Origin of the sequence: Microbacterium saperdae, assembly GCF_006716345.1 — a bacterium.
Classification (GTDB): Bacteria; Actinomycetota; Actinomycetes; order Actinomycetales; family Microbacteriaceae; genus Microbacterium; species Microbacterium saperdae.
Map to the genome: position 1 here is coordinate 1 of NZ_VFOX01000001.1, position 55,164 is coordinate 55,164.

A 55,164-nucleotide genomic window follows, 5' to 3' on the forward strand; every position below is an offset into this window, starting at 1 on the left:
GAAGGTCACGACGGCGGGGAGCCGCTCGCCGGGGTCGTCGATCGCCTGCTGCACCGACGACCCGAACGCGGCGAACAGGGCGAGACCCGCGACCGCGGGGATCACGGCCTCCGGCGCGAGGAGGACGAGTGCGGCGAACGCGGCCGAGAATCCGCCGAGCACCAGGTACGACGCGCCCGTCGAGACGCCGGCGATCCAGCGCCGCTGCGGATCGGGGTCGGCATCGGGCCCTGCGGCGAGGGCCGCGCTGATCGCCGCGAGGTTGATCGCGTGACCGCCGGGCCGGTGCACCGAGCGCGGTGCCGAGGCCGGTCACCAGCAGTCGCCGTGACGCCAGGGCACCTCGTATCCGAAGCTGCGCATGACCGCGACACCCGGCACGTTCTGCGAGGCCATCGTCACGATGAACAGCGGCAGAGCCAGGCCGACCAGTGCGCCGACCGTGAAGGTGGGTGCCGTGAGCTCGAACCTGCGGCAGCAGCAGCGCCGGATCGACGGGCGCCCCCGCCTGCACGAGCGAGACGGCGACCGACCACGGCCGCTGTGACGAAGGCCAGCGGGACCGCCCACCGCGGCGCGAATCGGGCGAAGATCAGCCAGGTCACCACGACCGGCACGACGCCCCAGGGGTTCGCCACGATGCCGGTGATCGGCGCGAGGCACAGCGGCAGCAGCACCCCGGCGAGCATCGCCTGGGCGATCGACGGCGGGATGCGGGCGATCAGCGCGCCCAGCGCCGGCCAGAGCGCGGTCAGCAGGATCAGCGCGGAAGCCACGAGGAAGGCGCCGACCGCGGCAGGCCATCCGCCGTCCACGGTGCCGGTCGCGGCGAGCAGCGCGGCACCGGGGGTGGACCACGCTGCGGTGATCGGCATCCGATACCGCCAGGCGAGCACGATGCACGCGAGACCCATCGTGAGGCTCACGGCGAGGAGTCCGCTCGCGGCCTGCGCGGCCGTGGCTCCCACGGCACTGAGACCCGTGAGCACCACGGCGAAGGAGCTCGTGAAGCCCACCAGCGCCGTGACGACGCCTGCCAGGACCGGGCGCGACACGCTGTGGGGGCGGGGCGCTCCGTTCGGGTGGGACGGGGGAGCGGTGCCTGGCATGCTCCGAGGCTAGCGCCCGCGCGGCGTCGTCACGCGAGACCGAGGCGATGCGCCAGCACGACGGCCTGCACGCGATCGCGCGCACCGAGCTTCTGCAGGATGCGCGACACGTGCGTCTTCACCGTGGCCTCGCCGATGTACAGCGCTCCGGCGATCTCGGCGTTGCTGCGGGCGTCGGCGAGCAGCGCCAGCACCTCGGCCTCGCGCTCGGTCAGGGGCTCGGCGAGCACGGTGGCGGGAGCGGTGGCGGGAGCGGGAGCGGCGGGGGCCGCGACGACCGGGCCGGTGGCTGGGGTCGCGGCGAACCGGGCGAGCACGCGGCGGGTGACCTCGGGCGCCAGCATCCCGTCGCCGGCGGCGAGGGCGCGCACGGCGGCGATCAGATCCTCGGCGTCGGCGTTCTTGAGCAGGAAGCCGCTGGCGCCGGCCTCGAGCGCTCGGTGCAGATAGTCGTCGCGGTCGAAGGTCGTGACGATCGCGATCGCGGCGGCCACCGCGGGGTCGGCCACGATGCGCCTGGTCGCCTCGATGCCGTCCATGTCGGGCATCTGCACGTCCATCGTGATGACGTCCGGCTGTAGAGCGGATGCCTGCGCCACGGCATCCGCGCCGGTCGCCGCTTCACCGACCACCGTGATGTCGGGCTGCGTCTCGAGGATCGTGCGGAACCCGGCGCGGAGCATCGCGTGGTCGTCGACGAGCAGCACGCGGATGGGAGTGGTGGTCATGCGGGATCCTTCACTGCGGCGGTGGGGGAGAGCGGCACGCGTGCCCGCACCCGCAACCCGCCGTGCGGTCGCGGTGAGACCTCGATCGTGCCGCCCGAGGCGATCGCCCGTTCGCGCATGCCGAGCTGCCCGAGCCCCGGACGGAGTTGACCGACCGTGCGACCGGTGTTGACGATCTCGACCTCGACGCCGTCGTCGTCGTACCGCACCCGCACATCAGCGGTCGCTCCGACGCCGGCGTGACGACGCGCGTTCGTGAGCGACTCCTGCGCGATGCGGTAGAGGTTCACGGCCACGACCGACGGCACGCGCATCGGCTCGCCGATCACGGTGTACGCGGTGGGCAGTCCCGCATCCGTGGAGGAGGCGGTGAGATCGGCGATGTCGGCGAGGGTGAGGGTCGATGCCGGTTCTGCCGTGTCGCCCCCGGGCGTGCGCAGCGTCTCCAACAGCTGGCGCAGTTCGCTGATCGCATCGCGCGCGGAGGACTCGATCCCCGTGAGGATCCGCTTCGACTCGGACGGGTCCCGCTCGATCACCAGCCGCGCCGCTCCGGCCTGCACGCCCATGACCGACACGTGGTGGGCGACGACGTCATGCAGCTCCCGGGCGATGCGTACGCGGTCCAGCGCGACCGCCTGCGCGGCGGTCACCTCGCGCTCGCGCTCCAGCTCGATCGTGCGCTGCTCCAGCACGGTGCGTTCGGCGGCCGATGCCCATGCGCGCTCGCCGAAGTAGTACGCCCCGCCGAAGTAGAGCGCGTTCAACATGATCTGGATCATCATGAAGGCGATGTAGGGGGAGAACGCCCCGGCGACGACATCCGCCTCATCCGCCTGCTTGATGGCCTCGTAGTACATGGTGATCAGCAGCCAGGCGAACATGCCGATGATGATCGCGATGCGCACGATCATGGCGCGGCGGCGGTCGTTCATCCAGGCACCCACCGAGTACAGGCCGATGAACATCGCGATGTTGCCGACGTAGAGCTCCGGCACCTTCACGGTCACCGCGACGAAGTAGGCCGTCGAGGTCACCACGGCGACGATGCCGGGCCAGCGGCGACGGAATGCGAGGGGAGCGGTCACGACGACGGAGTAGACCAGAGCGGTCCACAACGGCGCCTGCTGATCGCCGTAGATCTGGGCGATCGACGACAGTCCGGCGCTGATGTCGGCTCCGGCGAACAGCACGGCGGCGAGCAGCAGATCGTTGCGGCGTTCGCGGGCGGTCGGCGTGCGGGTGAACGGCATCCTCCCACCGTAGGGCGGAGGGGGATGCCGCGGCATCCGTCCCGTGGGGGAGATTCCCCCGGAACAGACTGTTGACGGCGTGCTTGTTTTTTGCAAGTATGCAGGCGACGGGTCTCGTGCCCGATCGACGGATGCCGCATTCCGCGGCCCGCGAAGCGACAAAGGAGTCATCGTGACCAAGGTCTTCGTCAACCTGCCCACCACCGATCTCGAGCGCAGCAAGGCGTTCTACACGGCACTCGGCTGCGAGATCAATCCGCTCTTCACCGACGAGAACGCCGCGTGCGTCGTCTGGGCGGAGGACATCTTCTTCATGGTGCTCAAGCGCGAGTTCTTCGCCACCTTCACCGACAAGCCGATCGCCGACCCGAACGAGGTCGCCCAGGTGTCCGTCTCCTTCAGCCGCGACTCCCGCGAAGACGTCGACGACATCCTCGCCAAGGGGCTCGCAGCCGGTGGCACCGAGCCCAAGCCGGCGCAGGACTACGGCTTCATGTACTCGCGCGACCTGGACGACCCCGACGGCAACTCGCTCGGCTTCCTGTTCATGACCGAGGAGGCTGTCGAGAACGGACCCGAGCACGTCGCGGAGCAGAGCACCGGCTCCTGACATGGCAGCGCGCAGCTACGGCCAGTACTGCGGTGTGACGACGGCCGTCGAGTTGATCGGAGAGCGGTGGGCGCTGCTCATCGTGCGCGATCTGCTCGTCGGCCCTCGCCGCTACACCGACCTCCGGCTGGGCCTGCCGCGCATTCCGACCAACATCCTCTCCACCCGGCTCAAGGAGCTGCAGGAGGGCGGGGTCGTGCGGCGGGTTCCTCTGCACAACTGCGGACTCGTCTACGAGCTCACCCCGTACGGCCGCTCGTTCGAGCCGATCATGCTCGCGATCGGACGCTGGGGATTCCAGGCGATGGGTGACCCGAGAGAAGGCGACGTCGTCACCCCCGACTCGTTGACGATGGCACTGCGCACCGCCTTCCGGGCGGAGTCGGCGACCGATGCCGAGTACGAGCTTCATGTGGGCGATGTCGCCCTGCGCGCCTCGGTGCACGGCGGCGCTCTCCGCGTCGCACAGCTCGCGCCGCCCGCCCCGCCCGTGGGCGGTACCGCCCCCGCGGGTGATCCGGATGCCGTGATCGTCGCGGGTCCCGGCATCCGACTGCTGATCGGCGGCGAGCTCACTCCCGCCGAGGCGCTCGCACAAGACGTCGTCGCGGTGGTCCGCGGCGAGGAGGCGTGGCTGGATTCGTTCGCCACGACCTTCCACATCCCGGCGCTGGTGGCAGCGCGCTGAACCGCACGGCAGCATCCCTTCGCAAGGAGCACGACATGAGCACTGACGCTTCGACCTCCCCCGCATCCGGCCGCATCCTGATCGACCTGTTCACCTCTCTCGACGGCGTGGCCCAGGGGCCGGGCGGCACCGATGAGGACACCTCGGGCGGCTTCCGCTTCAGCGGCTGGCAGGCCGGCTATCCGACCGAGGGGGTGGGATCCGAGATCGACAAGGGGATGCGACAGCTCGATGCACTGCTGCTCGGCCGCCGCACGTACGACATCTTCGCGGGGTACTGGCCACACCACACCGACGGGCCGGAGGGGGGCATCGGACAGCTCTTCAACCGGGTGCCCAAGTACGTGGCATCCCGGGATGCCGACATCGCCCTGGACTGGGAGGGCAGCACGCGCGTCGGCGGCGACCTGGCCGCGGAGATCGCACAGATGCGGGCGTCGCACCGCGAGGTGCACGTGATCGGCAGCCTCGACTTCGTGCACACGCTGCTCGCGGAGGGGCTGTTCGACGAACTCAACCTCTGGGTCTACCCGCTGCTGCTCGGCGCAGGCAAGAAGGTCTTCGACGACAACGCGCTTCCCGCCGTGCTCCGGCTGCTGCATCCCCCGATCACCGACGAGGGCGGCGTGACGCTGCTCCGCTACGGTCGCACCGACCGGACGCCGGAGGTCGGGACGTTCTGAGCGACGCGCCTAGCCGAGCAGCCGCTCGATGACCTGCGCCACCCCGTCGTCGGCGTTCGACGCGGTCGTCTCGTCTGCCGCGTCCTGCACCACGGGTTCCGCATCGGCCATGGCTACGCCCCGTCCTGCCCAGCGCAGCATCTCGACGTCGTTGAGGGCATCGCCGAACGCCACGACCTCGGAGCGGTCGATATCGAGGTGCCGGCACAGGCGGGCGAGGCCGGTGGCCTTGGTGACGCCTTCGGCCATGACCTCGACGAACGGGGCGCCGGAGAGCGTCGCCTCGAAGCCCGTGAGACCGAGATCCTTGAGCGTCTCGAACAGGGCGGCCGGCGCGAGCTCGGGGTGACGGATCACGAACTTCAGGCTCGGAGCCGCGAGCACCTGCTCGAGCGGCACGCCGCCCATCGTCTCGGGGTCGCGCTTGTGGTCGGAGAGGTCCGCGATCTCGGCGTAGCCGTGCTGGGCGACGAAGGTCTCGCCGCCCTCGCGCACGCTCGCGAACAGCAGTCCGGGGATGCTGGCGCGCAGCGCGGCGGCGAGCGTGCGGATCGTCTCGGCAGGGAGCTCCTCGGCGAACAGCATCCGACCTTCGGTGAGGTGGATCGCGTACGCGCCGTTGCTGCACAGCGCCCATCCGTCGAAGGCGGCATCGGCGGCGATGGTGCGCAGCCCGATCGGCTGTCGCGCCGTGACGGGGACGACGTGGATGCCGCGGCTGCGGGCGGCGTCGAGCGCGGCGCGGGTGCGCGGCGTGACCGTGGACGACGGGTCGAGGAGAGTGCCGTCGAGATCCGTTGCGATCAGGCGGAGCGTCACGGGAGCACGGTCACGAGATCAGGGTCACGAGAAGATCATCGGAAGATCGTCGTCGTCCTCCGCGCCGCCGGTCCCCAGACGGCTGCCGTCGAGGTCGACGACCACGGGCACGTGATCGCTCGGCTGCTCGCCCTTGCGCTCCTCGCGATGGATGGATGCGCCGGACACGGCGTCGGACAGCGTGCGCGAGCCGAGGACGAAGTCGATGCGGACCCCCTCGTTGCGGGGGAACTTGAGCCGCTGGTAGTCCCAGTAGGTGAAGCCCTCGGGGATGAGGGGGCGCACGACGTCGGTGACCCCGGCGTCCTGGAAGGCGAAGAACGCCTGGCGCTCGGCGGGGGAGACGTGGGTCGACACGCCCTCGACGATGTCGGGGTCGCCGTTGTCGGTGTCGAACGGGATGATGTTGAAGTCGCCGACCAGGGCCAGCGGCAGGTCGGGGTTCGCCGAGAGCTCGGCGGCCGTGGAATTGCGCAGCGCCTCGAGCCAGTGCAGCTTGTAGGCGTAGTGCGGGTCCTCGAGAGAGCGGCCGTTCGGCACGTACAGGCTCCACACCCGCACGCCCTCGACCATCACGCCGAGCGCACGGGCCTCGAGCGGAGCATCCGGGCCCTCATGGCCCTTGGCGAAGCCCGGCATCCCGTCGAAAGCCGTGCGCACGTCGGTGATCGGCAGGCGACTCGCGATCGCGACGCCGTTCCACTGGTTCAACCCGTGCACCTCGACGTGGTACCCGGCCTCTTCGAACGGGCCGTAGGGGAACTGCTCGGGCTTGCACTTGATCTCCTGCATCGCCAGCACGTCGATGTCTTCGCGCACGGCGAATTCGACGGTGCGGGTGACACGGGTGCGGATGGAGTTGACGTTCCAGGTGGCCAAGCGCATGCCTCCAGCCTAGTTGCGGCATCGGACACCGGAGTTGCGGCATCGGACACCGGAGTTGCGGCATCGGACACCGGAGTTGCGGCATCGGACACGCAGACTTTCTGCAGAACACGCTTCCCGCGGAACACAGAGCCTGCGCCTTCTACACTGGACGTCGTGACCGCACTCGACGCAGACCGCCAGACACTTCTCGACCTCATCAAGGATGAGGCGGTGTTCCACGGCGACTTCACCCTTTCCAGTGGCAAGAAGGCGACGTACTACGTCGACATGCGCAAGCTCACGCTCGACCACAGGGCCGCCCCCGCGATCGGCCGCATCATGCTCGACCTGATCGGCGACCTGGATGTGGTGGCGGTCGGCGGGCTCACGCTCGGAGCCGACCCGATCGCGAACTCGGTGCTGCACGCCTCGGTCGCCACCGAGCGCCCGCTCGACGCGTTCGTCGTGCGCAAGGAGCCGAAGGACCACGGCCGCGGCCGTCAGATCGAGGGTGCAGACGTCAAGGGCAAGCGGGTCGTGGTGCTGGAAGACACCTCCACGACCGGACAGTCCGCACTCAAGGCCGTCGAGGCCCTGCGTCGCGAAGGCGCCGAGATCGTCGCCGTCGCCGTGATCGTCGACCGCAAGACCGGGGCCCAGGCTGCGATCGAAGCCGAGGGTCTCGAATGGCGCGCCGCCTTCGACCTCGACGACCTCGGACTCGACCCGCAGTGACGCGCTACGCACTCGCCGTCGACGTGGGCGGCACGAAGATGGAGGCCGCCCTCGTGAGTGAGGACGGCGCGCTCGTGGACGGCAGCCGCAGCAGGCAGGCCACCGGGCGCGAGGCCACGATCGACTCGCTCACCGCGGCGGTGCGCGCGATCGTCGCGCATGCGCTCGCCGCGGCTCCCGTGGGAGCGGACATCGTCGGTGCGGGTGTCGGCAGTGCCGGCCCGATCGACCGCGCGGCCGGTGCCATCATGCCGGTCAACATGCCCCTCGCTCGTGGCTTCGGCCTCGCGGACGCGGTGCGCACGGCGGCATCCGACATCCTGGGCCGCGAGGTGCCCACGACTCTCGGCCATGACGGCGGCGCGCTCGCGCTCGCGGAGTCCTGGCTCGGCGCGACGCAGGAGGCGGGCGCCTCGCTGTCGATCGTGGTGTCGACCGGCGTCGGCGGCGGTTTCGTGGCGAACGGCGCCTACATCCCCGGGGCCACCGGCAACGCCGGACACCTCGGACAGGTGCGCCGTGAGGGCGGGCTGACGCTCGAGGAGATCGCCTCGGGTCCGGCCAGCGCCGCCTGGGCCCAGCAGCAGGGCTGGACCGGTGCGACCGGTGAGGATCTGGCGAAGGATGCCGCGGCCGGTGACGAGATCGCCCGTGCGGCCATCGAACGCTCGGCGAAGGCCGTCGGAGAAGCGCTGGCGGATGCCGCGACCCTCGTGGACCTCGACATGGTCGCGATCGGCGGCGGTTTCTCGCGCGTCTCCGCGGACTACATCGACCTGGTGCAGCAGGCGCTCACCGCGAGTGCGGCCCACGAGTATTCGCGGCGTGCCCGCGTCGTGCGCTCGGGCCTCGGCGACGAAGGGCCGCTGATCGGCGCCGCCGCGCTCGTCATCCGCTGAGCACGGCGGTACGAAGAACGACCGTCATTCCGTTCACTCTCCTAACAAATACGCCGTAGGCTCGTGGGAGACGACGGAAGGACTGCGCATGCGCGTACTCGGCCTGCTCTCGGGCACCTCACACGACGGCATCGACGTCACGGTGGTCGACTTCGACGAGACCGACGGCGCTCTCCGCGGCACCGTGCTGCTCGAGGACAGCATCCCCTACGCCCCCGCGCTCCGCGCACGTCTGGTCGCCGCGCTTCCGCCCGCCCCGACGACCCTCGCCGAGGTGTGCGAACTCGACACCCTGATCGGACAGGCGTTCGCCGAGGTCGCCGCCACCGCCGCCGCGTCCGTCGGGGGAGTGGACGCGGTCTGCACCCACGGCCAGACGGTGTACCACTGGGTCGACGCGGGGCACGCGCTCGGCACGCTGCAGATCGGGCAGCCGGCGTGGATCGCCGAGCGCGTCGGCGCGCCGGTCGTGTCCGACGTGCGCATCCGCGACATCACCGTCGGCGGCCACGGCGCCCCGCTGGTGTCGTTCCTCGACGAGCTGCTGCTGCGGGGACGCTCCGGGACCTCGGCCGCGCTGAACCTGGGCGGCATCGCGAACATCACGGTCGTCGGCGACGGCATCTCCGCCTACGACATCGGTCCGGCGAATGCCCTGGTCGATGCCGTGGTGGTCGACGAGGAGCTGAACGACCTCGGCTACGACGAGGATGCCGCGATCGCCCGCACCGGCGCCGTCGACGAGACGTTGCTCGCGACGCTGCTCGCCGACCCCTACTACGCGCTCCCCGCCCCGAAGAGCACCGGCAAGGAGCATTTCCACCTGGACTACGTGCGCGCGCAGCAGTCCGGACGGGCGATCTCGACGCCCGACCTCGTGCGCACGCTCACCGAGCTCACGGTGCAGACCGTCGCGCAGGATGTGCGCGCGGCGGGCATCGGCTACCTCGCGGTATCGGGAGGCGGCTGCCGCAATCCGCTGATCATGGAGGGGCTGCGCGCCGCACTGCCCGAGGTCGACGTGGTGCTCGCTGATGAGCTCGGCGCCTCGGCGGACAACAAGGAAGCAGTCCTGTTCGCGCTGATCGGCTGGTGCACGATGCACGGCGTCGCCGCCGTCATCCCCGGAGGAACCGGAGCGCGTGCCCCGCGGATCCTCGGCACGATCACCCCGGGATCTGGACCCCTGCGCCTGCCGGAGCCGGTCGCCGCCGTCACCAGCCTGACGCTGCAGTCCTGATCGGCCGAATCGGCAACCGGAGCGGTCTCAGCGCGGAGGGCGCTGGTCCTCGTCCCAGGGACCTTCCCACCAGCCCGCGCGTCCGTCGCCGTCCCCCGAGCCGCGGCGGCGGGAGCGGACGAACTGCACGATGAACACCGTGAGCGAGCTCAGCAGGATCAGGAACACCACCAGGAACAGCACGTCGGACTGATTCATGGACGCTTCCCCTCTGCGGCATCCGAGACGATCTTGGCGATGCGGGCGCTGCGCGTCTCGGGACGCTTCGCCATCGCGATGTGGGTGAGGCCGAACTTCTTGACCGACTTCGGGAACGCGTCCCAATGCGCCCGTGCCTCGGGGGCGGCGTCGAGCGCGGCGGCCAACTCGTCGGGCTCGATCCCCGCCTCAGGTCCGTCGAGCATCTCCCACGCCCCGTTCGCCTTGGCGACGTCGAGCGCGCGGATGCCGGCCGGTGCCAGCAGGCCCGCTTCTTCGAGGTCGGCGATCCGGGCCTTGTTAGTCGCCGCCCAGCCGCTGGTCGCGCGCCGCGGCGAGAACCACTGCGCGTTCATGCCGTCGAAGGTGCGCACGGGGCCGTCGATCCACCCGAAGCAGAGCGCCTGTCGCACAGCATCCTCGTAGACGAGCCCGTCGACGGCGCCCCCGCGCACGTGCAGCAGCCAGACGCCGGCGGCGCGCCCGTGGTGCTCCTCGAGCCAGGCGCGCCACGCCGCGGCATCCGCCGCCGTCAGCCGCTCGCCGTCGTCGAGTGCACCCATGTCAGTCCTCGTCGAGCGTCGGGATCGTGCCGGTGACGGTGGGCAGCAGGTCCGCGACCGAGTCCACGATCTCGTCGGGCCGGAACGGGTACTTCTCGATCTCGGCCTGGTCGCTGATGCCGGTGAGCACGAGGATCGTGTGCAGGCCGGCCTCGATGCCCGCCACGATGTCGGTGTCCATGCGGTCGCCGATCATGCCGGTCTTCTTCGAGTGCGCGCCGATCTTGTTGAGCGCTGACCGGAACATCATCGGGTTCGGCTTGCCGACCACGTAGGGCTCCTTGCCCGTGGCCTTGGTGATGAGCGCCGCGATCGCGCCGGTGGCCGGCATCGGGCCTTCGGCGCTGGGCCCGGTGGCGTCGGGGTTCGTGACGATGAAGCGCGAGCCGGCGTTGATGTGGCGGATGGCCTTGGTGATCGCCTCGAACGAGTAGTTGCGGGTCTCGCCGACGACCACGAAGTCCGGCTTGGTCTCGGTCATGATGAACCCGGCCTCGTGCAGCGCGGTGAGGATGCCGGCCTCGCCGATCACGAAGGCGGAGCCGCCGGGCAGCTGCTGCGCGAGGAAGTCGGCGGTGGCGAGAGCGGAGGTCCAGATGCGCTCCTCCGGAACGACGAGTCCGCTCGAGCGCAGACGGGCCGAGAGGTCGCGCGCGGTGAAGATCGAGTTGTTGGTCAGCACCAGATAGGGGATGTCGTTGCGCTCCCACCCGGCGAGCATCTCGGACGCGCCCGGGATGGCGTCGTTCTCATGGACGAGCACGCCGTCCATGTCGGTGAGCCAGCATTCGATGTCGTCGCGGTGTGCCATGTGCACAGCCTATTGCTCGCGGGTGTCCCGTACCGAGGTGCGGGCTGTGACGGGGGCTGCGGGGGAGCGGGAGTCTCGGCCGATGAGGGTTCGAGCGGCGGGTCTCAGGCCGTGAGCCAGATCACATCGGCCGCATGGGCGATCTCGGCCTCCGCGCCCTCGACCGAGAAGCCGCCCGCGGTCACCGACACCTCGACGCCCACCGCGATCCCTGCGGCCTCGACCGCGCGCAGGATCTCGGGGTCGCGGTCGTCGACCCGCAGCACGCGCCCGATGTGCCCCGTCGCCGCATCCGCGAGCAGCACGAAGGGCTCGCGGTCGACGCGACCGTCGGCATCGGGGATGGCGTCACCGTGCGGATCGAACCGCGGGCGCCCCAGGCGTGCGTCGATGCCTTCCAGCAGCCGGTCGCTGATGGTGTGCTCCAGCACCTCGGCCTCGTCGTGGACCTCGTGCCAGCCGTAGTCGAACTCACGCACCAGCCAGGTCTCGATGAGCCGATGGCGCCGCACCATCGCGAGAGCGCGACGCGTTCCGGCATCCGTCAGACGCACGGCGCCGTAGGGCACGTGCGAGACGAGACCGGCGGCGGCGAGCTTCTTCACCATCTCGGTGACCGAGGAGGGGGCGATGCCGAGCTTCGCGGCGAGCACCGAGGGGGTGATCGGGGCGTCCTGCCATTCGGTGTGCGCGTAGACGGTCTTGAGGTAGTCGTCTGCTGCCGGGGATGCCACGCGACCAGTCTAGGTCAGCGCCCTCGGCGGGCTCGCGTCACGGGTTGGCGACGGCGACCAGGATGCCGAATGCGGCCTGTCCGGCGAAGAACACCACCAGGAAGCCGAGCAGGGCGGCGAGGAGCGACAGGCGTCCGTCGAAGCCCTCGATGTCGGCGATGCCGATCTTGCGGGCACGGAACGCGAGCACGAGCGTCGCGATGCCGAGGGCGAGCTGCACCCACGGGCTGGCGAGATCGATGGTCTTCGGGAAGGCGACCAGGAGGCCGCCGATCACACCGGTCGCGATGCCGATCCAGGTGAGGATGCGGACGGTGCGGCGGGCGTGATCGGCAGACATGACTCCGAGCCTATCCGCGGCTCAGGCGCCCGTGAGCACGAGCCACAGCAGGGCGCCGTTCAGGGCGATCAGCAGCACCGAGGCGACCACGCCGGCGGCGGTCGTCCAGACGCGGTTCGCCCACACGCCGAGCGTGCGGCGCTGGGCCGTCAGCGCGACGAGCGGGATCAGCGCGAACGGGATGCCGAACGACAGCACGACCTGGCTGAGCACGAGTGCGAGCGTCGGGTCGACGCCGATGCCGAGGATCACGAGTGCCGGGATGAGCGTCACCAGGCGCCGGGCCAGCAGTGGCACGCGCACGTGCAGCAGGCCCTGCATGATCTCGGCGCCGGCGTACGCGCCGACCGAGGTCGAGGCGAGACCGGAGGCGAGCAGCCCGACCGCGAAGAACGTCGCGACGACGGGGCCGAGGCCGGCGGCCAGTGCGGCGTGCGCGCCCTCGAGGGAGTCCGTACCTTCGACGCCGGCGAGGTTCGCGGCGGCCAGCAGCAGGATGCCGAGGTTCACCGAACCGGCGATGACCATCGCGATCGACACGTCCCAGCGCGTCGCGGTGAGCAGGCGGCGGATGCGCGAGACATCGGTGCGCACGGCCTCGGCCGCGGCGTGCTGAGCGTGATCCTGGTCTCGGAGGGATGCCGCTCCGAACCGGTCGCGGCTGAGCGCGGAGTGCGCGTAGATCGCGTGCGGCATGATCGTCGCGCCCAGGATGGATGCGGCGAGCAGCACGGATCCGGTGCCCTCGAAGCGGGGGACGAGGCCGCCCACCACGCCGGCGGGATCCGGGGGCGCGACGAAGACGCCGGCCACGAAGCCGATCGTGATGATCGCCATGAGGCCGACGATCACGAACTCGAAGTGCCGCGGTCCCCGTCGGCTCTGCACCGCCAGGAGCACCATCGAGACGGCGCCGGTGATCACGCCGCCGAGCAGGAGCGGCACGTTGAACAGCAGGTTCAGCGCGACTGCGCCACCGATCACCTCGGCGAGGTCGGTGGCCATCGCCACCAGTTCGGCCTGCAGCCAGTACGAGCGTCGCGCCCAGCGGCTGCGGATGCGGGAGCCCAGCACCTCGGGAAGGCTCTGCCCCGTGACCACCCCGAGCTTGGCCGAGAGGTACTGGATCAGCCAGGCCATCACGTTGCCCGCGACGACGACCCACACCAGCAGGTAGCCGTACTGCGCACCCGCCGTCATGTTGCTGGCGACGTTGCCCGGGTCGAGATACGCCACGCCCGCCACGAGTGCGGGGCCGAGCAGCCAGATGCTGCGGGGTGGAGTGGTGCGCGTCACGGGCGCCTCGGCAAGCACGGGATTTTTAGGCATGCCGAAATCGTAGCGGATTTTTCGGTACACCTAAATATCTTTCGAGGATGTGTCCGGATAGCCTGGCGGGATGGATGAGCAGACGCCCGAGAGCGGCACGCCCGAGCGCACCACCCATGGCGTCGGGCCCTGGCCGGGTGGCGCGGACGAATGGCCTGAGGGAGAGCAGTACGACCCCGAACTGCTCGAGCTCGGAGACACGCGCAACGTGATCGACCGCTACCGCTACTGGCGGATGGAGGCCATCGTCGCGGACCTCGACACGCAGCGGCATCCGTTCCACGTCGCGATCGAGAACTGGCAGCACGACATGAACATCGGCTCGATCGTGCGCAGCGCCAACGCGTTCCTCGCCGACACCGTGCACATCATCGGCCGCCGGCGCTGGAACAAGCGCGGTGCGATGGTCACCGATCGGTACCAGCACGTCGTGCACCACGAAGACGTCGAGACCTTCGCCGCCTGGGCCGCGGAGGCGGGCATCCCGATCATCGCGGTGGACAACGTGGAAGGGTCCGTCCCGGTCGACAGGGCCGAGCTCCCCGAGCGCTGCGTGCTGCTGTTCGGTCAGGAGGGCCCGGGTCTGTCGGCGGAAGCGCTCGCCGCGGCATCCGGCCATGTCGAGATCACCCAGTACGGCTCGACGCGCTCGATCAACGCCAGCGCCGCCGCGGCCGTGATCATGTACGAGTGGTGCCGACGCTTCGCACGCTGACCGCGCGCGACCACCCTCGACAGCCCGCGTCTCCGGGCGTACCGTGAGTGCCGAACGAGGAGGTTCTCATGGTCGAGCTGACACCCATCCGTCCCTATCTCTGGTTCGACGATCGGGCACGGGAGGCGATGGAGTACTACGTCTCGGTGTTCCCGAACTCGTCGATCGGCGACGTCGTCCTCTATCCGGACGAATCGCTCAGCGAGCATTTCGAGGGGATGACCGGCAAGGTGCTCAACGGGGAGTTCACCCTGAACGGGGTGCCGTTCGGGTGTATCGACGGTGGGCCGGCCTTCCGCTTCAACGAGTCGATCTCCTTCGTGATCGCCTGTGAGGACCAGGCCGAGATCGACCACTACTGGGCGGCGCTGTCCGCCGTGCCGGATGCCGAGGCCTGCGGCTGGTGCAAGGACCGCTTCGGCGTCAGCTGGCAGGTCGTCCCGGCCGGACTCGATCTCCTGCAGCAGAGCTCGGAGCAGATCCAGGCGCTGATGCAGATGAAGAAGATCGTGATCGCCGACCTCGAGAACGCCTGAGGCCCGCGAATCTCAGGCGGCGGCCGACAGCCAGCGGCCCGAGCGCACCCGCCACCCCAGCGTCGCCAGGCGGGCGAGCAGATACACCCCGAAGAAGGCGAGCGAGAGCCAGATGAGTCCGGCGCTGCCATCGACTCCCACGGCGGCGATGATCCACAGCGCGGGCAGGAACGGCACGAGGTTCAGGCCACCGGCGATCGCGAGGTAGCGGGCGTCGTTCGCTCCCATGAGCACACCGTCGAGCACGAACACCACGCCGGCGACGGGCTGGGCGACCGCCAGCACGATCAGTGCCGGCTGCACCAGCTCGGCCACTGCGGGATCACCCGTGAAGACGATGCCGAGCACCCCCGAGAGCGCAGCGATCAGGCCGCCCACGATGACGCCGAACCAGGCGCCCCAGGCCACCGTGCGTCCGAGCACGCGATGCACGCGTTGCTCGTCACCGGCGCCGAGCTCCTTGCCGATCAGCGCCTGCGCGGCGATCGCGAGCGCATCGAGAGCGAACGCCGCCGCGGAGAAGATCGTGAACACGATCTGCCAGCCCGCGAGCTCCTGCGTGCCGAGGCCGGTGGCGATCCCGACGGTGGCGAGCAGCGCGACCCGCAGACTCACGGTGCGCAGGAACAGCCACCCTCCGGAGCGGGCGGTGTTGCGCAGGCCGTCGCGCTGGGCGCGCAGCGAGGCGCTGTGTTTCGTGGCCAGGCGGCGGATGACGAGTGCGTAGGCGGCGACCATGCCCCACTGCGCCGTGATGGTGCCTGCGGCGGATCCGGCGATCCCCCAGCCGAAGCCGTAGATGAAGAGCACGTTCAGCAGGGCGTTCGCGCCGAACCCGAGCCCGGCGATCCACAGCGGGGTCACCGTGTCCTGCATGCCGCGCAGCAGCCCCGTGGCCGCGAACACGATCAGCATCGCGGGCAGGCCCCACATCGAGATCACCAGGTAGTCGTTCGCCTGGGAGGAGACCGCATCTCCGGCGCCGAAGAGCGAGACGAGCCAGGGGGCGGACACGGCGCCGACCACCGCGAGCACGGCGCCCAGGCCGAGGGCGAGCCACATGCCGTTGATTCCGACCGAGACCGCGTCCCCCGGCTGCCCGGCGCCGAAGCGACGCGCCACGGCGGGCGTCGTCGAGTAGGCGAGGAACACCATGAGCCCGACGATGGTCTGCAGGATCGCACCGGCGATGCCGAGGCCGGCCAGCGGAGTGGTGCCGAGGTGTCCGACCAGCGCGGCGTCGACGATCAGGAACGCCGGCTCGGCGATCAGCGCGCCCAGCGCGGGGACCGCGAGCCGCAGGATCTCTCGGTTGAGGGAGATGCGCGCGGTCATCCTCCGAGCCTATGGGCTGGCGCCGACGTCCCGTTCCCCGGTGCTGGTGCTGGTGCTGGTGCTGGTGCTGATGCTGATGCTGATGCTGGTCGCTGCCGGTGCTCCGGCTGGTGCCGACGTTTCCCCGCCGTCGTAGGGTGGAGGGAATCGGATGCCACGGAGGTGCATCATGACCGATCCCCGCGAAGCCGCAGCCCGGTACCGCGCGCAGCAGCACGGTGCCGACGAGGAGGAGGGCGGCACGCCGCCGGGGATCGCCGCGGCCGTCGACAGGGCCGCGTTCATCGAGACCGCGATCCAGGTGGCGATCCGCCGTGGAGACTTCGACGATCTGCCCGGCGCGGGCAAGCCGCTCGAAGGACTCGGTACGCACCACGACCCCGACTGGTGGATCCGCCGCAAGATCGAGACCGAGAACCTCACCGGCCTCGGGCCGCCCGCGATCCTGCTGCGATCCGAGGACAAGGGGCTGGACGCCGAGCTCGACCTGCTCGGCCGTGAGGCCGACGTGCGCACGGTGCTGGAGGACTTCAACCGCCGGGTGTACGAGGCCAGACGTCAACTGCAGGGTGGCCCGCCGGTCGTGACCTCGCCGCGCGACATCGACGCCGAGGTCGCCGCCTGGTCCGCACGGCGCTCGGCCCGTGTCGCCGCCGCATCCGCCGAGGAACCCGCGCCGCCGGCCCGCCGCCGCTTCGGCATCCGTCGTCGCGACTGATCGATTCGTCCCCCCTGACTCCCCGTGCCGTGTTCCGTGCCCCTGGGGGAGGCGGGTCATAGGGTGGACGCATGACTGACGTTCTCCCCGCAGGCCTGGCCACCGACGAGTTCAGCTCCGACATCCGTCCGCAGGACGATCTGTACCGCCACGTCAACGGCGCGTGGCTCGCGCGCACCGAGATCCCGGGCGACAAGGCCCGCTGGGGCTCGTTCCACCTCCTCGCCGAGCAGGCGGAGGCCGACGTCCGCGCCATCATCGAGGAGTCGCAGGATGCCGAGCCCGGCACCCTCGCCGGCAAGATCGGCGGACTGTTCGCGAGCTTCATGGACACCGAGCGCATCGCCGCGGCCGGTGTGACCCCGCTCGCCGAGACCCTCGCCGAGATCGAGGCGATCGACGGCATCCCCGCCTTCCTCCGCACCGTGGGCGCCTATGACCGCGACGGTCGCGCGCACCTGATCGGCTTCTACGTCGACGGCGACCCCGGCGACCCCGAGCGCTACGTGCCCGTGGTCGTGCAGTCCGGCCTGTCGCTTCCCGACGAGAGCTACTTCCGTCTCGACACCTTCGCCGACACGCGCGCCGCCTACCGCGCCCACCTCGAGCGCCTGCTGACGCTGGGCGGCATCCCGGATGCGGCGGCGACCGCCGACCGGGCGATCGCGCTCGAGACCGAGCTCGCCGGGCACCACTGGGACAACGTGCGCAGCCGTGACGCGGTCGCGACCTACAACCTGAAGACCTGGGACGAGGTCCAGGCACTCGCGGGCATCGACCTCGCTCCGTGGCGTGACGCGGTCGCGCCGTCGAACCCCGATGCCTTCGCAGAGATCGTGGTCTCGCAGCCGAGCTTCCTCGAGGGACTCGGCTCGCTCCTGACCCCCGAGCGCCTCGACGACTGGAAGGCCTGGCTCCGAGCCCAGGTCGTGCACGCGGCCGCCCCGTACCTGACGGATGACTTCGTGCAGGAGAACTTCTCGTTCTACGGCACCGAGCTCACCGGCGTCCCCTCGATCCGCGAGCGCTGGAAGCGCGGCGTCTCGGTCACCGAGAGCGCCCTCGGCGAGGCCATCGGCAAGGTCTATGTCGAGCGGCACTATCCGCCGACGGCGAAGGCCGCGATGGACGAGCTGGTCGCGAACCTGATCGAGGCCTACCGCCAGAGCATCACCGACCTGGAATGGATGACCGCGGAGACCCGCGAGCGCGCGCTCGCGAAGCTCGACTCCTTCACGCCCAAGATCGGGCACCCCGAGGTGTGGCGGGACTACTCCAGTCTCGTGATCGACCGCGCCGACCTGTTCGGCAACGTGCGTCGCGCCGCGATCTTCGAGCACGACCGCCACGTCGACAAGGTCGGCAAGCCGATCGACCGCACGGAGTGGCATATGCCTCCGCAGATGGTGAACGCGTACTACAACCCGTCGATGAACGAGATCGTGTTCCCCGCGGCGATCCTGCAGTACCCGTTCTTCGACGCCGGCCGTGACGCCGCAGCCAACTACGGCGGCATCGGCGCGGTCATCGGTCACGAGATCGGACACGGCTTCGACGATCAGGGCAGCCGCTACGACGGCGACGGGCGCCTGCAGGACTGGTGGACGGATGCCGACCGCGCCTCGTTCGAGGAGCGCACCAAGGCGCTCATCGCGCAGTACGACGAGCTGGTGCCGGAGGGGCTCGACCCGGAGCACCATGTCAACGGCGCACTCACGATCGGCGAGAACATCGGCGATCTGGGCGGTCTGGGTATCGCGCTCAAGGCCTACGAACTGTCGCTGGGCGGGGCCGAGGCGCCGGTCATCGACGGCTATACCGGCGTGCAGCGGCTGCTGCTCTCCTGGGCGCAGGTCTGGCAGCAGAAGAGTCGTGACGCCGAGACGCTGCGACTGCTGACCATCGACCCGCACTCGCCGAACGAGTTCCGCTGCAACCAGATCGTGCGCAACATCGACGCCTTCTACGAGGCGTTCGACGTGGCCGAGAAGGATGCTCTGTGGCTCCCTGCCGCCTCGCGGGTGACCATCTGGTGATCAGGCCTCGGAGCCTGTGAGGGAGCGGCTCTGTGGCTCCCTGCCGCCTCGCGGGTGACCATCTGGTGATCAGGCTTCGGAGTCTGTGAGGGAGCGGTTCTGTGGCTCCCTGCTGCGTCGCGGGTGACCATCTGGTGATCAGGCTTCGGAGTCTGTGAGGGAGCGGTTCTGTGGCTCCCTGCCGCGTCGCGGGTGACCATCTGGTGACCAATGTCCGGAGTCTGTGAGGGAACCTCATCGACCGGGGTTACGATATCGGTGCCGCGGGGGAACGTGCCCCTCGGCGTCCCTTCCACCCCCCTCGGTAAGGATCCTGCGTGGGCGCGCCCAAACCCTCGGTCCCTGACCCCGCCAACGGGTCTGACGCCGCCCTGCGCCGCTCTCAGCGCACCGGTCGGCGCCTCCCGCGGCGGGCCGCCGTAGGCCGCCGATCGTTCACCTCGACTCTGCGCGCGCTGGAAGCTCTCGTGGACTCCGGGGCGCAGGTCTCGGTGCACGTCGTGGACCTCGACAGTCACGAGCACGTGCTGTCCGGCGATGATCATGTCACGATGCCCATCGCCGGGCTCGGTGTGGTCCCGCTGCTGATCGAGGTCGCCGCCGGATTCCAGAGCGGCGAGCTCGACCCCCTCGAGATCGTCGAGCGCACGAACATCGATGCGGTGTCGACGTCGGGACTGTGGCGGCATCTGCACGCGCCGGCACTCCCGCTCGAAGACCTGGCGGTGCTGGCGGCGACGGCCGGCGATCCGATCGCCGTGAACGCGCTGCTGCAGAAGGTGGGGCACGACCGGGTGCGGGAGCGCATCGAGTCCCTGGGTCTGCGGCGGACGGCGCTGCTCGACCGCTTCCGCGACCAGCGCGGGCCGGATGACGCGCCGCAGGTCGCCGTCGGGTCCACGCGCGAGCTGGCCGGCCTGTTCTCGGCCCTCGTGAACTCCGCCGTGGTCGATGCCGCGGTGAGCGCCCAGGTGTCGGAGTGGCTCAGCCTGAACCAGGATCTGAGCCTGGTCGCGGCATCCACGGGGCTCGATCCCTTCGCGCACGACCACGACGCGCACGGCCTGCTGTTCGTGAACAAGACCGGACGCGACCGTGGCGTGCGCGCCGAGGCCGGAGTGCTGGCGGGACCCCGCGCGGGCGTCGGCTACTCGCTCATCGTCTGCTTCGACGACCTGTCGATCACGCACCGGTTGCGCGCGCACGACGCCTTCCGCGTGCTGGGCGTCGAGCTCATGGAGTACACGCACTGACCCTCGACCCTTGTCGGGCCGACGAACTCAGGGGAGCATGCGCCGCAGCAGGTCGGTGAGGGCGCGGCGATCGACGGCGGGCAGCTGCGCGGTGAACGGGAGTAGCGCCTCGCGGAGCGCGACGCCGAGCGCATCCGCGACGGCACGCCCTTGATCGGTGAGCACCACATCGACAGCACGCGCATCCTGTGCGTTCGCCACGCGGGCGAGCAGCTCCTTGCGCTCGGCCCGCGCGACCAGCCCGGTCATCGTGGACTTCTCGAGGCCCAGGTATTCGGCGAGATCGCTCATGCGCAGCCTCCGATCCCGCAGGATCGCCAGCACGCGCAGCTGCGTGAGGGAGAGGCCGGCGTCGGCGGCGAGTCCGGTCAGCGCTCCCATCGTCGTGAAGGCGGTCTGCCCGAGGGCATCGATGAGGTCGTCGTCGTGAGTCTCCGGGGGCATGCCACCGAGGATACTTGACGACGTTCGTATTGCGAACTAGTTTGGTTCGTAATACGAATTAAAAGGAGAGTGGCATGTACGCAGCAGTCGTCAACTCGTTCGGCACCGCACCCGTCTGGCAGGCGTTTCCCGAGCCGCAACCACGGAGCGGCGAGGTCGTCGTCGACGTTCTCGCCGCCGGCCTGCACCCGCGGGTCCGTTCGCAGGCCGACGGCTCGCACTACACGAGCGAGGGCTCGCTGCCTCTCATCCCGGGGGTGGATGGGGTCGGCCGCTTTCCCGACGGCACGACGCGCTATTTCGCGGTGGCGAGCGACATCCGAGGCTCGATGGCGGAACGTGTGGCCGTCGATCCACGTGCCAGTGTCAGGATCCCGGACGGCGCCGACCCAGTGGCTGTCGCCGCTGCGGCGAACCCGGTGATGTCGTCGTGGGTCGCACTGCGCCATCGCATCGCGTTCCCACGCGATGCACGGGTGCTGATCCTCGGAGCGACGGGGGCGGCGGGAACGGCGGCCGTGCAGGTCGCGAAGCACCTGGGGGCGGCGCGGGTGATCGCCAGCGGTCGCAACGTCGCACAGCTCAAGCGGGTGACGGCTCTCGGCGCCGACGAGATCGTGCCGCTCGGCGACGAGGATGCGCTCGGGCGTGCCGCCGGAGATGTCGACGTCGTCCTGGACTACGTCTGGGGAAGCCCCGCCGCCGCCGCCATGCGCGCCATCGTGACGGCCAGGACGACGCCGGGAGCTCGGCTCGACTGGATCACCATCGGATCATCCGCCGGTCAGGACGCCGCGATCCCCTCGGCAGCGCTCCGGTCGTCCGGTCTCACGATCGTCGGCAGCGGCCAAGGCTCGGTCGGCCGTTCGGCGTTCGTCGCCGAGCTTCCCGAGATCGTCAAGGTCATCTCGGATGGCACGATCGTGAGCGCACCGACCGCCGTCCCCGCATCCCAGGTCGAGGCGGCGTGGACGTCCGCGGGCGGGCCGGGTGCAGGCCGACTCGTGCTCACGTTCTGACTGGGTAGGCTCATCGGATGACCCGCCCCGACTGGACCCCGCACCGCCGTGACGACGGCGAGCTGCTCGGCTGGATCCGCCCGGAGGGGGAGCACTGGGCGGCCGTCGACGTGCTGGGGCGACCGGCATCCGCCGCCACCGAGTGGCTCGACGCGGAGGCGGCGCTGGAGGCGCACGGCATCGCCTGGCTCGCGGACCCGTGGATGCTGGAGGGCGAAGCCGAGCGTCCGCTGCGCGTGCGCATCCTCGAGGTGACCCCCGACGAGGAGGGCGTGCCGGGGCGCATCGTCGTGAAGATCGACGACTTCGGCGACATGAACCGGCCGGCGACCGCACAGTTCGTGGTGGAGTGGCCGATCCCGGCGCGACTGCGACCGCCCCGCGCGGGCGACCCGGATCCGCGGACGATCTCGCGCTGAGGGGTCAGTCCGCTCCGCTCATCCCGGCAGTGACGGGTGCACTTCGCTCGCGCGCTGCTTCGGGATGAACAGCGACAGCACGACGGCGATGATGCCGGCGGCGATCGCGAGCCAGAAGCACACCTCGAACGCGGCCCGTGTGGGTACCGAGACGCCGTCGACGTCGATGCTCATGGCCGCGAGCACCCCACCCATCACGGCGGAGGCGCTCGAGGTGCCGACAGAGCGGAACAGCGCGTTCAGGCCGTTGGACGCACCCGTCTCGTTCGCGGGCACCGAGCGCATGATGATCATCGGCATCGCGGCGAACGTGAAGCCGATGCCGACGCCGATGAGCAGGTTGGCGACGAGGATGTGCCAGACCTCGCTCGACCACAGCAGCACGAAGACATAGGCGAGCACGATGGCGGTGGCGCCGACCGTGAACAGGGGGCGAGGGCCCACGGTGCGCTCGAGCCAGCCCGACAGTGGGGAGATGACCATCATCACGAGTCCGGCGGGCATGATGATCAGCGATGCGGCGACCATGTCGAGTCCGAAGCCCGAGCCCGAGGAGACCGGCATCTCGAGGAGCTGCGGGAAGGTCACGTTCGACGCGAACAGCGCGAAGCCCATGCCGATCGCGGCGATGTTCGTGAAGAGCACGGCGGGCCGTGCGGCGACGCGCAGGTCGAGCAGCGGGTCCTCGGTGCGCAGCTGGTACCAGCCCCACACCAGCAGGACCACGACTCCGCCGATGATGCAGGTGAGAGTCAGCGGCGCCGTCCAGCCCCACTCGGCGCCGCGCGAGACGAACAGCAGGATGCCGGTCAGGCCGATCGCGAGGCCGATGGCCCCGAGCACATCGAGGCGTCCGGGGAAGCGCAGCACGTCTTCGGGGATGACGGCCAGCACGAGCGCGAGACCGATCACGCCGAGCCCGGCGGCCAGCCAGAACAGCCAGTGCCAGTCGGCGTTCTGCGCGAGCAGGGCGGCCACCGGCATCCCGATCGCACCGCCCACTCCCATCGTGGCGCTCATCAGCGCGACCGCGGTGCCGAGGCGTTCGGTGGGCAGCACATCGCGCATGATCGCGATGCCGAGGGGGACGACACCGGTCACGGCGCCCTGCAGTGCCCGACCGATGATGACCCCGACGATCGAGCCGGAGAGCGCCGCGATCAGCGATCCGATGATGAGCAGGACCAGCAGCACGATCACGACCCGGCGCTTGCCGTACATGTCGCCCAGACGGCCGGAGATCGGTGTCGCCACCGCCGCGACCAGCAGCGTGATGGTCACGACCCACGTGGTGTCTTCGCGTGAGGCGTTCAGCAGCTGCGGCAGCTCGGCCTGCAGCGGCACGACCAGGGTGAACATGAACGAGGAGCAGAGCCCCGCGAACGCGAGCACCGCGACGATCGCCCACTTGGGAGGGGTGCGAGAGAGTCGTTTCCTGGCTTTGTCATCGTTCGCACCCACCGACCCAGGCTATCGGCGTCCGCAGACACCGGGGCCGACCGCCCGCGTCGAGCCGGAAGGTCGTGATTGCATGGAGAGATGAGCGCTGATCTCGAGCAGCATCCCGCCGACACCCCTTTCCATCGTCGTCTGGTCTACGGCACGCGTCCGGACGGCGCGTGGATGACCCACGGGCCCGCCGGGGCTTACGAGTCGGTCGTGATGCGTCCGCTCGAACCCATGCTGGTGCCGGAGAAGCCGCGCAGGGGCGAACTCGATCCGGAGAACTGCGGCGCCTGCGCCGTGGACGAGCACACCATCTGGCACGACGATCTCTGGCAGGTGCAGGCCGGGTGGGAACCGGGAGGCCTGCCGTTCATCGGCGCCATCTCGCCGCGTGAGCACTGGCTCCTGGAGGATGCCCCCGTCGAGGTGCTCGCCGCGCTCGGTCCGCTCATGCAGCGGATCTCCGAGGCGGTCAAGCGGATCCCGGGCGTCGCGCGCTGCCACTTCAGCCGCTTCAACGACGGCTCGGCGCACCTCCACCTCTGGGCGTTCGCGCGCCCGGCCGGGATGATGCAGGGGCGCGGGGCTGTGCTCTCCTACTGGGACGGCATGCTCCCCGAGATGACGGTCTCGATGATGACCGAGTTCCTCGATATCGTCGCCGAGGCGCTCGCCGAAGGAGGCGGAACCGCGTACCCGATTCTGCGATCCCGCGAAGGAGGGGCAAACTAGGCGCGTGCGAACCATCCGTGATCTCGACACCGTTGAACTCATCCTCGATGCCCAGGGCATCCTCGATTCCATCCGAGGCCCCGAGCGCGTCATCGATGCCGGCACCCTGCGCGCGCTGCAGCAATCCGGCAACTACGTCGTCGGTCTCTTCGACGGCGAAGGCGACGAGGAGCGCATGGTCGGCGCCTCGATCGCGTTCTTCGGCGCGCCGGGCCAGCGGGCGATGCACTCGCACATCACCGCGCTGATCCCCGAGTACCGCGGGCGCGGCTGGGGGCGCGAGCTCAAGGAGCACCAGCGCCAGTGGGCCTTCTCCCGCGACGTCGGTCGCATCACCTGGACGTTCGACCCGCTCGTGGCCCGCAACGCCCACTTCTTCCTCACCGTGCTCGGTGCGCGCGTGACGGGGTACGCGGTGAACGTGTACGGCATCTTCGGTGGCGGTGATGCCGGAGATGAGAGCGACCGCCTCGACGTCGAGTGGGCCCTCGCCGACATCGCCAAGCCTCCGGCGGCCGACCTCGTGGTCGAGACCCTCGAGATCCCGTCCGACATCGAGTCGCTGCGGGAATCCGATGCGGCCGCCGCCCACGAATGGCGCACGCGTCTGCGCGCCGAGATGGAGGAGCGTCTCGCACGCGGCCTCCGCATCGCGGGCTTCGACGTGGAGCGCGGCTACCTCTTCACCGCCTGAGACGGCAGCACGAAGTCCCCGGTCTCGCCGGGGTTGACGGCGATCTCCCACCGGAACCCGTCCGGGTCTGTGAAGTACCCCGAGTACCCGCCCCACACGCGTTGCCGGCCGGGGCTCACGGTCGCGCCGAGCAGCGCGGCCTCGGCGAGCACATCGTCGACCTCGGCCGGAGTCGCGGGGTTGTGGGAGAGCGTGAGGGGGGCGATGCCGGATGCCGGGGCTTCGCCGATCTCGGCTGTGAACCCCTCGATCGACCACAGCGAGAGGATGATTCGGTCGGCCACGGGGAACATCAGCACGTCATCGCCGGCGAAGATCGGCTCCCAACCGAGTCCGTCGACGTAGAACGCCCTGCTGCGGGCGAGGTCGGACACGGCGAGGGTGATGAAGCTGATGCGCTGTTCCATGCCGACGAGTCTCGCACCGCCATCCGACATCCGACAGGGTGTTCGCGCCGGGTCAGCGCACGCCCTTCATGAGCCGCAGCACCGGCTTGACGGAGAGCAGCAGCCCGATGCCGACGAGGATGGCGATCGCGCCCAGAGTCGAGAAGTACGGCACCTCGTTCTTCGGGTCGTAGAACTGCACCAGCCAGCCCGAGATCGCCGTGCCGAGCGCGATCGACAGGAAGAACAGCGCCACCATCTGCGTGCGGAACGCGTCCGGGGCGAGCTTGGTCGCGACCGAGAGGCCGACCGGCGAGAGCAGCAGCTCGGCGACCGTGAAGACGAACAGGATGCCGACGATCGCGAGCAGCGGTGTCGAGTTCGCCCCGCCGTTCGCGAACGGGAGGAAGAGCAGGAACGCGAAGCCCATCACGATCGCGCTGATGCCGAACTTCGTGGGTGTCGACGGCTGACGGCTGCCCAACCGGGTCCAGATCGCCGCGAAGACGCCCGAGAGGATGATGATGAAGACCGGGTTGATCGACTGCACCGTGGAGACCGGGATCTCGATGCCGAACAGCATCCGGTCCAACCGCTTGTCCGAGTAGACCGTGAGCACCGTGAACTGCTGCTGGTAGAGCGACCAGAACGCGACGCTGGTCACGAACAGCGGCAGGAATCCCCACACGCGTGAACGTTCGGTGCTGTCGATCCGCCGGCTGCTGAGGATCACCGCGAAGTACGCGATGCTGGCGATCACGGTCAGGCCGATCACGATGACGGCCAGGTTGTCGTCGCGGATGACGCCGGTGAGCACGAGCACGGCCACGAGCACGATCGCCGCGATCGCGATGCCGATCACCAGGGGGTACCGCGCGGACGGGAGCGGGTTGGGCACGGCCCGCGCCGACTCCGGCAGCGCCTTGCGTCCGAACGAGTACTGCACGAGGCCCAGCGTCATGCCGATCGCGGCGAGGCCGAAGCCGTAGTGGAAGCCCAGCGTGGACTGCAGGATGCCGGTGAGGATCGGCCCGAGGAAGGCTCCGAGGTTGATGCCGAGGTAGAACAGCGAGAACCCGGCATCGCGGCGGGGGTCGTCCGGTGCGTACAGCGTGCCGACCACGGAGGTCGCATTGGCCTTGAGCCCGCCCGAGCCGAGCGCGACGAGCACGAGCCCCACGCCGACCCCCAGGAGTCCGGGCAGGAGGGCGAGGGCGATGTGTCCGGCGACGATCACCATCGCGCTCACGAACAGCACGCGCTCCGAACCGAAGAGCCGATCCGCGAGCCAGGCCCCGAGGATCGTGGAGAGGTACACGGAGCCGCCGTACGCGCCGACGATGCCGCCCGCGACCGCCTCGGGGATGCCCAGTCCGCCCTGCGTCGTGGAGTAGTACAGGTAGATGAGCAGGATGCCCTGCATGCCGTAGAAGCTGAATCGCTCCCACATCTCCACGCCGAAGATGTGCACCAGCGACCAGGGCTGACCGAAGAAGCGGGTGTCCTCGTTGCGGGCCGGACGGGTGGGCTGCGCTGCGCTCATGCCTCGAAGGTACTCTCCGACGGGCGCGGAGACCCGGTTTGAGAGGCTCGGACGGGGGAGTTGCCCGCAGATAGACTGGTGGGTGCCGCGGCATCCGCGTGCCGCACCCCCTCCCGCATCCGACCATTGGAGCCACCATGGCCGAACAGTCCCGCCTCGACAAGGTCATCGCCCTCGCCCGCCACCGCGGGTTCGTGTTCCAAGCGGGTGAGATCTACGGCGGTTCTCGGTCGGCCTGGGACTACGGCCCCCTCGGTACGGAGCTCAAGGAGAACATCCGCCGGCAGTGGTGGCAGACGTTCGTGCGCGGCCGTGGCGACATGGTCGGCCTGGACTCCAGCATCATCCTGCCCAAGCGCGTGTGGGAGGCCTCCGGCCACGTCGCGACCTTCACCGACCCGCTGGTCGAGTGCCTGCAGTGCCACAAGCGCTTCCGTGCCGACAACCTGATCGAGGACTTCGAGGCGCGCAAGGGCCGCACGGCCGAGAACGGCCTCGCCGACATCCCCTGCCCGAACTGCGGCACCAAGGGGCAGTACACCGAGCCCAAGGCGTTCTCCGGTCTGGTGAAGACCTACCTCGGCGTCGTGGACGACGAGTCGGGCCTGTACTTCCTGCGCCCCGAGACCGCGCAGGGCATCTTCGTGAACTTCTCGAACGTGCTCACCGCCAGCCGCAAGAAGCCGCCGTTCGGCATCGGCCAGGTCGGCAAGGCGTTCCGCAACGAGATCACGCCCGGAAACTTCATCTTCCGCACCCGCGAGTTCGAGCAGATGGAGATCGAGTTCTTCACGCCTCCCGCCGACGCGCAGGAGTGGTTCGAGCACTGGGTCGAGGCCTGCTGGAACTGGTTCATCGACCTGGGCATCGACCCGGAGAACATGCGCCAGTTCGACGTGCCCGAAGACGACCGTGCGCACTACTCGGCCGGGACGATCGACGTCGAGTACAAGTTCGGCTTCGCCGGCAAGGAGTGGGGCGAGCTCATGGGCGTCGCCAACCGCACCGACTACGACCTCTCCAGCCACAGCGAAGCTTCCGGCCAGAGCCTGACCTACTTCGACCAGGCCACGGGCGAGCGCTACACGCCGTACGTGATCGAGCCGTCGTTCGGCCTGACGCGTGCCATGATGGCGTTCCTCGTCGACGCCTACGTCGAGGAGCAGGTGCCCAACGCCAAGGGCGGCACCGACGTGCGCACCGTGCTCAAGCTCGACCCGCGCCTCGCGCCGGTGAAGGCCGCCGTGCTGCCGCTGTCGCGCAACGAGAAGCTGTCGCCGCTCGCCCGCGAGGTCGCCGACACCCTCCGCGCCTCCTGGGCCGTCGACTTCGACGACGCGGGCGCGATCGGCCGCCGCTACCGTCGCCAGGACGAGATCGGCACGCCGTTCTGCGTCACGGTCGACTTCGACTCGCTCGAAGACCGTGCCGTCACGGTGCGCGACCGCGACACCATGGCGCAGGAGCGCGTCTCGATCGACGAGCTGCACGCCTACCTCGCGGAGCGCCTGCGCGGCGCCTGATCGCGCAGCATCCGGACCCCGTCGACCGTCCACCGGTCGGCGGGGTCTTTCATCTGCTCCCGGCGACGGCGCGCGCATAGCGTTCGGAGAGCAATTGCAGGCGCGGGAGCAGCTCAGGCGGGCTCTCGACCGTGAAGTCCATCATCAGCATCCCGATGTAGGCCGCGACCGTGTCGAGGCTGTCGGCTCCGGTGACGAGGATGCAGTGATGCTCGTCCACCGGCTCGACGACGCCCACAGCGGCATGGATCCGGTCGAGCACGGCAGCCGCCGGGGCATCGATGCGCAGCCGGGCGTGCACGATCCACCCGCTCACCGCGATGGTCCGCATCGCGAAAGCCGTGTAGTCGCCGCCCGGCAGGGGTTGCGGCTCGAAGCGGCGATGCGTCGGCATCCGCAGCTCCATCCAGTCGACGCGGTACGTCGTCCACTCGCCGCTCTCGGGAGCGCGCGCGACGAGGTACCAGCGCCGATGCCAGGTGAGCAGCCGGTAGGGCTCGACCAGCACCGGCGCGCCCTCGTAGTCGAAGCGCAGCCACTCCTCATTGCGGATCGCGCTCGCGATGGCCTGGAGCGACGACGCATCGACCTCGGGATCGGGGGCGTCGGTGTCGTTGTTCTCCGGGGCGCGGTCGACGCTCGAGCGGAGTGCGTCGACCGTGGGGCGCAGATGCGACGGCAGCACCTGTTCCAGCTTGGCGAGCGCGCGGGCGCCGGCCTCCTCGACGCCGGCGATCCCCGCTGCGGCCCGCAGGCCCACGGTGACGGCCACGGCTTCCTCGTCGTCGAGCAGCAGGGGAGGGAGCTTTCCGCCGGCGCCGAGACGATAGCCGCCGACCGAGCCCCTGGCGGCGTCGACCGGGTAGCCGAGATCGCGCAAGCGATCGATGTCGTGACGGATGGTGCGCGACGAGACCTCCAGACGCTCGGCGAGTTCGCGTCCTGATCGCTCGCGCCCGGTCTGCAGCAGGGCGAGGAGGGCGAGGAGTCGCGCTGTCGGATCGGCCATCGGAGCTCCTCGAGAAGTCATCGATCTATTAGGAACATATTCAACCTAATGCCCTTCTACCTTCGAGATATGGACAACACGACGCTCACGTTCCGCCCCTTCACCGTCTCGGTCTCCGCCGCCGAGGTCGCCGATCTCCAGGATCGCCTCGCCCGCACCCGCCTTCCGCAGCCGTCGCCGACGGACGACTGGGATGCCGGCACCCCCAACTCCTACCTGCGCGAGGCGCTCGCCGCCTGGACAGCGTTCGACTGGTCCGCCGCCGAACGCCGCATCAACGCCGTGCCGCACTTCACGACCGAGATCGACGGACAGACCATCCACTTCATCCACGTGCGCTCCGGACACGAGGGGGCGACGCCGCTGCTGCTCGCCCACACCTATCCGGGATCCTCGGTCGACTACCTCGATCTGATCGACCGTCTCGTCGACCCGGTGGCGCATGGCGGACGTGCGGAGGACGCCTTCGACGTCGTGATCCCGGATGCGCCGGGCTACGGCTTCTCGCAGCCTCTGTCCGCCGCGGGCTGGACGACCGCGAAGGTCGCAGCCGCCTACGACCGGCTGATGCGCGGACTCGGCTACGACAGCTACGGCATCCACGGTTCGGACAACGGCGCCATGGTGGCCCGTGAGCTGGGGCTGCTGAATCCGACGGGCTTCCTCGGGCTGCACGTGCTGCAGCTGTTCTCGTTCCCCTCGGGCGACCCCGCGGAGTTCGAGAAGCTCGAGCCCGCGGACTATGCCGGCCTCGAGCACATGCAGTGGTTCCAGTCGGTCGGCGGGTACAACGCGATGAACTCCTCGCGGCCGCAGACGGTGTCCGTCGGGATCAGTGACTCCCCGGTCGGACTGCTCGCGTACAGCGAGCTGTTCAACTCGTTCGGCAACGGCACGTCCCTGGTGCCGCTCGAGAAGATCCTGCTCGAGGTCAGCGTGAACTGGTTCGCGAACGCGGCATCCGGCATGAGCCGCAGCTATCTGGAGAACGCCAGGGCGGACGCCGCTGCGGAGGGCGCTGAGGACGCCGGTTCACGTATCAACGCCGCCCGCACCGGGGTCGCGGTCTTCGCCGACGACTTCCAGACGATCCGGGTCTTCGCCGAGCGCGACAACTCGAACATCGTGCACTGGAGCCGGTTCGACGAGGGCGGACACTTCGCCGCACTGGAGCGTCCGGATGTGCTGGCTGCCGACATCCGGTCCTTCTTCGCCGCCATCCCCTGAGCCCCGAACTCACTTTGCAGGCCCACCTGTGCGACCGCCGCACGGGTGGGCCTCGCATGTGGGCATGCAGATCCGCGCCTGCCCGGCGGTCGCTCAGTCGACGATCGTGAGGGTGACGTCGTGGGAGCCACCCTCCCGCATCCATTCATAGGAGCGCTGCAGGATTCCTCGGAGCACGTCGAGATCGACTTTCGACAGGTCCTTGATGTAAAGGCAGGAGACGCTCGTGGTGTGCGGGCCGAGCTGCGCGAGGGCGTCGCGATGGGTGTCGAAGCCTTCGAAGACGTAGACCGTGAGCGACGCCTTGCGTGGAGCGAATCCGAGGATGCCGCTGAGACCCTCGGTGCCGGTGGGATAGCGGTAGTGGCAGGTGCCGAACCCGACGATTCCGCTGGACCACATCTCCGGCTCACGGCCGGTGATCTCGCGCATGATGTCGAGAACGACGAGCGCGTCGTCGCGCCGCCGCGAGGGCGTCACGGCAGCGAGATACTCCTGGACGTCCTGACCCGTCTTCTCCATGCTCAGCCCTTCTTGGCCGCGGCCTTCATCGCCTTCTTGTGCTCGCGCACCTGCGTCAGCGACTCGGGGGAGACGATGTCGGCGACGCTGCGGAACGAGCCCTCCTCGCCGTAGGCGCCGGCGGCCTCGCGCCAGCCCTCGCCGGTGAAGCCGTACTGCTTGCCCAGGAGGGCGAGGAAGATCTTCGCCTTCTGCTCGCCGAAGCCGGGCAGCGCCTTCAGGCGCTTCAGGACCTCGGGCCCCGACGGATCGCCCGCGGTCCAGAGCGCGGCGGCATCCCCGTCCCAGTCATCGACGAGGGTCTGGCACAGCGTCTGCACCCGGGTGGCCATCGATCCGGGGAACCGATGTACGGCAGGAGTCTGCTTGAAGGCCTCGAGGAACTCGTCCGGGGCCATGCCGGCGATCGCGGCGGCATCCGTCGCGCCGGTGCGCTGTTGGATCTTCAGAGGTCCGGCGAAGGCGGTCTCCATGGGGACCTGCTGATCCAGCAGCATCCCGACCAGCAATGCGAGCGGGTTGTCGGTGAGCAGGGCGTCCGCGGCGGTGTCTCCGGTGATGTGAAGGGCCATGCCTCCAGTGTGCCACCCGGCGTGCGCGCGTGCGGGGTCAGGCCGAGGCGGATGCTCCGTCGTCGGCGATGATCTCGGCCTCCGGCACGATGCCGTAGAGGGCGCCGAGTGCGGCGGTGAACTCGTCGGCGCGACCGGCCGCGGCGAGCTCATGTGCACGGGTCGTCGGCGTGTGCAGCAGCACGGCCGAGAGGTGGCGCAGCGCCTGCTCGACGCGGCCGTCCTCGTCGCCGCGTGTGCGGGCACGGTCGATCTCGGACTCGAGCAGCGAGAAGATGTGCGACCGCAGTGCGACGACCGCCGGCGTGACGCTCTGGCGCTCACCCACCACGTGGAAGGTGTCTGCGGCCTCGCGCACCACGCTGCGGGCCGCGTCGGTCGCCTGCAGCTCTTCGAGCGGGGCGTGCAGTCGGATGGTCTCGAGGTCGAGCAGGGCGACGCCCTCGAGCGTGGCGACGGCGGGGTCGACGTTGCGGGGCATGCCGAGGTCGACGACGAGCTGGTTGTGCGCGGCGACCGGGCATCCGATCGCCGCAGGACCCGTCGGGGCCTGGAGCTGCTCCGGTCCGAGGACCGGCTCTGTCGCTGTGGTGCACGTGATGAGCAGGCTCGACCGCGCCGCCGTGCGGGCGTAGTCGTCTGCCGAGACGGCGCGGATGCCGTGCTTCGCGGCGAAGGCCTCGGCGCGTCCGGAGGGCGAGTACACCGAGATGTTCACGGCGCCGCGCTCGCGGAGCGTTGCAAGGGTCACGGCCGCGTAGGCGCCGGTGCCCACCAGCAGCACCCGCTCGGCGGACCAGTCGGCGATGCGGCTGTCGGCGAGTTCGAGCGCGAGGCGCACGAGCGAGCGGCCGGCGCGGCCGAGAGCGGTGACGTTCTTGACCTTGCGCTGCGCCTGGCTCGCGCGCTGGAACAGACGCTCCAGCTCGGGGGAGGTGGTGCCCTCCTTGCGGGCCGACTTCAGCGCTCGACGCACCTGGCCGGCGATCTCGCCCTCGCCGGAGACGACGGACTCGAGCCCGGAGGCGACGGAGAAGAGGTGCTCCGCCACGCGGCGGCCGGAGTGCACGGCGTAGGCGCCGTCGAGCTCGGTGGCCGGGACGCCGGTGACGGCTTCGACCGCTTCCAGCACGGCTTCGACACCGATCGCGCCGGCGGCAGTGACCGGTTCGTCCATTTCCACGTACGCCTCGAACCGATTGCACGTCGCGAGGACGACCGCACCCTGCACGCACGGAGTCATCTCCACGAGAGTGGGGGCGACGCCGTCGGGGGTGCGGCTCAGGCGTTCGAGCAGATCGAATGTGGCGGTCTTGTGACTCGCCGTGACACACAGCAGCACCCGACAATCCTACCCGAGCCTCCGCGGGGCATCTCCGCACACTCATAGAACACGGGTGGGAGGATGGAGGCATGGCCCTCTCCGATGCTCCACTTCTGCGCGCCCTCGCCGGTGACCGCCCGGCCCAGACCCCGGTCTGGTTCATGCGTCAGGCAGGTCGATCCCTGCCGGAGTACCGCGAGCTGCGCGTCGGAACGCGGATGCTGGACGCCTGCCTGACCCCGGAGCTCGCGGCCGAGATCACCCTGCAGCCCGTGCGTCGACACGGCGTGGATGCCGCGGTGTTCTTCAGCGACATCGTGATCCCGCTGCGTCTCGCGGGCGTCGAGGTCGAAATCGAGCCCGGTCGTGGTCCCGTGTTCGCGAACCCGGTGCGCAGCGCCGCCGACGTCGACCGCATCACCGCGATCGACCCGGCATCCCTGGACTCGACCGCGATCGCCGAGGCGGTGCGTCTGGTGACGGCAGAGCTCGGCGACATCCCTCTCATCGGATTCGCCGGAGCACCGTTCACGCTCGCGGCCTACCTCGTCGAGGGCGGCCCCTCCAAGGAGCACCTCCGTGCGCGGGCCATGATGCACGCCGACCCCGATTCCTGGAACCGTCTGGCCGGGTGGCTCGCGCAGATCTCCCGCGCCTTCCTGGCCGCGCAGCGCGACGCCGGGGCATCCGCCGTGCAGCTCTTCGACTCGTGGGCCGGTTCCCTCAACCCGGCCGACTACCGCGCGTTCGTGGCGCCGCACTCGCGCGCCGCGCTCGAGGGCATCGACATCCCGAAGATCCACTTCGGCGTGGGCACAGGACCGTTCCTCGCCGACATGCGCCTCGACGGTGCGGTCGACGCGGTCGGCGTCGATTGGCGCCAGCCGCTCGACGAGGCCGCCGCGCTGCTCGGCCCCGACACCACGGTGCAGGGCAACATCGATCCGGCGCTGCTGTCGGCGCCGTGGCCGGTGCTCGAGGCGCATGTGCGCGACGTGCTGGCCCGCGGCCGTGCGGCCAGGGCCCACATCCTCAACCTCGGCCACGGCGTCCCGCCGGAGACCGACCCCGACCAGCTGACCCGCATCGTCGAGCTGGTGCACGCGCATGGCTGAGGCACCCGCGCCTGCGGTGCTCGCGGCACGCGCCGCCGAGACGCGGGTCGTGGTGATCGGCGGAGGCATCGGCGGCCTGCTCGCCGCCCGTGAATGCGCCAAGGTCGGCATGCGCGTGACGCTGCTGGAGGCCACGGATGCCGTGGGTGGAGCGATCCGCCGCACCGAGCTCGACGGCGTCGCGCTGGATGCGGGAGCGGAGAGCTTCGCGACCCGTGGCGGCCACGTGCGGACGCTGCTGGCGGAGCTCGGCCTCACGGACCGCATCGTCGCACCCGCGGCGGGCCGCGCCTGGCTGGCCGGGATCCCCGGTGTCGGTGCCGCACCGCTGCCGGTCGGCGGACTGCTCGGCATCCCCGCGAATCCGTTCCAGGACGACGTGCGCCGCATCATCGGCTGGTCCGGCGCGTGGCGGGCGTATGTGGACCGCGTGCGACCGCCGCTGACGATCGGCCATCAGCTGAGCCTCGGACGCCTGGTGGCATCGCGCATGGGAGTGAAGGTGCGCGACCGCCTCGTCGCCCCGGTGACGACAGGGGTCTACTCGGCATCGCCGGACGACGTCGACGTCGATGTCGCGGCCCCGGGGCTCAACGCCGCTCTCACCCGCGTTGGTTCCCTCTCCGGCGCCGTGCAGGCGCTCCGTGACACGGCCGCGACGGGTGCGGCGAAGGCCCCGGGTGCTGCCGTGGAGGGCCTCGTCGGCGGGATGACGGTGCTTGTCGATGCGCTCGTCGCCGACCTCGCGCGCCTCGAGGTCGATGTGCGCACCGCGACTCCCGTGGAGCTCCTTTCGCGAGACGGATCCGGGTGGCGCGTGGTCGCGGCTCAGGTGGCGGACGCCGGGGAGGACGCCGCGGCGGACTCGGACGACGACTCCGCCGCACCGGTCGAGAACGAGTTCGCCGCCGACGCCGTGATCGTGGCGACAGAGGAGTACGCGGCGCGTGCGCTGCTGGCCGAGGCCGTCCCCGCTCTCCGCACCGCGGACGCGGCCGAGGCGCCGCAGATCGAGCTCGTGACCCTGCTGCTCGACGCGCCCGCGCTGGATGCGGCGCCGCGCGGCACCGGAGTGCTCACGGTGCCGGGCAGCCACACCGCGAAGGCACTCACGCACTCGACCGCCAAGTGGGACTGGGTGCGTCAGGCCGCCGGAGGCCGCCACGTCGTCCGCGTGTCCTTCGGCGCACAGGGAGAGCCCGCCGCGACCGCCGAGCTCGATGACGATGCCGCCGCAGCCCTGGCGCTGAGCGAGGCATCGGCGCTGCTGGGCGTGCCTCTGCCGGCGGCGTCTCTGGTCGCCGCCGAGCGCTCGCGGTACATCCAGTCGCAGCCCGCGTCGATCATCGGCTCGGGGGAGCGGCGTTCGGCAGCGCGCGCCGCTGTGCAGGAGACGCCGGGGCTGGCCGTCGTCGGCGCCTGGTTGGCGGGCACGGGGCTCGCGCAGGTCGTGCCGGATGCGGTGGCCGAAGCGGATCGACTTCGCCGCGCCCTGCTGTGGGATTGACGTGAGCCTGGATCGGCCCTGCCTGTCAACCCCCTGACGTTTAGATGCCGAAATCGGCATACGGGGTTACGCTGGGAACCTGGCCGACGGGGATCGAAGCCTGCGGCTCGACCGGAACAACGTGAGGAGACCCCATGAAGGGGAAGATCGGACTCGTCGTCGGACTCGGCGTGGGGTACGTCCTCGGCACACGTGCCGGACGCGAGCGTTACGAGCAGATCAAGACGCAGTGGCTCAAGGTGTGGGAGCTCGATCCCGTGCAGGAGCGCGTGGAGCAGGCGAAGAGCTTCCTCGGCGACAAGGCTGCTGCCGTGCCCGGCGTGATCTGGAACGGCGCGGTGAAGATCGTGAAGTCCGTCCAGGGCAACGGCACCCCGGGGCAGAAGCTCGACTCCGCGATCGCGAAGAGCAAGGATGCCGCTGCCGAGGTGGCGGATGCGGCCGAAGACGCCGTCGACGCCGCCAAGGACGCGGCGAAGTCGGCCGCCAAGAAGCCGGCAGCGAAGAAGCCGGCCACCAAGACCGCAGCGTCGAAGACCACGGCGACCAAGAGCGCGACCACCAAGAAGGCCGGCGCCTGAGATGCCTCGCGGATACCGGGATCGAGCCGACGACGGTCTGCTGACCCTCATCGGCGACCTGCCCGACCTCGTCACGAACCTCGTCAAGGCCGAGATCAACGCGGCGAAGGCATGGATCTCGCGGACGGCCAAGGACGCCGGTATCGGTTCGGTCTGGTTCCTGGTCGCCCTGTTCTTCCTGTTCTGGGCGGTGCCGGTCGTGCTCGTGTTCGCGATCGCCGGGCTGTCGTCCTGGTGGCCGGTCTGGCTGTCGGCGATCGCCGTGTTCGGCATCCTCATCCTCGCCGTGCTGTTCTTCGCACTGCTCGGCATCCTGAAGTTCCGCAAGGTCCTCGCCCGGCAGAACCCCGCTCAGGCGGTGGCCGAGGACATCCGACTCGTGAAGGACGCCGGCGATGACCGTATCTGACAACCTCCCCCGCACGGTCGTCCCCGCGGGGATCGTCGACCCCGTCGCCTCGGCACGTGCCGAGCTGAAGGCCGCTCTCGCCGCGATCGAGGTCAAGGGCAACATCCCGCGTCGCGTCGAGAAGGCGTCGGCACGGGCAGCGGCCAAGGCGCGCACCTTCGCCGACCGCAACCCGATCGGCGCCGCCGCGGCTGCCGTCGGAATCGCCGCCGTGGTCGGCGGCGCGGTCTGGGTGATCGCCCGCGCCCTCTCACGCTGACTCCGCGTTCGCGGGCGCTCGACAAAGAGGGCAGACTGGGGTCATGTCCGAAGTGCGCGAAGAGAACCCGTCCGGCTTCACCCTCTGGGCGGTCTGGCGACGCAATCCCGATGTGGCCGTCACGGAGTCCGACTCGACGGAGCTGGAGACGATCGTCTCCTACGTCGAGGACTCGGGCGTGACCGTGCGCGGCTTCTACGACGTCTCCGGCCTCAAGGCCGATGCGGACCTCATGGTCTGGCTGCACGGCGAGACGGCCGAGGAGCTCCAGCGCGCGCTGCGTCGACTGCGCCGCACCGAGCTGCTCCGCTCGCTGCTGCCGGTGTGGAACGTCATGGGCGTGCACCGCGACGCCGAGTTCAACCGCGCCCACGTGCCCGGGTTCCTGCGCGGCGTCGAGCCCAAGGACTGGCTCTGCCTGTACCCGTTCGTGCGCACGCCGGAGTGGTACCTCGCCCCCGAGGACGAGCGTCGCAAGATGCTCGCGGATCACGGACGCAAGGGCGCCGCATTCACGGGCGTCATCGCCAACACCGTCGCGGCCTTCGCGCTCGGCGACTACGAGTGGATCCTGCCCCTCGAGGCGGATGACGTGACCGAGCTCGTCGACCTCATGCGCGACCTGCGGTACACCGATGCGCGTCTGTACGTGAAGGAGGAGCTGCCCTTCTACACCGGGCGCAGGCTCCGGTTCGACGAGATCGCGGACGTGCTGCAGTAGGCCGCGCGATGACCACTCCGATCCGTTTGGGTACCCGGCGCAGCGCACTCGCGCAGGCGCAGTCCGGTCATGTCGCGACGGCGCTCGAGAAGGTGACCGGGCGTCCGGTGCAGCTCGTGCCGATCACCTCAGAGGGAGACACGAATCGGGCGTCGCTGTCCGAGATCGGCGGCCAGGGCATCTTCGCCACGCGGCTGCGCGAGGCGTTGTTCTCCGGCGAGTGCGACTTCCTCGTCCACTCGCTCAAGGATCTGCCGACCGCGATCCCCGCGGGTCTCGTGATCGCGGCCACGCCGGAGCGCGAAGATGCGCGAGATGTCGTGCTCACGCGTGACGGCATCCCGCTGCATGCGCTCCGCTCGGGCAGCACCGTGGGAACCGGCGCACCGCGTCGGATCGCCCAGGTGCGCCGACGCGCACCGCACGCGGAGGTCGTCGACATCCGCGGCAACGTCGACTCGCGTCTGGCGCGCGTCGCTTCCGGCGAGCTGGATGCCGTCATCCTCGCCGCCGCCGGCCTGTCGCGGCTCGAGGCGGACTCACCCCTGCGACGCGAGGAGCTCGGGCTCGCCGAGTGGCCGACCGCCCCCGGTCAGGGTTCGCTGGCCGTGGAGACGACAGCGGATGCGCCCGCCGAACTGCTCGCCGCCCTCGCCGCGCTCGACCACGGCCCGACTCGTCTGGCGATCACGGTCGAGCGCGCGATCCTGGAGGGCCTGGACGCCGGATGCCAGGCGCCGATGGCCGCGCATGCGGTGGTCGAAGGCTCATCGGTGCGGGTCAGAACAGTGGTCTACTCGGCCGAAGGAGACCGTCGGATCGGCCTCGACGTCACGGAAGACCTGAACGGGGAGTATATTCGTCGGAACGGCAGTGGCAATGGAGCGGATGCTGCCGATGGTGCAGGCCCGATGCACGCAGCGCGCGAGCTCGGGTTGACTGTTGCCCGTCGGTTGCTCGATCAAGGGGCGGCCGACCTCGTCTCCCGAGAGCATCTTTCCTCATGACATCCGATATGAAGCAGGACCGACCACTGGACGGCTGGCGCATCCTCGTGCCCCGCGGAGGGCCGTGGGGCGACGGCGTCGCCGCCAGCCTGCGCGCACAGGGAGCGATCCCCGTCGTCGCGCCGTTGATCAATTTCGCACCCACGACCGACCAGGCGGCGCTCGACGTCGCCCTGGAGCAGTTGGCGGCCGGCGAGTTCGACTGGCTCACCGTCACGAGCGCGACGACCGTCGACGTGCTGTTCGCCCACCGCGCGGCCGTGCCACCCTCGACGCGCATCGCCGCAGTCGGAGAGACGACCGCAGCTGCCCTTCAGGCCGTGGGCTATGAAGTCGCCCTGGTGCCGGAGCAGGACAACTCCGCCGAAGGGATGGCCGAGCAGCTCATCGCGCTCGAGACCGACCCCCGGCGCATCCTCGCGCTGCGCAGCGAGATCGCGAAGCCCGTGCTGAGCCGTCTGCTGTCGGAGGCCGGGCACGATGTGCACAGCGTCGTGGCCTACCGTACGGTCGGCGTCCCCGTCACGGACCGCATCAAGCGGGATGTCGAGAACGGCCGCATCAACGCGATCCTCATCACGAGCGGGTCGGTCGCGGAGCAGGTGCGCGAACAGTTCCCGGAGATCCCCGACGAGACACTGCTGGCCGCGATCGGACCGCGCACGGCTCGCGATGCGCAGAAGGCCGGGCTTCCGGTCTCGGTCGTCGCCGACCGACAGACGGTCGACGCGCTGATCGATGCCGTCTCGCACTTCACGCTTCCGCACGCGGCGGACGAGTTCGCGCCGTGAGCTTCCCCGACGTCCGGTTGAGGCGCCTGCGCCAGTCGCCGGCAGTACGCGATCTCGTGCGCGAGACCTCTCTCCAGCCGCGGCAGCTCGTGCTGCCGATGTTCGTTCGCGAAGGTCTCAGCGAGCCGGTCGCGATCGGTTCCATGCCCGGCGTCGCCCAGCACTCGCTGGACTCGCTGCGCGCGGCGGCCGTCGAAGCCGCTGAGGCGGGTGTCGGCGGTGTGATGCTGTTCGGCGTTCCTGCCGTGCGCGACGCCCGTGGCTCGGGAGCGGACGACCCGCACGGGATCCTGAACGTGGCGACCGAGGTGCTGGCTGCCGAGGTCGGCGATGCGCTCGTCGTGCAGACCGACCTGTGCCTGGATGAGTTCACCGATCACGGCCACTGCGGCGTGCTCGCGGCCGACGGGTCGGTGGACAACGACGCGACGCTCGAACGGTACACGTCGATGGCGCTCGCGCAGGCGCGCGCCGGGTCCCAGCTGCTCGGGCTGTCGGGGATGATGGACGGCCAGGTCGCCGTCATCCGCGCCGCACTCGACGCCGAGGGATTCACGCAGACGCTGATCCTGGCGTACGCCGCGAAGTACGCCAGCGCCTTCTACGGTCCGTTCCGCGAGGCCGTCGATTCGCAGCTGACCGGTGACCGCCGCACGTATCAGCTCGGTCCCGGCAACCGTCGGGAGGGCGTCCGCGAGGCCGTCGTCGACGAGGCCGAAGGCGCCGACATCGTGATGGTGAAGCCTGCCATGGCCTTCCTCGACGTGCTGCGCGAGGTGCGCGACACCGTCAGTATTCCGGTCTGGGCATACCAGGTGTCCGGTGAGTACGCCATGATCGAGGCCGCCGCGGCGAACGGGTGGATCGATCGCCGCGCGGCCATCCTGGAGTCGCTGCTGTCGATCCGCCGCGCCGGCGCCGACGCGGTGCTGACCTACTGGGCGACCGAGGCCGCGCGCTGGCTGCGCGCCTGAGCCGTACCGTCTTCTCTTCTTCGGAGCATCATCATGACCGACCGCAATGACGACCTGTTCTCTGCCGCTCGCGCGGTGATCCCCGGCGGGGTGAACTCCCCGGTGCGCGCCTACGGCTCCGTCGGCGGCACGCCCCGCTTCCTCGCATCCGCGAAGGGCGCGACCGTCACGGACGCCGCGGGCAACGAGTACATCGACCTCGTCGCCTCGTGGGGTCCCGCGCTCCTCGGTCACGCGCACCCCGAGGTCGTCGCCGCTGTGCAGGAGGCGGCGACGCGCGGTCTCTCGTTCGGTGCGCCGACCGAGGGTGAGGTCGAGCTCGCCGCCGTGATCGCGGAGCGCGTGCGCTTCGGCGAGACACGTCCGATCGAGCGCGTGCGTCTGGTGTCGACCGGTACCGAGGCGACCATGACCGCGATCCGTCTGGCCCGCGGTGCCACCGGCCGCGATCTGCTGGTGAAGTTCGCCGGGCACTATCACGGACACTCCGACGGACTGCTCGCGGAGGCCGGTTCCGGTGTCGCGACGCTGGCGCTCCCCGGGTCGGCCGGGGTGCCGGCGCCGATCGCCGCGCAGACCCTCGTGATCGGCTACAACGACCCGGATGCTCTTGCGGCGGTCTTCGCCGAGCACGGCCCGCGCATCGCCGCGGTCATCGTGGAGGCGTCGGCTGCGAACATGGGCGTGGTCGCTCCGCTGCCGGGCTTCAACCGGCTGATCGCCGACACCGCCCACGCCCACGGCGCCCTGATGATCCTCGATGAGGTGCTCACCGGCTTCCGGGTGCACTCCGCCGGATTCTGGGGTCTGCAGGCCGCCGCGGGGGAGGAGTACCTCCCGGACATCGTCACGTTCGGCAAGGTCGTCGGTGGAGGGATGCCGCTCGCCGCACTCGGAGGCCGCGCCGAGGTCATGGACCTCCTCGCCCCCCTCGGGCCGGTGTACCAGGCGGGAACGCTCTCGGGGAATCCGCTCTCGGTCGCGGCAGGTCTGGCGACACTGCGTCTGGCGACCCCCGATGTCTACGCGACCGTGGATGCCGCTGCGGACCGGGTCTCCACCGCGCTCGCAGCCGCGCTCACGGGTGCCGGGGTGACGCACGCTGTCGCGAAGGCCGGCAACCTGTTCAACGCGTCGTTCCGGGCCTCCGCTCCGCGCGACTACGCCGAGGCGCAGGCGCAGGAGTCATTCCGCTACGCCCCGTTCTTCCACTCGCTGCGCGAACAGGGGATCGCTCTCCCGCCCAGCGTCTTCGAGGCCTGGTTCCTCACCGCTGCTCACGGGGAGGACGAGCTCCAGCGCATCGAGGCTGCGCTCCCCGTCGCGGCGGAGGCAGCGGCGGCCGCCCAGGCCTGAGCGCGAGGACCTGCTCAGACGAACATCACCCGACGCGGTGGTGGATCGCTGTAGTGCCGCCCGAGCGGACTGACCCAGTCGAGGCTTCGGTCGGGGAGCTGTCGAGCGGTCCATCGATGGTGTTCATCGACGTCCGGATGCTTGAGCACGTGGTGACCCGCGCAGAAGTGGCTGAGGTTGGACAGGCTCGTCCGCCCGCCCCGGGCATGGTCGTGGTTGTGATCGATCTGGCAGCGGCGCACCGGCATGCGGCAGCCGGGGAAGCGGCAGTGCTGATCGCGCGCCCGCAGGAACCGACGCATCCCCTCTGTCGGACTGTACGTGTCGGTCTCGACCACCATCCCCGCCGGATCGAGGAACAGCCGGGACCATCCGCCGTTGCGCCCGGCGAGATCGCGGGCGATGTCGGGATCGATCGGTCCGAAACCGTCGAGTTCTGCCGGGCGGTCATCGGCCCCGAGGAGCGTCGTGGCAGCGACCGTCACCTGGATGTGCGCCCGCACCTGATCGATGCCCGCACCCGCCGCCTCGCTGGGGTCGGCCGCCAGCAGCAGGTCGGTGAGGAGATCTGTGCGCACCTGGTCCATGGTGCGCGTATCGGCAGGGACGATGATCGGGCTCGGCTCGGGTAGAGGATCTGTCGTGAAGGTGTCTCGTTCGCCGAAGATGGCCCACTCGTCGAGGCCGGGTGCGCTCCAGTCGAGGTCTTCGGGGAAGATCGGATTCTCACCGGAGTCGAGCCCGTCGGGGGAGAGCACCGGTTCGACGTCGTCGCGAGCCGCGATCACCTGACGCGCGAGCTGCGTGAGACGGTCCATGATCGCGGCGGCCAGGTGTTCGGGAAGCACGATGGAGATCAGCGCGAGCCCGTCGTCGACGGAGCGCATCGTGACATTGCGCTCCGAGGAGGCGCGTCGATGGCGGTCGACCAGCGTCTCGCCGGCCAGCGCTGCGGCGATCTGGCGCACCAGAGCACGGGTGCGGGCCGGGGTCTCGTTCTCGGCGACGACCACTGCGGCGGCGTCGTACAGGTCCAGCGCCCCGGCATCCGCTCTCCCTTCACGGACCGCCTCTCGCACGATCGTGCCGGCGCGGACGATCTCGCGTACATGGGCGCCCGTGATCGCGCCCCGACGGAACGACTCGCGGGCGGCAGGGTGATCGGAGTCGAGGAAGGCCGCGTCGGAGAACGCGTACTCGACGCTTCCCTGCGAGACGCGGGCGGCCGCCGAGTACTCGGCGATCATCGACCGGTGGATCGTGTCGCGATGGTACGGACTCTCCCGTGTGTCGGCGTCGCGCAGGAGCAGCCGATCGACGAGCAGTTCGGCGGATTCCGCCTCGAGTCTGGCGATCTGTCGCCGCTTCTCCACCCACGCGTCGAGCAGCGTCGCACGCTGTTCGATGTGGTCGGAGGGGGTCTGTGGCATGCTGCTAGCCTAGAACATATGTACGACACTCGGGGGAAGTCATCCACAGCTGAGATGCTCAGGAGCGCTGCTCCGATGGTGGGTTTCGACAATGGATCGTTGCGTTCCTGTGAGCAACTTCCAGACAACTGGCAGGACCGCGCTGGCAGACTGGACTCATGGTGACGTTGCTGTTGGATCAGACGCAACTGGAGGTCGTGCTCTCGCCGATCGAGCGTGCCGCGACCTTCCACCGCGAGAATCTCCGGATCGTGCGCGAGACCATCACCAAGGTGCAGTTGATCGACGACGCGTGGACCTGGTTGCGGGGCGTACCGAATCCCGGCACGCACATCCCCGGTGTCCTCGCGGCCGGCAGCTGGAAGGCTGCGGGCAGCCTCGACTTCGTGCTGATCCGTCGCCGTCGTCCGTCAGTCGTGATCGACCTCGACGGAGACGCGCAGTACCGGCGCCTGATCCTCACGACCCGGCACGGGCTCGCGCTCACACAGGCGCTGCGTCTCGAGGTGTCCAGCGAAGCAGCCGATGTCGAGGAGATCGTGGCGACGGCGCCGACTCCTGTGACGAAGGGCAGCCGTCGTCCGGTGATCCGCCCCCGGCCCGCCTGACAGACCAGATGACATGTGAGAAGCCCTCCGCAACCGAAAGGTCGCGGAGGGCTTCTCACATGTCGGAGCGGTATGTCCGTCAGTCCTGACGGTGCTCGCCCTCGTGGTGGTGGTCGCCCTCGTGGTGGTGGTCACCGTCGTGGTGGTGCTGGTCACCATCGTGGTGGTGCTCGCCCTCGTGGTGGTGGTCGCCATCGTGGTGGTGGTGCTCGCCCTCGACGTGCTCATCGGATGCCGGGGCATCGTCCGCATCGTGATCGACGGGGGTCGCGGCGGGCACGGTGTCGATGACACCCGTGGATGCGACACTCCACGATGTCGATTCCCCGGATCCCGAAGAATCTTCGGACGTCTCTGCGCCGAGCGGGTAGTCCTTGGGCTCGTCCTCGTAGTAGGCGCGAGCCGCGGCAGCGAGCATCGAGCTCACCGCAGCGGAGCGGGGGTCGTCCTCGGACTGCTCGCCATCGGACTGCTCGCCCTCGGACTGGTCGCTCGCGCCCTCGAGGCCGTCGAAGATCTCGATTCCCGCGGAGTCCTCTTCTGCGGACTCGTCGTCGGAGGCGGCGGGCGCCTCGACGGGTTCGGTCTCGGCGTCGTCCACCTCGGTGACCTCAGGGTCCTGACCCTCCGGCGCCGCGAGATCGGTCGCCTCCGGGGCGTCCTCGTCAGACTCGCGCGCCTCGTCGTCCTCGCTGTCGGCGAAGATCTGGCTGACGTCGTGCACAGGCTCGTCATCCGCGTCCGACGGCGTCGACGCGGCGGCGACGGGAGCCGCGGTGCCGAACAGGATCTCGTCGAAAGAGGGAGTGGACGTCTCGGACGGCACCTCGGATGCCTCGGATGCCTCGGATGTCTCAGACGCCTCGGTGAGAGCCTCATCCGCGGCGACGGCCTCATCGACGGCGATCTGCGCGATCGCGTCCTCTTCGTCGGTGTCGGCCGTGAGCTCGGTGTCGGCTGCGAGTTCGGGGTCCGCGTGGTGCACATTCTCCGATGCGCGGATGCTCTCCGCGACCTCCGCCACGGCGGCGGCGATGGCATCCTCGTCGGAGAACGCCTTCTCCTCGGGCGCAGGGTCGGCGCCGGCGGCGATCGCCGCGGCGGCAGTCGGATCCGAGGGAGCCGTCTCCGACACCGCAGCCGAGACGGCCGTGACCTCGGCGATCTCGGCGATCAGCGTGTCGTCCCCGGCGTCCTCGGCGTTCGGGGAGCCTTCCTCCGCCGGGGCCTCCTCGGCAGGGGAGTCGGCGTCTGCGGCGGGGACCGCGAAAGTCGGTGCGAGTGCGAGCTGCGACGCGGCGGCCGAAGCGCGCGGCTCCAGCTTGCCGCCGCGGACCAGCTCGATGAACACGTCCTCCAGCGTCGGACCACGCTGCACGAGCGTGCTCAACGCGATGCCGGCCTGAGCTGCGACGGCGCCGACCGTTCCTGCGTCTCCGCCGCGCACGGTGAGGCCGGAGCGCAGCACCTCCACGTCGAAGCCGGCGGTCGAGAGTGCGGCCGTGAGCGCGGCACGGTCCACGGCATCCACGACGACCGAGCCGGCCGTCGGGTCGGCGAGCTTCTCGATGCCGCTGGAGAGCACCAGCTGGCCCTTCGAGAGCACCAGCACGTTGTCGGCCACCTGCTCGACCTCGCTGAGCACATGCGAGGAGACGAGGACGGTGCGTCCCTCATCCGCCAGGCGGCGCATCAGCAGACGCATCCAGCGGATCCCCTCGGGATCGAGACCGTTCGCCGGCTCGTCGAAGACGAGAGCGCCGGGGTCGCCGAGCAGCGCGTGCGCGACGCTCAGCCGCTGACGCATGCCGAGCGAGAACCCGCCGATGCGGGAATCGCCTTCACCGTCGAGTCCGACCAGTGCGAGCACCTCGTCGACGCGGGAGAGCGGGATGCCGTTCGCCTTCGCCGCGATCGTCAGCTGCCGACTGGCCGTGCGGCGGGGACGGTAGACCGTCTCCTCGAGCACGGAGCCGATGGTGCGCAGCGGCTGGCGGAGCTCTGCGTACGTCGTCCCGCCGATCGTGGCGGTACCGGACGTGGCACGCACCTGACCGAGCAGGATGCGCAGCGTCGTGGTCTTGCCGGCCCCGTTGGGGCCGAGGAAAGCAGTGACTGCACCGGGCTCGACACGGGCAGAGAGGTCCGAGACGGCGGTCACCTCATTGAAGCGCTTCGTCACATGTGTGAACTCGAGCACCTGTCCGTCGGGCATCCGCGACCTCTCCTTGCATTGGGCACTTCCCTCTATCCTGCCGGAAAAGCGCTCGGATCGCGTATTTCATGCGGAATCCCGCGTCGTGGGATCGGAGTAGCCTGGCTCCCGTGACCGAATCCACGCCTGCTCCCCGCGTCCTCATCCGCACGGAAGGAGCCCTCGGCCGGCTCACGCTCAATCGTCCCGAGGCGATCAACGCGCTCGACCTCGGCATGATCGAGATCCTCACCCAGACGCTCCACGCCTGGCGTGAGAACACCGACGTGCAGATCGTCCTGATCGACGGAGAGGGCGAGCGCGGCATGTGCGCGGGCGGAGATGTGCGAGCCCTGCACGCCCAGATCGTGGGCGGACGCGCGGAGGAGACGGCGGAGTTCTTCCGCGCCGAGTACGCGCTGAACGCGCTGATCGCCGAGTACCCCAAGCCGGTCGTCGCCCTCGCCGACGGCATCACGATGGGCGGCGGCATCGGCCTCGCCGGCCACGCCGCGATCCGTATCGTCACGGAGCGCTCGAAGCTGGCGATGCCCGAGACCCGCATCGGATTCACTCCGGACGTCGGCGGCACCTGGCTCCTCGGCCGGGCACCCGGACGATTCGGCGAATACTTCGGGCTCACCGGCCAGACGATGAACGGCGCGGATGCCGTCTACCTCGGCTTCGCGGACCACTTCGTGCCGTCCGATCGGCTCGACGCGCTGCGCGAGGCGCTCGCCTTCCGCGCCGACCCCACCGGGCCCAGCGAGATCGTGCTGCTCTTCGACGAGACCCCGGAGCCGACGACTCTGCCCTCCCTCCGCCCCGCGATCGACGAGGCCTTCTCGGCGCCGACCGTCGCGGAGATCGTCGGACGGCTCCAGGCGCAGGGCAGTACGGATGCCGCCGCCATCGCCGACCTGCTCGAGGGGCTCGCGCCGACCGGTCTCGTCGTGACGCTCGATGCGGTGCGCGAGGCACGCGAGGCATCGGGACTCCGCGCCGCGCTGGAGGGCGAGTACCGCCGGGTGCTCTGGTTCGTGAACGAGCACCCCGACCTCGTCGAAGGAATCCGCGCACAGCTGGTGGACAAGGATCGCAACCCCCGGTGGCAGCCCGCCACGCTCGCCGAGCTGGCACCGGATGCCGGCGCGGAGGCGCGGGCGTACGTGCCTCGGCATCCGCTCTTCTGAGCGCTCGCCGCCTCTCCTTCCCCACTCTTCTCCTTCGCCCGTGCCTCGACTTGGCACGAGGTGTCGACTTGTTCGGCCCGGTGCAGAAATCGCTGGCCGGACCACGGAAAGGTTCGCTGTCAGCGAAGGTCCCCCGATAGGGGGATACGAATGTCGGCGCTTCGTGGCACTCTTTCTTGTGGCCGATTGTCGGTCGGCATCCGTCAGCCGAGAAATCCGCCGATTCATCCTTCCTAGAAAGTCCGCCTGTGCTGGGAAAAATCCTCCTCCGTTATCTGTCTCGATACCGATGGCTGCTGCTCGCCGTGCTGGTCTTCCAGCTCGCGAGTGTCGCAGCGACCCTCTACCTTCCGCGCCTCAACGCCGACATCATCGACAAGGGCGTCGCCCTCGGTGACACCGGTTACATCTGGAGCACCGGTCTGTTCATGCTGGCCGTGTCGCTGGGGCAGATCATCGCTTCCGTCACCGCGACCTACTTCGCGGCGCGCGCCGCGATGGGCGCCGGCCGCGACATCCGTGCCGACGTCTTCGGCAAGGTCAGCGGTTTCTCCGAGCGCGAGGTGTCGCAGTTCGGCGCCGGCTCGCTCATCACCCGCAACACGAACGACGTGCAGCAGGTGCAGATGCTCGCCATGATGGGCGCGACCATGCTCGTCACGGCGCCTCTGCTCGCGATCGGCGGCATCGTCTTCGCCATCCAGACCAACGTGGGCCTGAGCTGGCTCATCGCCGTCTCTGTGCCGCTGCTGCTCATCCTCGCGGCTCTGGTGATCGGGCGCATGGTGCCCCTGTTCCGCACCTACCAGGGCAAGCTCGACAACGTGAACCGCATCATGCGCGAGCAGCTCACGGGTGTCCGCGTGGTGCGTGCGTTCGTGCGCGAGCGCATCGAGGAAGAGCGCTTCCGCGGCGCGAACACCGACATCATGGACGTCGGACGCAAGGTCGGGTCGCTCTTCGTGTTGCTCTTCCCGCTGTTCATGCTCATCCTCAACGTCACCGTCGTCTCGGTCATCTGGTTCGGCGGCATCGAGGTGAACAACGGCACCGTCCAGGTGGGCACGCTGTTCGCCTTCATGCAGTACATCGGCCAGATCATGGGCGGCGTCATCATGGCGAGCTTCATGGCGATGATGATCCCGCGCGCCGCGGTCTCGGCCGAGCGCATCGGCGAGGTCCTCGACTCCGAGTCCACCCTGGTCCGCCCGGAGAACGGCGTCACCGAGTTCCCGATCCCCGGATCCGTGGCGCTCGACGGCGTCGAGTTCACCTACCCCGGCGCCGACTCCCCGGTGCTCACCGGAATCAGCTTCGCCGCGCAGCCCGGTGAGACGGTCGCGATCGTCGGATCGACCGGCTCGGGCAAGACCACCCTCGTGTCGCTCATCCCGCGTCTGTTCGACGTCTCGGGCGGAGCAGTGCACGTCGGCGGCACCGATGTGCGCGAGGCGGACGTCGAGGCGCTGTGGGACAGCATCGGCCTGGTGCCGCAGCGCCCCTTCCTGTTCACCGGCACCGTGGCGTCCAACCTGCGTTACGGACGTGAAGAGGCGACGGACGAAGAGCTCTGGCAGGCGCTCGAGATCGCACAGGGCCGCGACTTCGTCGAAGAGATGCCTGACGGGCTCGAATCGCGCATCGCGCAGGGCGGCACGAACGTCTCCGGCGGTCAGCGCCAGCGTCTCGCGATCGCCCGTGCGATCGTGCATCGTCCGCAGATCCTCGTGTTCGACGACTCGTTCTCGGCGCTCGACCTCACCACGGATGCCCGGCTCCGCCAGGCGCTGTGGCGGGAGCTCCCGCACGTGACGAAGATCGTGGTCGCGCAGCGCATCTCCACCATCACCGACGCGGACCGCATCGTCGTGCTCGACGGCGGGACCATGGTCGGCGTCGGCACACATGAGGAGCTGCTCGCGACGAGCGACACCTACCGCGAGATCGTCGAGTCGCAGCTGGGGGTGGACGCATGAGCGAGCAGAGCAACCCTTCGACAGGCTCTGGGGCCGGTACCCGGAAGCAGCGCGGCCGCAGTAAGGCGGCAACGATCGAACCCGAACTGACCGCCGAGGAGAAGTACGAGGCCGAGCTCGCGGAGCAGGCGCGTCAGAACTCCGGCGACTGGGACAGTGTGGCGCCGGGCAAGGCCGACAACTTCGGTCCGAGCTTCGCCCGGATGATCGGTCTGCTCAAGCCGTCGGCACTCTGGTTCGTCTTCGTGTCGATCCTGGGCGCCATCGGCGTCGTGCTGACCGTCGCGGCGCCCAAGGTGCTCGCCGAGGCGACCAACCTCGTCTACAAGGGGTTCATCTCCATCCAGCTCGGGCAGCCCAGCGACGGCTTCCCCGGCTTCCCGGCCGGCACCTCGCAGGATGTCGTCGTCGAGGCCCTGCGTGCCGGTGGCCAGAACGACTTCGCCAATCAGGTCGGGGCGCTGGGCGACTTCACGGTCGGCCAGGGAATCGACTTCGAGGCCCTGCGGATGGTCATCGCCGCCGTCCTCAGCATCTACGTGGCTGCCGCGTTCCTCACCTGGATCCAGGGCTACGTGATCAACGTGATCATGGTCCGCACCATGTGGCGGCTGCGTGAATCGGTCGAGGCGAAGATCAACCGTCTGCCGCTGGCGTACTTCGACAAGGTGCAGCGCGGTGAGCTGATCTCGCGCGTCACCAATGACATCGACAACATCACGCAGACGATGCAGCAGTCGCTCTCCGGTGCGCTCACCTCGGTGCTCACCGTGATCGGCGTGCTCGTGATGATGTTCTCGATCTCGTGGCAGCTCGCGCTGGTCGCCCTGATCACGCTGCCGCTCATGGGCGTGATCTTCGGCATCATCGGGCCGCGGTCGCAGAAGGCCTTCGGCAGTCAGTGGCGCAAGGTCGGTCGACTGAACGCCCGTGTCGAGGAGGCGTTCTCCGGCCACGCGCTGGTGAAGGTCTTCGGTCGCGAGAAGGATGCGCTGGAGAAGTTCCAGGACGAGAACGAAGAGCTGTTCCAGGCGAGCTTCAAGGCCCAGTTCCTGTCCGGCATCATCATGCCGGCCATGATGTTCGTCGGAAACCTCAGCTACGTGGGCATCGCGGTGCTCGGTGGTCTGATGGTCGCGAACGGGCAGCTCCGCCTCGGCGACGTGCAGGCGTTCATCCAGTACTCGCAGCAGTTCACGCAGCCGCTGTCCGAGCTGGGTGGCATGGCTGCCGTGGTCCAGTCCGGAACGGCATCGGCCGAGCGGGTCTTCGAGCTGCTCGATGCCGATGAGCAGGAGGCCGACGACGTCGACGCCCCCGAGCTCGTGGAGGGCAAGGGCGTGATCGAGTTCCAGAACGTCGCGTTCTCGTACACGCCGGAGCGTCCGCTCATCCGGGATCTGTCGTTCCGCGTGGAGCCCGGTCAGACCGTCGCGATCGTGGGACCGACCGGTGCGGGCAAGACCACCCTGGTGAACCTGATCATGCGCTTCTACGAGCTCAGCGGCGGGCGGATCATGCTCGACGGGCAGGACATCGCCGAGGTGACCCGCGACGAGCTGCGGTCGCGCACGGGCATGGTGCTCCAGGACCCGTGGCTGTTCGCCGGCAGCATCCGCGAGAACATCCGCTACGGCCGCTCGACCGCGACCGATGAGGAAGTCCAGGAAGCCGCCGCGGCGACCTACGTCGACCGCTTCGTGCACGCTCTCCCTGAGGGGTACGACACCGTGCTCGACGAGGATGCCGCGAACGTGTCGGCCGGTGAGCGCCAGCTGATCACGATCGCACGGGCGTTCGTCGCGAAGCCGTCGATCCTCATCCTCGACGAGGCCACGTCGGCCGTCGACACCCGCACGGAGCTGCTGCTGCAGAAGGCGATGGCTGCTCTCCGCGAGGGGCGCACCTCGTTCGTGATCGCACACCGTCTGTCGACCATCCGCGATGCCGACCTCATCCTGGTGATGGAGCACGGTGACATCGTAGAGAAGGGCACGCACGACGAGCTCATCGCGGCGCAGGGTGCCTATTGGCGCCTGTACCAGTCGCAGTTCGAGCAGGCCGCGACCGACATCGACGCGGAAGACGCCCTCACCGGCTCGACCCCCGTCGTCGTCAGCGGTGAGGCGGAGGATGAAGCCGCTGCGGCGGTCATCGGCGCCTCCGTGGGCTCACAGCTGCCGGCAGCCGAGGTGGTGGCGGCCGAGGCCGTGGTCGAGAAGCCGTCGGCGGAAGGTCCCGACCGCACTGCCTGATCGCAGCGCCTGAGCGCGTGTGTGAACGCACGCCAGACGCAGAGGCCCCACCCCGGATCTTCCGAGGTGGGGCCTCTCGCTGTCTGCCTGTCCTGAGCGGAGTCAGCTGGTCCTGAGCGGAGTCGAGCTAGTCCTGAGCGGAGTCGAGGCCGAGCAGGTCGAGCGGGTGGGTCAGGCGCCACCAGGGACTCGGGCCCTCGATGTCATCGGCGAGCACCAGCGGCGTCGTGGTGGTGTTGAGCGGTCCGGCCGTGGTGAGGGTTCCGATCCGCTCTCCGGCATCCGTCTCCGAGCTCAGCGTGAAGGCGGGGGTGGCCTGCGCCACAGCGCCGTTCCAGAGGATGACGTCGGCGTCGGCATCGGCGATCACGTCGATCTTCTCGCCCCATACCGTGCGGACCTCCCCGACGACCGTGCCCTCCGGGACCGCGGGCTCCTGTGCCTGCAGTGCGGCCTCAGCCTCGGCGAACAGAGCCCGTGTCGCGGCGAGACGCTGCTCGTTGTCGTCCTGGTTGAGCACGGCGGCGAAGAGATGCACCGTCGTGTCGCCGACAGTGACGTCCTTGGCGGTGAGCAGATTCCAGCCGACCAGAGTTCCGGTCTTGATCCCGACCACGCCCGGGTCGGCGAGCATCCCATTCGTGTTCTCGACGGTGCCCGCGCCCGGGAGGTCCACCGACTTGGTGCCGACGATCTGCGCGAAGACCGGATTCTTCATCGCGTACTCGCCCAGGGCGACGAGAGACGCCGGCGTGGAGACGTTGCGCTCGTCGAACCCTGACGGCGTGACGACGGTGATGCCGGACAGTCCGCGGTCGCGCAACCAGATCGCTGCCGCTTCGGCGAACTCCCGGTCGGACCCCCAGATCTCGGAGGCGAGACGGTCGATGTAGTTGTTCGCCGATCCCAGCAGCGTCCCCTGGAGGAGCTGGTACTCGGTCAGCACTCCGCCGACCGGCACGTCGAGCGCTGACTGGTCGGACCGCCGGTACGACCAGTAGTCGAGGCTGTCGCGGTACGTGAAGGAGAACTCCGGGCCCTGCTCGCCGAGAGCGAGCGGCATGCGGTCGAGCACCATCAGAGTGCTCACCACCTTCGTGATGCTGGCGATGCTCACGGCGTCCGGGATCGAAGTGGACGTCGTCATGCCCTCGATGCCGACGGCTGCGCTGCCCTGTGCCGGCCAGGTCGCCACAGCGGCCGGGGCGGGCACGGTGGCGAACTCCACGGATTCCACGGTGGGGGCGACCTCGTGCAGTGGCCACAGCAGCGTGCCTCCGACGTAGGTCGCGACGAGACCCGCCAGGACACCGAGTGGTACCAGCAGGCCGGGGCGCGCGATCGCCGGACGGAGCTTCGCGCCGCGCATCAGCGCCACCCCCGGGTCGGCGTCCGAGGCCTGGTCGAAGGAGGGAGCCGGAGAGTTGCCTGCGATGGTCTCGGCTTCGACCCAGGTCAGAGCAGTGGCGGGAGCCGCCTCGTCGGCCCATTGTGCCGTACCGGGCGTGAGAGCGTCGGTGGCGTCGGACTCGACGTCGATGAGGTCGGGCTCGGCCTCGGCGGGGGAGTCTTCCTCGAGCGGCTCCGGAGCGACCACCGTCTCGTACTCGTCGGGACCGTCGCTCGACTCCGGCTCGCCGGGATCGGGCGTGACCGTCGGCGCAGCGTCGCCGATGACGGCGTCGCCGGGGGCAGCTGCGGCGGTGGCCTCGGCAGGGTCAGAAGCGGTCACTTGCCTAAGTTACCGAATTCATCGACCGATTCGCGTTCACGCAACCGGGAGACATGGTGGCGCCGCGACTGGGTAAGATCGGGAACACAACCACGGGAGTCCGGCGAGCCGGGCTGAGAGGGAGCGAATCGCGCTTCGACCGTCGAACCTGATCTGGGTCATGCCAGCGCAGGGAGGAGTTCAGATGAGTACGTCCACGTCCGCATCCGCGCAGCAGGCGTCCGCCGCTTCGAAGGATCTTCATCGCGCCCCGGTCTGGCGCTGGCGCGTCGTCGACATCGTCGTCGCCGCGGTTCTCGGCGTCGCGATCGGCCTCGTGTTCTGGGGCTGGAACACGATCGGTTACGCCTGGTTCGGGGCGGCCGACGCCTTGACCCCCGGCCTCGGCGGGATCGCCGTCGGCATCTGGCTTCTCGGCGGTGTCGTGGGTGGTCTCGTGATCCGCAAGCCCGGCGCCGCCCTGGTCGTCGAGCTCGTCGCCGCGATCGTGTCGATGCTGATCGGCAACGTCTGGGGGATCTCCACCATCCTCTCCGGGTTGGTGCAGGGGCTGGGTGCGGAGATCATCTTCGCCCTGTTCTTCTACCGTCGGTTCGGGATCGCCGTGGCCGCTCTCGCCGGTGTCGGTGCTGCCGTCGCGGCGTGGGTGTTCGAGCTGTTCTACGGCAGCTCGCCGAACATCCTGAAGTCGATCGAGTTCAACACGATCTACCTGGTGAGCGTCGTCGTGTCGGGAGCGATCCTGGCCGGTGTCGTCGGCTGGCTGCTCGTGCGCGCCCTCGCGGTCACCGGCGCCCTCAGCCGCTTCGCCGCCGGGCGAGAGCACGTGCGCGAGGTCTGAGCGTGACCTTCGCCGCCCCGGCCCGCGTGCAGGCTGCGGGCTGGGGCTGGCGGTACGCCGGGCGGAAGCGGCCGGCGGTCGCCGATGTGACCTTCACGATCGAGCCCGGCGAGCGGGTGCTGCTGCTCGGTGCCTCCGGTGCGGGCAAGTCGACGCTGCTCGCCGGGCTCGCAGGTGTGCTCGGCGATGATGACGAAGGCGAGCGCACGGGCTCGCTCCGCGTCGATGGTGCCGCCCCCGAGTCCCGACGCGGTCAGGTCGGCCTGGTGCTGCAGGACCCGGATGCCGGGATCGTGCTCTCGAAGGTCGGAGACGACGTGGCGTTCGGATGCGAGAACCTCGGTGTTCCGGCATCCGACATCCCGGGCCGAGTGGCGGAGGCGCTGGAGGCCGTCGGGCTCGACGTGCCGTTGCAGCGACCCACCAAGGCGCTCTCGGGCGGCCAGAAGCAGAGACTCGTGCTCGCCGGCGTCCTGGCGATGCGACCGGGACTCCTGCTGCTCGACGAACCGACCGCGAACCTCGATCCGGAGGGCGTGCGCGAGGTGCGGGCGAGCGTGGAGCGCGCCGTCACCGCGAGCGGCGCGACGCTGATCGTGGTGGAGCACCGCACTCCCATCTGGGTCGACCTGATGACGCGGGTCATCGTGCTCGCCGCCGACGGTGGGCTGCTCGCGGATGGCGCTCCCGAGCGGGTGTTCGCCGAGCATGGCGCCGCGCTCGCGGACGCCGGGGTCTGGGTACCCGACCGCGGCATCGATCTGCCCGTGCTCGAGGCGGTGGCGGCATCCGATGCCCTTACAGCGTCCGGCCTCGCGGTCGCGCGCGAGCCACGCGTGGTGGTGCAGTCGGGGCTCGATCTGCGCGTGCCGCGGGCCAACGCGACGGTCATCACGGGCCCCAACGGTGCGGGAAAGTCCACGCTGGCCCTGACGCTCGCCGGGCTCATCCCCGAGCAGGCGGGGGAGGTGCGTGCCGCCCCCGAACTCGCGGGACGTCGCGGAGTGCGTCCGATCCGCTGGACGTCGCGCGAACTGCTCACCCGTATCGGCATGGTGTTCCAGGAACCGGAGCATCAGTTCCTGGCGCAGACGCTGCGGGACGAACTCGCGGTCGGTCCGCGCGCCCTCGGCTGGGATCAGGCGCGCACCGACAC

General features: G+C 69.7%; 57 protein-coding genes, 1 pseudogene and 1 riboswitch (1 of these 59 only partly in view). Of the genes and pseudogenes, 34 read left to right on the plus strand and 24 right to left on the minus strand.

Features of this window, described 5'->3' with window-relative positions; translation table 11 throughout:
• The 4 genes and pseudogenes from FB560_RS21035 to FB560_RS00015 form a co-directional block, all read right to left on the minus strand.
• Positions 1–492: pseudogene (locus FB560_RS21035) on the minus strand (benzoate/H(+) symporter BenE family transporter); the annotation flags it as partial.
• The gene (locus tag FB560_RS21040) at positions 399–1,109 is read right to left on the minus strand and encodes a benzoate/H(+) symporter BenE family transporter (protein ID WP_267901896.1); all 711 of its coding nucleotides are present in this window, start codon (positions 1,107–1,109) and stop codon (positions 399–401) included. The gene FB560_RS21040 and the pseudogene FB560_RS21035, both read right to left, overlap by 94 nt.
• 29 nt (positions 1,110–1,138) lie before the next feature.
• Positions 1,139–1,837, minus strand: a complete 699-nt coding sequence (locus FB560_RS00010; protein WP_141870478.1) for a response regulator — start codon at positions 1,835–1,837, stop codon at positions 1,139–1,141.
• Entirely contained in the window at positions 1,834–3,090 is a 1,257-nt protein-coding gene (locus tag FB560_RS00015) for a sensor histidine kinase (RefSeq protein WP_229673349.1), read from the minus strand. Before FB560_RS00015 ends, FB560_RS00010 begins: the two co-directional genes overlap by 4 nt.
• Before the next feature lie 169 nt (positions 3,091–3,259).
• On the opposite strand from FB560_RS00015, the gene FB560_RS00020 reads away from it, so the two are divergent.
• Genes FB560_RS00020 through FB560_RS00030 form a run of 3 tightly spaced genes read left to right on the plus strand, consistent with a single transcriptional unit; the run spans position 3,260 to position 5,071 of the window.
• Entirely contained in the window at positions 3,260–3,700 is a 441-nt protein-coding gene (locus tag FB560_RS00020) for a VOC family protein (RefSeq protein WP_141873044.1), read from the plus strand.
• Position 3,701: 1 nt separating this feature from the next.
• On the plus strand, positions 3,702–4,388 hold the full coding sequence (locus FB560_RS00025) for a winged helix-turn-helix transcriptional regulator (RefSeq protein ID WP_141870480.1): 687 nt from the start codon (positions 3,702–3,704) through the stop codon (positions 4,386–4,388).
• A gap of 35 nt (positions 4,389–4,423) precedes the next feature.
• Positions 4,424–5,071 (plus strand): dihydrofolate reductase family protein, encoded by a 648-nt coding sequence (locus tag FB560_RS00030; protein ID WP_141870481.1) that lies wholly within the window; start codon positions 4,424–4,426, stop codon positions 5,069–5,071.
• A 9-nt stretch (positions 5,072–5,080) separates the two neighbouring features.
• On the opposite strand, the gene FB560_RS00035 is transcribed toward FB560_RS00030, so the two are convergent.
• Together FB560_RS00035 and FB560_RS00040 are read right to left on the minus strand one after the other, a co-directional pair.
• Positions 5,081–5,890 carry a Cof-type HAD-IIB family hydrolase gene (locus tag FB560_RS00035; protein WP_141870482.1) on the minus strand — a complete coding sequence of 270 codons (810 nt, stop codon included), beginning with the start codon at positions 5,888–5,890 and terminating at the stop codon, positions 5,081–5,083.
• 24 nt (positions 5,891–5,914) lie between these two features.
• Positions 5,915–6,775 (minus strand): exodeoxyribonuclease III, encoded by an 861-nt coding sequence (locus tag FB560_RS00040; RefSeq protein ID WP_141870483.1) that lies wholly within the window; start codon positions 6,773–6,775, stop codon positions 5,915–5,917.
• Positions 6,776–6,931: 156 nt separating this feature from the next.
• On the opposite strand from FB560_RS00040, the gene pyrE reads away from it, so the two are divergent.
• The 3 genes from pyrE (at position 6,932) to FB560_RS00055 (ending at position 9,631) form a co-directional block, all read left to right on the plus strand.
• On the plus strand, positions 6,932–7,492 hold the full coding sequence (gene pyrE / locus FB560_RS00045) for an orotate phosphoribosyltransferase (protein WP_141870484.1): 561 nt from the start codon (positions 6,932–6,934) through the stop codon (positions 7,490–7,492).
• Positions 7,489–8,391, plus strand: coding sequence for an ROK family protein (locus tag FB560_RS00050; RefSeq protein ID WP_141870485.1), 903 nt, complete (start codon positions 7,489–7,491; stop codon positions 8,389–8,391). The genes pyrE and FB560_RS00050 overlap by 4 nt, the downstream gene beginning before the upstream one ends.
• 88 nt (positions 8,392–8,479) lie before the next feature.
• Positions 8,480–9,631, plus strand: a complete 1,152-nt coding sequence (locus FB560_RS00055; RefSeq protein WP_141870486.1) for an anhydro-N-acetylmuramic acid kinase — start codon at positions 8,480–8,482, stop codon at positions 9,629–9,631.
• Positions 9,632–9,658: 27 nt separating this feature from the next.
• Here the strand turns inward: FB560_RS00055 and FB560_RS20595 are convergent, their stop codons facing one another.
• The 6 genes from FB560_RS20595 to FB560_RS00080 all read right to left on the minus strand — a co-directional run bounded on the left by FB560_RS20595 (position 9,659) and on the right by FB560_RS00080 (position 13,606).
• On the minus strand, positions 9,659–9,829 hold the full coding sequence (locus tag FB560_RS20595; RefSeq protein WP_170197992.1) for a hypothetical protein: 171 nt from the start codon (positions 9,827–9,829) through the stop codon (positions 9,659–9,661).
• Complete coding sequence (locus tag FB560_RS00060) at positions 9,826–10,392, minus strand: YdeI/OmpD-associated family protein (protein WP_141870487.1); 567 nt, start codon at positions 10,390–10,392, stop codon at positions 9,826–9,828. Before FB560_RS00060 ends, FB560_RS20595 begins: the two co-directional genes overlap by 4 nt.
• Before the next feature lies 1 nt (position 10,393).
• Positions 10,394–11,203, minus strand: a complete 810-nt coding sequence (locus FB560_RS00065) for an HAD-IIA family hydrolase (RefSeq protein ID WP_141870488.1) — start codon at positions 11,201–11,203, stop codon at positions 10,394–10,396.
• A gap of 104 nt (positions 11,204–11,307) precedes the next feature.
• The gene (locus FB560_RS00070) at positions 11,308–11,937 is read right to left on the minus strand and encodes a metal-dependent transcriptional regulator (protein WP_141870489.1); all 630 of its coding nucleotides are present in this window, start codon (positions 11,935–11,937) and stop codon (positions 11,308–11,310) included.
• A 37-nt stretch (positions 11,938–11,974) separates the two neighbouring features.
• Positions 11,975–12,277 (minus strand): hypothetical protein, encoded by a 303-nt coding sequence (locus FB560_RS00075; protein ID WP_141870490.1) that lies wholly within the window; start codon positions 12,275–12,277, stop codon positions 11,975–11,977.
• Positions 12,278–12,298: 21 nt separating this feature from the next.
• Positions 12,299–13,606: an Nramp family divalent metal transporter gene (locus tag FB560_RS00080; RefSeq protein ID WP_141870491.1), complete on the minus strand. Its 1,308-nt coding sequence runs from the start codon at positions 13,604–13,606 to the stop codon at positions 12,299–12,301.
• Between the two features lie 70 nt (positions 13,607–13,676).
• Between FB560_RS00080 and FB560_RS00085 the strand changes: the two genes are divergently transcribed.
• Both FB560_RS00085 and FB560_RS00090 read left to right on the plus strand, forming a co-directional pair.
• Positions 13,677–14,321: a TrmH family RNA methyltransferase gene (locus FB560_RS00085; RefSeq protein ID WP_141870492.1), complete on the plus strand. Its 645-nt coding sequence runs from the start codon at positions 13,677–13,679 to the stop codon at positions 14,319–14,321.
• Positions 14,322–14,389: 68 nt separating this feature from the next.
• Positions 14,390–14,857 (plus strand): VOC family protein, encoded by a 468-nt coding sequence (locus FB560_RS00090; protein WP_141870493.1) that lies wholly within the window; start codon positions 14,390–14,392, stop codon positions 14,855–14,857.
• A gap of 12 nt (positions 14,858–14,869) precedes the next feature.
• Here FB560_RS00090 and FB560_RS00095 read toward each other — a convergent pair whose 3' ends face one another.
• The gene (locus FB560_RS00095; protein WP_141870494.1) at positions 14,870–16,192 is read right to left on the minus strand and encodes an MATE family efflux transporter; all 1,323 of its coding nucleotides are present in this window, start codon (positions 16,190–16,192) and stop codon (positions 14,870–14,872) included.
• Between FB560_RS00095 and FB560_RS20600 the strand changes: the two genes are divergently transcribed.
• The 4 genes from FB560_RS20600 to FB560_RS00115 all read left to right on the plus strand — a co-directional run bounded on the left by FB560_RS20600 (position 16,170) and on the right by FB560_RS00115 (position 20,199).
• Positions 16,170–16,328 (plus strand): hypothetical protein, encoded by a 159-nt coding sequence (locus tag FB560_RS20600; protein WP_170197993.1) that lies wholly within the window; start codon positions 16,170–16,172, stop codon positions 16,326–16,328. The two genes, FB560_RS00095 and FB560_RS20600, sit on opposite strands and share 23 nt — an antisense overlap.
• Positions 16,329–16,361: 33 nt before the next feature.
• A complete protein-coding gene (locus tag FB560_RS00105) occupies positions 16,362–16,910 on the plus strand; it encodes a DnaJ family domain-containing protein (RefSeq protein ID WP_229673351.1) in 549 nt (182 codons plus the stop codon).
• Positions 16,911–16,981: 71 nt separating this feature from the next.
• A complete protein-coding gene (locus FB560_RS00110; protein ID WP_141870496.1) occupies positions 16,982–18,946 on the plus strand; it encodes a M13 family metallopeptidase in 1,965 nt (654 codons plus the stop codon).
• A gap of 317 nt (positions 18,947–19,263) precedes the next feature.
• Positions 19,264–20,199 carry a serine hydrolase gene (locus FB560_RS00115; protein WP_141870497.1) on the plus strand — a complete coding sequence of 312 codons (936 nt, stop codon included), beginning with the start codon at positions 19,264–19,266 and terminating at the stop codon, positions 20,197–20,199.
• A gap of 27 nt (positions 20,200–20,226) precedes the next feature.
• On the opposite strand, the gene FB560_RS00120 is transcribed toward FB560_RS00115, so the two are convergent.
• Positions 20,227–20,643 (minus strand): MarR family winged helix-turn-helix transcriptional regulator, encoded by a 417-nt coding sequence (locus FB560_RS00120; RefSeq protein WP_141870498.1) that lies wholly within the window; start codon positions 20,641–20,643, stop codon positions 20,227–20,229.
• A gap of 74 nt (positions 20,644–20,717) precedes the next feature.
• Between FB560_RS00120 and FB560_RS00125 the strand changes: the two genes are divergently transcribed.
• Both FB560_RS00125 and FB560_RS00130 read left to right on the plus strand, forming a co-directional pair.
• Positions 20,718–21,662 carry a quinone oxidoreductase family protein gene (locus FB560_RS00125; RefSeq protein WP_141870499.1) on the plus strand — a complete coding sequence of 315 codons (945 nt, stop codon included), beginning with the start codon at positions 20,718–20,720 and terminating at the stop codon, positions 21,660–21,662.
• Positions 21,663–21,679: 17 nt separating this feature from the next.
• On the plus strand, positions 21,680–22,081 hold the full coding sequence (locus FB560_RS00130; protein ID WP_141870500.1) for a hypothetical protein: 402 nt from the start codon (positions 21,680–21,682) through the stop codon (positions 22,079–22,081).
• Positions 22,082–22,099: 18 nt separating this feature from the next.
• Here the strand turns inward: FB560_RS00130 and FB560_RS00135 are convergent, their stop codons facing one another.
• On the minus strand, positions 22,100–23,542 hold the full coding sequence (locus tag FB560_RS00135) for an MFS transporter (protein WP_141870501.1): 1,443 nt from the start codon (positions 23,540–23,542) through the stop codon (positions 22,100–22,102).
• 78 nt (positions 23,543–23,620) lie between these two features.
• Between FB560_RS00135 and FB560_RS00140 the strand changes: the two genes are divergently transcribed.
• Both FB560_RS00140 and FB560_RS00145 read left to right on the plus strand, forming a co-directional pair.
• Positions 23,621–24,259 carry a hypothetical protein gene (locus FB560_RS00140; RefSeq protein WP_141870502.1) on the plus strand — a complete coding sequence of 213 codons (639 nt, stop codon included), beginning with the start codon at positions 23,621–23,623 and terminating at the stop codon, positions 24,257–24,259.
• Between the two features lie 4 nt (positions 24,260–24,263).
• Positions 24,264–24,953: a GNAT family N-acetyltransferase gene (locus FB560_RS00145; protein ID WP_141870503.1), complete on the plus strand. Its 690-nt coding sequence runs from the start codon at positions 24,264–24,266 to the stop codon at positions 24,951–24,953.
• Here FB560_RS00145 and FB560_RS00150 read toward each other — a convergent pair.
• Positions 24,935–25,360, minus strand: coding sequence for a VOC family protein (locus tag FB560_RS00150; protein ID WP_141870504.1), 426 nt, complete (start codon positions 25,358–25,360; stop codon positions 24,935–24,937). The two genes, FB560_RS00145 and FB560_RS00150, sit on opposite strands and share 19 nt — an antisense overlap.
• 52 nt (positions 25,361–25,412) lie before the next feature.
• Positions 25,413–26,882 (minus strand): peptide MFS transporter, encoded by a 1,470-nt coding sequence (locus FB560_RS00155; protein ID WP_141870505.1) that lies wholly within the window; start codon positions 26,880–26,882, stop codon positions 25,413–25,415.
• 137 nt (positions 26,883–27,019) lie between these two features.
• On the opposite strand from FB560_RS00155, the gene FB560_RS00160 reads away from it, so the two are divergent.
• Positions 27,020–28,405, plus strand: a complete 1,386-nt coding sequence (locus FB560_RS00160) for a glycine--tRNA ligase (RefSeq protein ID WP_141870506.1) — start codon at positions 27,020–27,022, stop codon at positions 28,403–28,405.
• Positions 28,406–28,454: 49 nt separating this feature from the next.
• Here the strand turns inward: FB560_RS00160 and FB560_RS00165 are convergent, their stop codons facing one another.
• A complete protein-coding gene (locus FB560_RS00165) occupies positions 28,455–29,414 on the minus strand; it encodes a helix-turn-helix transcriptional regulator (RefSeq protein ID WP_141870507.1) in 960 nt (319 codons plus the stop codon).
• A 69-nt stretch (positions 29,415–29,483) separates the two neighbouring features.
• On the opposite strand from FB560_RS00165, the gene FB560_RS00170 reads away from it, so the two are divergent.
• A complete protein-coding gene (locus FB560_RS00170; protein WP_141870508.1) occupies positions 29,484–30,641 on the plus strand; it encodes an epoxide hydrolase family protein in 1,158 nt (385 codons plus the stop codon).
• 93 nt (positions 30,642–30,734) lie between these two features.
• Here the strand turns inward: FB560_RS00170 and FB560_RS00175 are convergent, their stop codons facing one another.
• From FB560_RS00175 to FB560_RS00185, 3 genes are read right to left on the minus strand one after another with little or no spacing between them, the layout of a single operon-like run.
• The gene (locus tag FB560_RS00175; protein ID WP_141870509.1) at positions 30,735–31,163 is read right to left on the minus strand and encodes a DUF1801 domain-containing protein; all 429 of its coding nucleotides are present in this window, start codon (positions 31,161–31,163) and stop codon (positions 30,735–30,737) included.
• 2 nt (positions 31,164–31,165) lie between these two features.
• Complete coding sequence (locus FB560_RS00180) at positions 31,166–31,735, minus strand: HhH-GPD-type base excision DNA repair protein (protein WP_141870510.1); 570 nt, start codon at positions 31,733–31,735, stop codon at positions 31,166–31,168.
• Positions 31,736–31,772: 37 nt separating this feature from the next.
• Positions 31,773–33,077: a glutamyl-tRNA reductase gene (locus FB560_RS00185; RefSeq protein ID WP_141870511.1), complete on the minus strand. Its 1,305-nt coding sequence runs from the start codon at positions 33,075–33,077 to the stop codon at positions 31,773–31,775.
• A 71-nt stretch (positions 33,078–33,148) separates the two neighbouring features.
• On the opposite strand from FB560_RS00185, the gene hemE reads away from it, so the two are divergent.
• From hemE to hemL, 10 genes are all read left to right on the plus strand, one after another.
• Entirely contained in the window at positions 33,149–34,174 is a 1,026-nt protein-coding gene (hemE, locus tag FB560_RS00190) for a uroporphyrinogen decarboxylase (RefSeq protein WP_141870512.1), read from the plus strand.
• Positions 34,167–35,681: a protoporphyrinogen/coproporphyrinogen oxidase gene (locus tag FB560_RS00195; RefSeq protein ID WP_141870513.1), complete on the plus strand. Its 1,515-nt coding sequence runs from the start codon at positions 34,167–34,169 to the stop codon at positions 35,679–35,681. Before hemE ends, FB560_RS00195 begins: the two co-directional genes overlap by 8 nt.
• 134 nt (positions 35,682–35,815) lie before the next feature.
• Positions 35,816–36,262 carry a hypothetical protein gene (locus FB560_RS00200; protein WP_141870514.1) on the plus strand — a complete coding sequence of 149 codons (447 nt, stop codon included), beginning with the start codon at positions 35,816–35,818 and terminating at the stop codon, positions 36,260–36,262.
• A gap of 1 nt (position 36,263) precedes the next feature.
• A complete protein-coding gene (locus tag FB560_RS00205) occupies positions 36,264–36,671 on the plus strand; it encodes a phage holin family protein (RefSeq protein ID WP_141870515.1) in 408 nt (135 codons plus the stop codon).
• Complete coding sequence (locus tag FB560_RS00210; protein ID WP_141870516.1) at positions 36,658–36,930, plus strand: hypothetical protein; 273 nt, start codon at positions 36,658–36,660, stop codon at positions 36,928–36,930. Before FB560_RS00205 ends, FB560_RS00210 begins: the two co-directional genes overlap by 14 nt.
• Before the next feature lie 43 nt (positions 36,931–36,973).
• Positions 36,974–37,651, plus strand: coding sequence for a hydrogen peroxide-dependent heme synthase (hemQ, locus tag FB560_RS00215; RefSeq protein ID WP_141870517.1), 678 nt, complete (start codon positions 36,974–36,976; stop codon positions 37,649–37,651).
• Between the two features lie 8 nt (positions 37,652–37,659).
• A complete protein-coding gene (gene hemC, locus FB560_RS00220) occupies positions 37,660–38,658 on the plus strand; it encodes a hydroxymethylbilane synthase (protein WP_141870518.1) in 999 nt (332 codons plus the stop codon).
• Positions 38,655–39,449, plus strand: a complete 795-nt coding sequence (locus FB560_RS00225; protein WP_141870519.1) for a uroporphyrinogen-III synthase — start codon at positions 38,655–38,657, stop codon at positions 39,447–39,449. The genes hemC and FB560_RS00225 overlap by 4 nt, the downstream gene beginning before the upstream one ends.
• Positions 39,446–40,423, plus strand: coding sequence for a porphobilinogen synthase (hemB, locus tag FB560_RS00230; RefSeq protein ID WP_141870520.1), 978 nt, complete (start codon positions 39,446–39,448; stop codon positions 40,421–40,423). Before FB560_RS00225 ends, hemB begins: the two co-directional genes overlap by 4 nt.
• A 33-nt stretch (positions 40,424–40,456) precedes the next feature.
• Positions 40,457–41,779 carry a glutamate-1-semialdehyde 2,1-aminomutase gene (gene hemL / locus FB560_RS00235; RefSeq protein WP_141870521.1) on the plus strand — a complete coding sequence of 441 codons (1,323 nt, stop codon included), beginning with the start codon at positions 40,457–40,459 and terminating at the stop codon, positions 41,777–41,779.
• A 14-nt stretch (positions 41,780–41,793) separates the two neighbouring features.
• Here the strand turns inward: hemL and FB560_RS00240 are convergent, their stop codons facing one another.
• A complete protein-coding gene (locus FB560_RS00240) occupies positions 41,794–43,209 on the minus strand; it encodes an HNH endonuclease signature motif containing protein (protein WP_141870522.1) in 1,416 nt (471 codons plus the stop codon).
• Positions 43,210–43,367: 158 nt separating this feature from the next.
• Between FB560_RS00240 and FB560_RS00245 the strand changes: the two genes are divergently transcribed.
• The gene (locus FB560_RS00245; RefSeq protein ID WP_141870523.1) at positions 43,368–43,817 is read left to right on the plus strand and encodes a hypothetical protein; all 450 of its coding nucleotides are present in this window, start codon (positions 43,368–43,370) and stop codon (positions 43,815–43,817) included.
• Between the two features lie 79 nt (positions 43,818–43,896).
• On the opposite strand, the gene FB560_RS20830 is transcribed toward FB560_RS00245, so the two are convergent.
• Positions 43,897–46,032, minus strand: a complete 2,136-nt coding sequence (locus tag FB560_RS20830) for an ATP-binding cassette domain-containing protein (protein ID WP_229673353.1) — start codon at positions 46,030–46,032, stop codon at positions 43,897–43,899.
• 110 nt (positions 46,033–46,142) lie between these two features.
• Here FB560_RS20830 and FB560_RS00255 point away from each other — a divergent pair, with 110 nt between their 5' ends.
• The 3 genes from FB560_RS00255 to FB560_RS00265 all read left to right on the plus strand — a co-directional run bounded on the left by FB560_RS00255 (position 46,143) and on the right by FB560_RS00265 (position 51,435).
• Complete coding sequence (locus tag FB560_RS00255; protein WP_141870524.1) at positions 46,143–47,204, plus strand: enoyl-CoA hydratase/isomerase family protein; 1,062 nt, start codon at positions 46,143–46,145, stop codon at positions 47,202–47,204.
• Positions 47,205–47,452: 248 nt separating this feature from the next.
• The gene (locus tag FB560_RS00260) at positions 47,453–49,180 is read left to right on the plus strand and encodes an ABC transporter ATP-binding protein (RefSeq protein ID WP_141870525.1); all 1,728 of its coding nucleotides are present in this window, start codon (positions 47,453–47,455) and stop codon (positions 49,178–49,180) included.
• Entirely contained in the window at positions 49,177–51,435 is a 2,259-nt protein-coding gene (locus FB560_RS00265; protein ID WP_141870526.1) for an ABC transporter ATP-binding protein, read from the plus strand. Before FB560_RS00260 ends, FB560_RS00265 begins: the two co-directional genes overlap by 4 nt.
• A 127-nt stretch (positions 51,436–51,562) precedes the next feature.
• Here the strand turns inward: FB560_RS00265 and FB560_RS00270 are convergent, their stop codons facing one another.
• On the minus strand, positions 51,563–53,167 hold the full coding sequence (locus FB560_RS00270; RefSeq protein ID WP_141870527.1) for a D-alanyl-D-alanine carboxypeptidase family protein: 1,605 nt from the start codon (positions 53,165–53,167) through the stop codon (positions 51,563–51,565).
• Between the two features lie 82 nt (positions 53,168–53,249).
• Positions 53,250–53,361, plus strand: a riboswitch (TPP riboswitch).
• Between FB560_RS00270 and FB560_RS00275 the strand changes: the two genes are divergently transcribed.
• Both FB560_RS00275 and FB560_RS00280 read left to right on the plus strand, forming a co-directional pair.
• Entirely contained in the window at positions 53,352–54,008 is a 657-nt protein-coding gene (locus tag FB560_RS00275) for an ECF transporter S component (protein ID WP_141870528.1), read from the plus strand. Its footprint overlaps the riboswitch before it by 10 nt.
• Positions 54,009–54,010: 2 nt before the next feature.
• On the plus strand, positions 54,011–55,164 hold the 5' portion of the coding sequence (locus FB560_RS00280) for an ABC transporter ATP-binding protein (RefSeq protein ID WP_141870529.1). Its footprint extends 298 nt past the window's final position; 1,154 of the gene's 1,452 nt are visible here — the first part of the coding sequence; it begins with the start codon at positions 54,011–54,013; its stop codon lies off the right edge, out of view.

Excerpts from the sequence above, each read along its gene's own strand:
- FB560_RS00175 (WP_141870509.1), bottom strand. The coding sequence starts at position 31,163 with ATGGAGAAGACGGGTCAGGACGTCCAGGAGTATCTCGCTGCCGTGACG.
- FB560_RS00165 (WP_141870507.1), bottom strand. The coding sequence starts at position 29,414 with ATGGCCGATCCGACAGCGCGACTCCTCGCCCTCCTCGCCCTGCTGCAG.
- hemQ (WP_141870517.1), top strand. The coding sequence starts at position 36,974 with ATGTCCGAAGTGCGCGAAGAGAACCCGTCCGGCTTCACCCTCTGGGCG.
- FB560_RS00065 (WP_141870488.1), bottom strand. The coding sequence starts at position 11,203 with ATGGCACACCGCGACGACATCGAATGCTGGCTCACCGACATGGACGGC.
- hemC (WP_141870518.1), top strand. The coding sequence starts at position 37,660 with ATGACCACTCCGATCCGTTTGGGTACCCGGCGCAGCGCACTCGCGCAG.
- FB560_RS00080 (WP_141870491.1), bottom strand. The coding sequence starts at position 13,606 with ATGCCTAAAAATCCCGTGCTTGCCGAGGCGCCCGTGACGCGCACCACT.
- FB560_RS00060 (WP_141870487.1), bottom strand. The coding sequence starts at position 10,392 with ATGGGTGCACTCGACGACGGCGAGCGGCTGACGGCGGCGGATGCCGCG.
- FB560_RS00180 (WP_141870510.1), bottom strand. The coding sequence starts at position 31,735 with ATGGCCCTTCACATCACCGGAGACACCGCCGCGGACGCCCTGCTCACC.
- FB560_RS00130 (WP_141870500.1), top strand. The coding sequence starts at position 21,680 with ATGACCCGCCCCGACTGGACCCCGCACCGCCGTGACGACGGCGAGCTG.
- hemL (WP_141870521.1), top strand. The coding sequence starts at position 40,457 with ATGACCGACCGCAATGACGACCTGTTCTCTGCCGCTCGCGCGGTGATC.
- FB560_RS00160 (WP_141870506.1), top strand. The coding sequence starts at position 27,020 with ATGGCCGAACAGTCCCGCCTCGACAAGGTCATCGCCCTCGCCCGCCAC.
- FB560_RS00245 (WP_141870523.1), top strand. The coding sequence starts at position 43,368 with ATGGTGACGTTGCTGTTGGATCAGACGCAACTGGAGGTCGTGCTCTCG.
- FB560_RS00075 (WP_141870490.1), bottom strand. The coding sequence starts at position 12,277 with ATGTCTGCCGATCACGCCCGCCGCACCGTCCGCATCCTCACCTGGATC.
- FB560_RS00105 (WP_229673351.1), top strand. The coding sequence starts at position 16,362 with ATGACCGATCCCCGCGAAGCCGCAGCCCGGTACCGCGCGCAGCAGCAC.
- FB560_RS20595 (WP_170197992.1), bottom strand. The coding sequence starts at position 9,829 with ATGAATCAGTCCGACGTGCTGTTCCTGGTGGTGTTCCTGATCCTGCTG.
- FB560_RS00205 (WP_141870515.1), top strand. The coding sequence starts at position 36,264 with ATGCCTCGCGGATACCGGGATCGAGCCGACGACGGTCTGCTGACCCTC.
- FB560_RS00010 (WP_141870478.1), bottom strand. The coding sequence starts at position 1,837 with ATGACCACCACTCCCATCCGCGTGCTGCTCGTCGACGACCACGCGATG.
- FB560_RS00110 (WP_141870496.1), top strand. The coding sequence starts at position 16,982 with ATGACTGACGTTCTCCCCGCAGGCCTGGCCACCGACGAGTTCAGCTCC.
- FB560_RS00170 (WP_141870508.1), top strand. The coding sequence starts at position 29,484 with ATGGACAACACGACGCTCACGTTCCGCCCCTTCACCGTCTCGGTCTCC.
- FB560_RS20830 (WP_229673353.1), bottom strand. The coding sequence starts at position 46,032 with ATGCCCGACGGACAGGTGCTCGAGTTCACACATGTGACGAAGCGCTTC.
- FB560_RS00210 (WP_141870516.1), top strand. The coding sequence starts at position 36,658 with ATGACCGTATCTGACAACCTCCCCCGCACGGTCGTCCCCGCGGGGATC.
- FB560_RS00015 (WP_229673349.1), bottom strand. The coding sequence starts at position 3,090 with ATGCCGTTCACCCGCACGCCGACCGCCCGCGAACGCCGCAACGATCTG.
- FB560_RS00040 (WP_141870483.1), bottom strand. The coding sequence starts at position 6,775 with ATGCGCTTGGCCACCTGGAACGTCAACTCCATCCGCACCCGTGTCACC.
- FB560_RS00090 (WP_141870493.1), top strand. The coding sequence starts at position 14,390 with ATGGTCGAGCTGACACCCATCCGTCCCTATCTCTGGTTCGACGATCGG.
- FB560_RS00025 (WP_141870480.1), top strand. The coding sequence starts at position 3,702 with ATGGCAGCGCGCAGCTACGGCCAGTACTGCGGTGTGACGACGGCCGTC.
- FB560_RS21040 (WP_267901896.1), bottom strand. The coding sequence starts at position 1,109 with ATGCCAGGCACCGCTCCCCCGTCCCACCCGAACGGAGCGCCCCGCCCC.
- FB560_RS00275 (WP_141870528.1), top strand. The coding sequence starts at position 53,352 with ATGAGTACGTCCACGTCCGCATCCGCGCAGCAGGCGTCCGCCGCTTCG.
- FB560_RS00085 (WP_141870492.1), top strand. The coding sequence starts at position 13,677 with ATGGATGAGCAGACGCCCGAGAGCGGCACGCCCGAGCGCACCACCCAT.
- FB560_RS00030 (WP_141870481.1), top strand. The coding sequence starts at position 4,424 with ATGAGCACTGACGCTTCGACCTCCCCCGCATCCGGCCGCATCCTGATC.
- FB560_RS00120 (WP_141870498.1), bottom strand. The coding sequence starts at position 20,643 with ATGCCCCCGGAGACTCACGACGACGACCTCATCGATGCCCTCGGGCAG.
- FB560_RS00155 (WP_141870505.1), bottom strand. The coding sequence starts at position 26,882 with ATGAGCGCAGCGCAGCCCACCCGTCCGGCCCGCAACGAGGACACCCGC.
- FB560_RS00055 (WP_141870486.1), top strand. The coding sequence starts at position 8,480 with ATGCGCGTACTCGGCCTGCTCTCGGGCACCTCACACGACGGCATCGAC.
- FB560_RS00240 (WP_141870522.1), bottom strand. The coding sequence starts at position 43,209 with ATGCCACAGACCCCCTCCGACCACATCGAACAGCGTGCGACGCTGCTC.
- FB560_RS00195 (WP_141870513.1), top strand. The coding sequence starts at position 34,167 with ATGGCTGAGGCACCCGCGCCTGCGGTGCTCGCGGCACGCGCCGCCGAG.
- FB560_RS00150 (WP_141870504.1), bottom strand. The coding sequence starts at position 25,360 with ATGGAACAGCGCATCAGCTTCATCACCCTCGCCGTGTCCGACCTCGCC.
- FB560_RS00225 (WP_141870519.1), top strand. The coding sequence starts at position 38,655 with ATGACATCCGATATGAAGCAGGACCGACCACTGGACGGCTGGCGCATC.
- FB560_RS00095 (WP_141870494.1), bottom strand. The coding sequence starts at position 16,192 with ATGACCGCGCGCATCTCCCTCAACCGAGAGATCCTGCGGCTCGCGGTC.
- FB560_RS00125 (WP_141870499.1), top strand. The coding sequence starts at position 20,718 with ATGTACGCAGCAGTCGTCAACTCGTTCGGCACCGCACCCGTCTGGCAG.
- FB560_RS00140 (WP_141870502.1), top strand. The coding sequence starts at position 23,621 with ATGAGCGCTGATCTCGAGCAGCATCCCGCCGACACCCCTTTCCATCGT.
- hemE (WP_141870512.1), top strand. The coding sequence starts at position 33,149 with ATGGCCCTCTCCGATGCTCCACTTCTGCGCGCCCTCGCCGGTGACCGC.
- FB560_RS00265 (WP_141870526.1), top strand. The coding sequence starts at position 49,177 with ATGAGCGAGCAGAGCAACCCTTCGACAGGCTCTGGGGCCGGTACCCGG.
- FB560_RS00200 (WP_141870514.1), top strand. The coding sequence starts at position 35,816 with ATGAAGGGGAAGATCGGACTCGTCGTCGGACTCGGCGTGGGGTACGTC.